The following is a 43,402-nucleotide window of genomic DNA, read 5'->3' on the forward strand; positions in this document are numbered from 1 at the left end:
GTGAGCCGGGTCCAAGAGCCGCCCGCTGACGCCCGGCCGCGGAGCCCGCCCGCCCGGCCTCCCGGACATCAGGCCACGGCCTCCAGCCCCGACCGGGCCGTCGCGCCGGCCGCGCAGCAGCAGGCCCGCGGTCAGCACGGCGAAGACGACCAGTCCGCCCGCGACCAGGGCGCCGCGCACCCCGGCCAGCTCCATCAGCAGGCCGAGCGTCGGCGGGGCCGCGAGGCCCCAGAGGGTCTTCACCGTGCTCCACACGCCGAGCACGCGCCCGCGCATGTGGGCGGGCGGATCGGTCTGCAGGACGGTGGTGCCGGCCGTCTCCGACACCGACTCGGCCACCGCCATCGGCAGGACCAGGACCAGCAGCACGGCGAGCGAGGGCGACAGCCCGGCCAGTACCTGGAGCAGCGCCCCGGCCGCCGCGAGCACGCCGACGAAGCGCACCGTGGGCTTGCGCAGCCGCGCGCCGAGCACCGCGCCCAGGATGCCGCCGACCGCCAGCACGGTGGAGACCGTGCCGAAGGCCGCGGCGTCGCCCGCCAGGGGGCCGGTGACGAGCACGACGAGGGTCAGGCCGTAGTTGCGTCCCAGCAGGGCGCTGAGGCCGCTGATGCCCGCGAGCGCGACCAGCCGGGGGCGGCGCAGGAAGAACACCAGGCCCTCGCGGGCGCTCATGCCCGCGCCGGCGTCCGTACGCTCCGCGGCGTCCGCGCGCCGGGACTCGTCGCGCGGCGCGGCGGGTCCGCTCTGCCGGGCCGCCTTGAGGAAGGGGATGACGGCGGCGACGAAGAGGAAGGAGACGCCGTTGGCGGCGTAGGCGGCGCCGGTGCCGAGGAAGGCGACCGTGACACCGGCGAGGGCGGCACCGGCCAGCCGTCCGGCGTTGTGCACGAGGGAGCCGACGCCGATGGCGGAGGGGACGTCCTCCGTACGGACGAGGTCGTTGCCGAGCAGGGCGCAGGCCGGGCCGTCGACGGTGGCGATGAGCCCGGTGGTGGCGGCGAGCACCATGAGGACGGCCAGGTCGAGCTGGTCGAACGCGACGAGGAACGCGGTCAGGAACGCGACGGCGCCCAGCAGCGCCTGGCTGACGGCCGCGGTCAGCTTCCGGGGCCAGCGGTCCACGGCCGCGCCGCCGGCCAGCCCCATCAGGAGGCCGGGCGCCGCCTGGACGGACATGGACAGTCCGGTGGCGGCCGCGGAGCCGGTGATCTGGAGCACCAGCAGGTTCTGCACCGTCAGCTGCATCCACGTTCCGGTGTTGGAGACGAAGTTGGCGACGGACCACCAGCGCATGCTGCGGTAGCGCAGGGAGCGCCACGGCGAGCGGGAGGCGGCACGGGCGGGGGCGGCGGCGGGCGTGGGGCGGGGGCCGGGCACGAGGGGCTTCGAGGAAGGCACAGTCGATTTCTTCGGGGAGCAGCCCGGGGCTCGGCAGGCTGGGTGGATGGCCGGGGCGCAGTGGCCGGTGGCGGTGGCCGGGAGCGGCGGTTCGGGCGGGGGTGCGCGCGAGCCGCGCGGCCGGTGCACCGGTGGCGCGGTGCTGCGGCGCCGGCGGTGCTGTCCCGGCGAAATATCGTGGCAGACGAAATCCCCCGGCGGGGTGCGGGCCGGCTCCCCCGGCCGCCCGGCGCGCCCGAATCCCTTGCCCGGCCCGGCCCGTGGACTTCTGGTGGGTTTCATCACAGGAACCGCCCGGCCTGCCGGGGCGTACCCGCGCTGTGGCGCGGGTCACCGGCGCGGCGGCCGCAGGCGGCGTAGTCCGGCGTGCCCACCGGGAGGGCCGCACTCACAGTGGGAGACGAGAGGCGACCGGCCGTTCACCCAGCGCGACCGGTAGCGGGCGGTAACGAGGAAGGATGCCAGATGGAGAGTCGGGTGCAGGTCGACCTACACGGCCAACGGGCCCTGGTGACCGGCGGGGCGCGCGGCCTGGGTGCCTCGATCGCGCGGCGGCTGGCGGCCGCGGGGGCTTCCGTGGTGGTGGCGGACGTACGCAAGGACCTGGCGCAGGAGCTGTGCGCCGATCTGATGGTGGCCGGCGGCGAGGCCCGGTTCGTCGAGCTGGACGTCTGCGACCCGGCGGCGGTGTCGAGGGTGTTCCGCGACCTCGACGAGGACGGCCAGGCGCTGGACATCCTGGTCAACAACGCCGCCGTGGACGTCTCCAAGCCGATCGAGCACCTGACGGCGCAGGAGGTGACCCGGGTGGTCACCACCAACCTGCTCGGGCCGATGTACCTGTGCCTGGAGGTCTACCGGCGCATGGTCGCCCGGGGCGGCGGCCACATCGTCAACATCCTCTCCACGGCGTCCAACCGCACCTGGACCGAGGCGGGACCGTACTCGGCGAGCAAGTCGGGGCTGCGGGCGTTCACGCACACCCTCTTCAAGGAGGCGCAGCGGGACTGCACGGGCATCGGCGTCACCGGCGTCATCGCGGGCGGGATGGAGACCCCCTTCATCATGGAGCGCTTCCCGGACGCGGACGTATCGATGTTGCAGAGCCCGGACGTCGTCGCCGACACCGTGCTGTACGCCTTGTCGGCGCCGCCCGGCAGCGTGGTCTCCGAGCTGGTGGTGGTGCCGCGCAAGGAGCCGTCGTGGCCGTGACCGCCCGGTGAGCGCCGGCTCAGCCCGCCACGCCGGTGGCGCCGTGCGAGGCGCCGACGGGCTTGGACTCGGGGGACCCGCGCTGGCGCAGGTAGATGGAGAGGATGGCCGTCGAGGCCACGGCCAGGAACTCCGACTGCCAGTTCTGCACGGTCCGCGACCGGAAGTCGGCAGAGGTCAGGTACTGGTGCCAGGCAATGGGGTCCTGGAGGCCGCGCAGCTGCTCCTCGTCGTAGGCGGCGGTGCCGGCGATCGACTGGGCGAGCCAGCAGAGCAGGAAGGCGTACTGGTACGGCTGTCCCGGCCGGGGTTCACAGCCCGCGGCCACGACCTTCCCCCGCGGTCGAACTGGGACAGCAACAAGGTGTCGCCCGGACCGGCGACCTGTGCCTGGCGGCCGTACACCGTCACGTGTACCGGCGCGCCCACCGCTGGCGGGGCGACACCGGCGACCGCCGCCGCGCAGCCCGCGCCCGCGTCCCCGGAGTCCGCCACCTCTGCGCGGGTCCGGGGCGCCAGGCGGGCGCAGACGCCGCCGAAGTCCTCCGCTCCCAGGGCCTGTTCGAAGGCCGCGGCGGCCGCCCGCCCCCCGTGCGTCGTACGCGAAGCTGCCACGCTGCGTGGCTGCCCGCGTCCCACCCGCCTGAGCAATCCCCCCATACCGGCGGATACGGACCGGCGCATGCCTTTCACGGCAGGGGGTAGCCGCCGATCGTCGGCGCCCCTCGGGGCGCCGGAACGTACGCGGGAAGGGCAGCACCATGGGATGGGCAACGTGGACGACGCGCTCGGTGGCCGCAGGGCCGGGCGGTGTCGCGACGCGGGAAGCGGGCGTCCTGACGGGAACCGTGGACGTCCGGACGAGCTGGACCGACGGGCACGCCCGGGTCAGCGTCCGGCGCAGCGGCGCGACGCGCTGGTTCACCGTGACCGGCAGCCCCGCTCCGTGCCCGTCGGGATACCGGAGCCGGCTGCTGCACGACCGCGTGGTCGGAGCCGTCCGCGCCGGTGACGGCGCGAGCGTCCCCCGGCAGCCGCGGGAGCGCCGGGCCTGGTACGAGGCTCCCGGCCCACAGCCCAGCACCGTGTGAGCGGGCGGCCCGGCCGCCCGCACGCAGGACCCGTCCCATCGAAGACGACCCGTCCCATCGAAGACCCACCGGACCGGAAGGCAATCCGCAATGGTTCAGAAGAAGGCGAAGAAGGCTGTCCCGGCGAAGAAGAGCGCCCCGAGGACTCCTCCGGTCGAACCGGCCGCCACCCCCGCGGTGGCCAACGGCGTTCCCGGCCGGCCGGCGCCCGAGCCCCCGGGGTTCAACGAGCCGGTCAAGCCCCGTGACCCGCTGCCGCCCAAGGCGGACCAGAGCGGTCCGGACACCTTCACCCCGACCGGGCGGCCGACCGGCGTCCCCCAGGAGGCGGTGGCCCAGAGCGGCCCGTACCTGACGACCGCACAGGGCGCCCGGCTCTACGACACGGACCACTCGCTCAAGGCCGGACCGCGCGGACCGGTCCTGCTCCAGGACCACCACCTGCGCGAGAAGATCACCCATTTCGACCACGAGCGCATCCCCGAGCGCGTGGTCCACGCCCGCGGCGCGGCCGCGCACGGCGTGTTCCAGGCCTACGGCACGGCGGCGCGGATCACCAAGGCGGCCTTCCTGGCGAAGGGGGCCGAGACCGAGGTCTTCGTACGCTTCTCCACCGTGCTGGGCTCGCGCGGATCCGCCGACACCGTCCGCGACACCCGGGGCTTCGCGACGAAGTTCTACACCGGCGAGGGCACCTTCGACCTGGTCGGCAACAACATCCCGGTCTTCTTCATCCAGGACGCGGTCAAGTTCCCGGACATCATCCACGCCGGGAAGCCGCACCCCGACCGGGAGATCCCGCAGGCCCAGAGCGCGCACGACACCTTCTGGGACTTCGTGTCCCTGCACACCGAGGCGACCCACCACACGCTGTGGAACATGTCGGATCGCGGTATCCCCCGCTCCTACCGGATGATGGAGGGATTCGGGATCCACACCTTCCGGCTGGTCAACGCCAAGGGCGCCACGACCCTGGTGAAGTTCCACTGGAAGCCGAAGCTGGGCGTGCACTCCCTGGTCTGGGAGGAAGCGCAGATCACCAACGGCATCGACCCCGACTTCCACCGGCGCGACCTCGCCGACGCCATCGAGTCCGGCGCCTACCCGCAGTGGGAACTGGGCGTGCAGACCTTCCCCGACACCCCTGACCAGATGTTCGAAGGGATCGACCTGCTCGACCCGACGAAGATCGTGCCGGAGGAGCTGGCGCCGGTCCAGCCGATCGGCATCATGACGCTCAACCGCAACCCGTCGAACTTCTTCGCCGAGACCGAGCAGGTCGCCTTCCACCCCGGTCACCTGGTACCCGGGATCGACGTCACCAACGACCCGCTGCTGGCCGGACGGCTCTTCTCCTACCTCGACACGCAGATCAGCCGGCTCGGCGGCCCCAACTTCGCCCAGATCCCGGTCAACCGCCCGCACGCCCCGGTCAACGACATGCTGCGCGACGGCATGCACCAGACGGCCGTGCACTCCGGGACGGCGCCGTACCGGCCCAACTCCCTCGACGGGGGCTGCCCGTTCCTCGCCGGAGCCGATACCGGCGCCTACATCGAGGTGCCGGTCGAAACACCGGCGGCGCGCAAGGTCCGCGAGGCGCCCGAGTCGTTCGCGGACCATTTCCGCCAGCCCCGGCTGTTCTGGCTCAGCATGACGCCGGTGGAGCGGGAACACATCATCTCGGCCTACACGTTCGAGCTGAGCAAGTGCTACGAGCCCACCATCAGGCAGCGCGCGCTGGCGGTGCTCGCCAACATCGACACCGAGCTGTGCGAGCAGGTCGCGGCCGGCCTCGGGCTGCCCGCCCCGGCCCCCACGGAGCCGCTCGCCAAGCCGAAGCCGAGCCCCGCGCTCTCCCAGATCGGGCAGACCTGGCCGCTGGACGGGCGGGTGATCGGCATCATCGCCGGACCGGACGGCGATGTGAAGGCGCTCAGCGGTCTGCGGCAGGCCGTTCTCGACGCCGGCATGGTCCCCCTGATCATCGCCCCGACCGCCGGCGCCCTCGGCACCGGCAAGAACGCCCTGCCCGTACAGCGCACCTTCGCCAACGCCCGCTCCGTCGAGTTCGACGCCCTGTTGGTGGCGGGCGTCCCGGCGCCGGGCGCGGACGCGAAGGGCCCGCGCGACGCGAAGGCCGGGGCCAAGAAGAGCGGGCGCAAGTCCGCCGCCGCGGCCGCCGCGGGCACCGACCCCCGGGTGCTGCTGCTCGTCTCGGAGGCCTTCCGGCACGCCAAGGCGATCGCCGGCTGGGACGGCGCGGAGTCGGTCTGGCAGGAGGCCGGCCTGCCGGCCGGCGCACCCGGCCTGGTCGACGCGAAGAACGGTCCGGCGGCGCTCTCGGAGGTCATCGGGCTGCTGGCCACCCACCGCGTCTGGGACCGCTTCCCCGCCTCGGCGTGAACAGGGCCGCCTCGGCGTGAGCAGGGCCGCCTCGGCGTGATCGGGGCCGCCGCCCGCTGACCCGACCGCCCGTCAGCCGCTCTCCGCCGGGGGGCGGCTGACGGGCAGGTGGATGTCCAGGACGCACACGTCGTCGCGCCGGCCCGGTTGCAGCGCCGCCAGCAGCCGGGCCAGCGGTTCGGGCCGCTCCCCGGCCACCGTGTCGACCGCGGCCCGCGCGAGCCGGTCGAGCCCCCGGTCGATGCTCTCCCCCGGCACCTCGATGAGCCCGTCGGTGTAGAGCAGCAGGTGGTCACCGGGCTCCAGGCGGAGCGTGACCTCCTCGTAGGCGCACGCGAACCCGGCGCCGAGCAGGCCGCCTTCGGGCAGCGGCAGGTACTCGGCGCGGCCGTCGCGCACCAGCAGCGGCGGCAGGTGTCCGGCCCGTACCCAGGCCAGCCGGTGCTCCTGCGGCCAGTAGCGGGCCATGATCATGGTGGCGGTGGCCGAGGTGCCGAACCCGTCCGGGGGCGTGTGGATCAGGAGGGTGTTGAGCCGGGTCAGGGCGTCGGCGAGCGCCGAGCCGGTCACGATCATGCCCTTGGCCGTGAACCTGAGCTGGGCCATGGTGCCGACCGCGTCCAGGCCGTGTCCGGCGACGTCACCGACGACGAACAGCGCGCTGTGGTCGGGGAGCTCTATCGCGCTGTACCAGTCGCCGCCGACGTTCACCCCGCTGTCGGAGGGCAGGTAGGCCACGTCGACGCGCAGGCCGGCGAGTTCCATCGACCGCTCGGGCGTCGGCAGCAGCGCGTGCTGGAGCCGGGCGGCGAGGGTGCGCTCGGCCTGGAGCATGCCCCGTTGGACCAGGACGGCCCGTTCGCTCTCGCGCAGGGCCACTTCGGCGTCGCGCTGCGCGGTGAGGTCCTGGAAGAAGCCGTGCACCTCCACCGGAGTGCCCTCCGCGTCCGTTTCGGCCTCGGCGACGATGCGCAGGTGCCGTACGCCGTCCGCGACGACCACGCGGAACCGCCGGTCGATGGCGCCCCCGCCGCGCAGCAGCCGCTCGACGTCGGCGGCCAGCGCGGGCAGGTCGTCGGGCAGCAGGTGTTCGGGCAGTTCCTCCAGCGTCATGGGACCCAGCTCCGGGTCGCGGCGGAAGATGGCGTAGACGTGCTCGGACCAGTTGATGGTGTTCGTGATCAGGTTCCAGTCGGCCCAGCCGAGGTTGCCCAGGCGCTGCATGGCGGCCAGCCGGCGCGCCTCGCGCTTCGTGACGTCGTGGCGGATCCAGGTGACGACGAGCCGACCGCCCAGCCGGGTCGCCCGTACGGAGTACGTGGACTGCTCGGGGACGCCCGCCACGACTTCCTGGTAGGCGAACGGCTCGCCCACGTACGTGGTCCCGGTGGTGAGGGCGTCGAGGTAGCCCTGCCACAAGGCGGTGCCGGCCACGGTGGGGTAGGTCTCCAGGACGCGCCGGCCGATGAGCTCCTTGCCCCGGCGGCCGGCGACGTCCACCGAGTCGGGCGCAGCCGCCTCGATCCGGTAGTCCTCGACCTCGCCCGTCGGCGCACGCAGGGGCGAGAGCAGGATGGCGGTGCCGGGCAGCGCCTCGAAAACGGCCTGGATGGCGCTCACCTCGGGGTCCAGCGGGACGGTGAGCGGGCTCCGGACGGCGCGCAGGGGGCCGGAGCACAGCGCCGCGGCTTCGCACAGTACGGTCCGCGTGCTCTCGTCGAAGGGGCCGGGCACGCCCCGGAAGAAGCCGACGGCGAGGTCGGCCGGGCTGCCGGCGCCCGCTACCGGGACCCAGGCGCGCGTGGGCCATCGCTGCGCGTTGCCGCCGATGAGCTGGTAGCGCTGGGCCGCGGCTGCCGCGTCCTCCAGCCAGACGGGCCGCTCGCCGGTCATCGCGTCCAGCGCGGCGATGTTGGCGAGCGGCGGGATGTCGCGCCATTGGCCGACGACGGCCGAGTCGATGCCGGCGTGGCCGGTCAGCTCCAGTCGGCCGGCCTCGGCCATCGAGTAGATCATCACGCCGTCGACCCCGAAGCCGTCGGCCAGGGCGTCGCGCAGGAACTCGGCGACGTCGTCGGCGGTCCGCGCGTCCGTCAGCCGGCCGGCCAGCCCGGCGAGCAGCCGGCGGGGGTCGGCCGGCTGCTCGGCGGCGGGGCCGCCGCGGGCCCGGCTGCCACGGGCGAGGTAACGGCCGGAGCTGAACACGGACCCGACCGGTTCCGCTTCCTTGGAGGGCAGGACGACACGCCGGGCGACGGGTTCGGAGGCGGCCTGGGAGCTGCTCTGGCCGAGGACGGTCCAGCACTGCTCCATGAGCGTGCGGCCCTGCGCCTCGGCCGCGGCCACCAGCGCTTCGTAGGCCTGCTCGGCCGAGACGCCCGAGCGGGCCATCAAGACGCCTTTGGCCCGCTCCAGCACGGCCGCGGTGGACGCCAGCGCTTCCAGGCTCGCGATCTCCGTGCGGAGCCTGGCGACGACCTTGGCCAGCGCCAGCACCTCGGGCGCCGCGCCGTCGTCGGACACCGCCGACGCGAACCCCTCGGGTACCGCGGCGTCATCTGGAAGAGCGGATTCGGCCTGCACCCTTTGAGCATGGCACGGCGTGGGCCCCGGAGCGGCACCACCCCCGTGATCAGCGGGTGCGCCCTCTGAGGAAGCTCCGGAGGGGCCGGTGGCGGGACGGGGGCGGATCTCTCACCGGGTGGCGAGGATGATCGCGTAGGCGAGGAAGAAGGCCGCGCAGAGGATGGCGACGACGCAGACGGCCACCAGCGGGCCGTTGCCCCAGCCGGGCTTCAGCGGGCGGTGGGGCCCCGCGCCGGAGCTGGTTCCGGCTTCTGCGGGCGGGGTCTCGCCGGGCGGTACTCCGCGCCAGGTTCCAGTCCGGGGGTGTTCTTCGGATCGGGGTCGGGGTTGTGTGCGTGCATGCCCGTCGCCTGCCCGCCGGGGGCGGTGGAACCTCGCGGTCTACACCCCCCGCCGCCGGCCGCGAACGGTGCGGGCGAGGCCCCCGGGCCAGCCGCTCAGGGGGTCCGCCAGCGGTCGTCGGCCAGGTGGGAGCCCGCCATCGGGCCCATGCGGAGCATGCCGCCGTCCACGGCCCACGAGGCGCCGGTGACGTACGAGGCGTCCGTCATGGGTCTGCCCTTTCTCGTCCGACGGTTGAGGGGTCCCGGTACGGCCTGCCCGCGGACGGCGCGCGAATGCGCCGAACGATCTCGAATCGGGGCGTTACCGCGTGAGCGACACGTCCATGACCACCGCACGCGAGACCATGACCGAAGGCGCCGACTGCATCGGAGAGGACGAGACCGTCCACTAGGCCGCACGCAAGATGACCGGCCTCGGGGTGGCCGGGCCAGGGCAAGGACCCCGCCGACACCGAGGCAGGCGGCCTCGCCCAGGGCGAGGCCGTGACCATCGGCGCCGACGACGACGCGCAGGAGATCCTGCGCACGATGCGGGAGACAAGGTCCGCCGGCTGCCGCGTGATCGACGGGCACCGGCTGGTCGGGGCGGTCGCGCAGGCCGATGTGGCCCGGGCGCTGCCGGACCCGGCCGTCGGTGACCTGCTCCGGGCCCTGTCCTCCGGCTGACGCACCGCGCGGCCGCGGCTCCCCGGCCGTGGCGGCCCCGGCCCGCCACGGCCGGCGCGCGTCCGGCGTACGCCCTGCCGTCATCCGTCCCGGCCCTCGATGGCGGCCAGGACCCGGTCCGGGGTCAGGGGCAGCTCCCGCAGGCGCCGGCCGGTGGCCTGGCTCACCGCGTTCCCGATGGCCGCGGCGGCGCCCACGATGCCGATCTCACCGATGCCCTTGCTGCCCATCGGGTTGAGGTGTTTGTCGTGCTCGTCGATCCAGTGGGCCTCGATGGCGGGGACGTCCGCGTTCGCCGGTACGTGGTAGGAAGCCAGGTCGCGCTCCGCGAAGTCACCGAACGCGGGGTCGAGGCCGCTGTGTTCGGTCAGCGCCATGCCCAGACCCATCACCATCCCCCCGATGAACTGGGAGCGGGCGGTTTGCGGGTTGAGGATGCGGCCGGCGGCGAAGACGCCGAGCAGCCGGCGCACGCGTACCTCGCCCGTGACGGTGTCCGCCTGTACCTCGGCGAAGTGCGCACCGAAGGCGTGGCGCGCGTAAGGCGACTTCTGCTTCGCCGACTGCGTGGTGTCGGCGGAGGCGGAGAGCCCCGAGGCGGGCAGCGGCCCCTGGTGGCGGGCCAGCCGGTCGGTCAGCGCCGTACAGGCGTCGTGCACCGCCCAGCCCCAGGACGCCGTGCCGGTGGAACCGCCGGCGACGGGGCCGGCCGGCAGCTCGCTGTTGCCGAGGGCCAGCGCGACGGCGTCGAGCGGGACGTGCAGGGCGTCGGCGGCGATCTGGGAGAGGACGGTACGGGCGCCGGTGCCGATGTCGGTGGCGTTGACCTCGACCAGGTAGCTCCCGTCGGGGCGGGCGTGCGCCCGGGCCCCCGCGGGCGCGATGTACACGGGGTAGGTGGCGGCCGCCACCCCGGTTCCGATCAGCAGCGGCCCCTCCCGGCGGGGCGGGCGGCGGCCGGGCCAGCCGAACCTGCGCGCACCGTCGCGCAGGCACTCCACGAGGTGGCGGCTGCTGAACGGGCGGCCGCTGTCGGGCTCGGTGGCCGGGTCGTTGCGCACGCGCAGCTCGACCGGGTCCAGGCCCAGGGCGTCGGCCAGTTCGTCCATGGCCGACTCCAGGGCGTACATGCCGGGGGTCTCGCCGGGGGCCCGCATCCAGGAGGGCGTGGGCACGTCGAGCGCGGTGACCCGGTGGGTGGTGCGGCTGTCCTGGACGGCGTACATCACCCGGGCGGGTACGCCGGCCTGCTCGACGAACTCGCGCACCTGGGAGGTGTACGTGGTGACCTCGTGGCTCAGGGCCGTGAGGGTGCCGTCGGGGCGGGCGCCGAGCCGGAGGCGGTGCAGGGTCGGCGCCCGGTGGCCGACGGTGGCGGCCATCTGCTGGCGGGGCAGGGCGAGGGTGACGGGGCGTCCGCAGTGCCGGGTGGCCATGACGGCGAGGACGACGTGCGGGCGCGGTGTGCCCTTGGAGCCGAACCCGCCGCCCACGTGCTCGGACAGGACGGTGATCCGGTCCTGCGGCAGGTGGAACAGCCCGGCCAGCACGGTGCGCACCACCGTGGTGCCCTGACAGGAGTCGTAGACGGTGAGGTGGCCGCGTTCGGCGTCCCAGTCGGCGGTGGCGGCGTGCGGCTCCATGGCGTGGTTGTGCAGCGGCGGCACGGAGTAGACGGCGTCGACGCGTACGGGCGCGGCGGCGAACGCCGCGTCGGGGTCGCCCTGTTCCCGGTGCGCGGGATAGCCGCCGTTGACCTCCTCGGGGGTGTACAGGCCGGGGTGGTCCGCGCGCAGGGTGACGTCGTGCGGCTCGGCGTCGTAGCTGACGCGCACCGCGTCGGCGGCGGTCCGGGCCTGCTCCAGGGTCTCGGCGATGGCCAGCGCCACGTACCAGCCGCGGTGCGGTACCCGCAGGTCCTGGAGCAGCTGGAGGGTGGGATCGTCGGAGGGGCCCAGGCGCGGGGCGTCGTACGGGGTCAGCACGCCCAGCACGCCGGGCAGGGCCAGGGCGGCGGCGGTGTCGACGGCGGTGATCCGGCCGCGGGCGACGGTCGCGGGCACCGGCCAGGCGTAGGCCCGCCGGGGCAGGTGGTGTTCGGCGGCGTAGCGGGCTGCGCCGGTCACCTTCTCCCGGCCTTCGCGCCGCGGGGTGGGGGCGCCGAGGGCCGTGCCCGCGGGGGCGGTGGTGTCGAGGGTGACGGAGGTCGGGCTCATCGTGGTCCTGTTCCTGATCGGTGGCGCCGGCTAGGGCGTGGCGGGGGAACCGGGGTGCGGGCCGGCCAGCGCGGCGATGGCGTCGCAGGCGAGGTTGCGGGCGAGCGGGATCTTGTACGCGTTGTCGCGCAGGGGACTGGCCTGCGCGAGTTCCGCGTCGACGGCCGCGCGGACGGTGTCGGGGTGCGGCGCGGCGCCGGTCAGCCGGGCCTCGGCCGTCGTCGCCCGCCAGGGGCGGTGGGCGAGGCCGCCGAAGGCGAGGGCGATCCGGCGTACGCGGCCGTCGTCGAGGTCGAGGACGACGGCGACCGAGGCGAGGGCGAAGGCGTACGAGGCGCGTTCGCGGGCCTTGCGGTACAGCGAGACGCTGCCCGGCGCCGGGGCGGGCAGCAGCACCGCCGTGATGATCTCGCCCGGGCGGATGACGGTGTCCTGCTCGGGGTGGTCCCCGGGCAGCCGGTGGAACTCGGTGGCCGCGACGGTCCGGGTGGTGCCCGCCGCGTCGTACAGCTCGACTTCCGCGTCCAGTGCGGCCAGCGCCACGGCCATGTCGGAGGGGTGGGTGGCGATGCACTGCTCGGAGTGCCCGAGTACCGCGTGGTCGCGGTGGATCCCGTCGCGGGCCCCGCAGCCGCTGCCGGGTTCGCGCTTGTTGCAGGGCTTGGAGAGGTCCTGGAAGTAGCCGCAGCGGGTGCGCTGGAGCAGGTTGCCGCCGGTGGTGGCGACGTTGCGCAGCTGGCCCGAGGCCCCGGCCAGCAGCGCCTGGCTGAGCAGCGGGTAGCGGGTGCGCACCCGCGGGTCGGCGGCCAGGGCGCTGTTGCGGACCAGGGCGCCGACGCGCAGGCCGCCGTCCGGCAGTTCGCCGGTCTCCGCCAGCGGGAGGCGGGTGATGTCGATGAGGGTGGCGGGGGTCTCGACGCCCAGTTTCATCAGGTCCACGAGGTTGGTGCCGCCGCCGAGGTAGCGGGAGCCGGGGTGGGCGGCGTAGGCGTCGGCCGCCTCCCGGAGGCTGGTGGGGCGGAGGTAGCCGAAGGGCTTCATGCGATCACGTCCGCGCCGGTCCTGGTGGCGGCGGCGTCGGCGCCCGCGGCGGCGACGGCCCGGACGATCGCGGGGTAGGCGCCGCAGCGGCACAGGTTTCCGCTGAGCCGTTCCCTGAGCTCCTCGGCGCTCGGTACGGCGGGCACCGGCGCGCCCGCGGGCCCGGTGGGGGTGACGTGCGAGGGGTCCCCGGCGGCGGCTTCGCGGAGCGCGCCGACGGCGGAGCAGAGCTGGCCGGGGGTGCAGTAGCCGCACTGGAAGGCGTCGTGTTCGATGAAGGCGCGCTGGAGCGGGTGGAGGGCGCCGTCGGGGCCGGCGAGGCCCTCCACGGTGGTGATCTCGCAGCCGTCGAGGGCGACGGCGAGGAGCAGGCAGCTGTTGGCCCGGCGGCCGTCCACGAGGACGGTGCAGGCGCCGCACTGCCCGTGGTCGCATCCCTTCTTGGCGCCGGTCAGGTCGAGGTGCTCGCGCAGGGCGTCCAGGAGCGTGACGCGGTGGTCCAGGTCGAGGTCGTGGTGGGCCCCGTTGACGCGCAGGGCCACGTGGGAGCGGCCGGCCGCTCCCGCGTGCGGCGCCGGTCCGTGGTCACCGCCGTGCGCCGGCTGGGGGGCGGGCGGGTCGGTTGCGTGGGCCACGACGAACTCCCTTGTCGTCCGTTTGGTGAGGGAATATCCCTTCGACTGCCCAGCCTGGCCCCTCGTACGCCGGAGCGCGCCCCACGCCCCCGGCGGGCTCCCCCATCCGGCCGACGGTCAGGTTTCGCGCCGGGGCAGACCGGTAAGACGCGGCCCATGGTGCGAATCGGATACACGATGATGACCGAGCAGGCCGGCCCCCGTGAGCTGGTCGAGCACGTGGTCGGTGCGGAGCGGGCCGGTTTCGACTTCTCGGTGACCTCCGACCACTACTTCCCCTGGCTGGAGGAGCAGGGGCACTCCCCGTACGCGTGGAGCGTCCTGGGCGCGGCGGCCCAGGCGACTTCGCGGATCCCGCTGATGACGTACGTGACCTGTCCGACCATGCGGTACCACCCCGCGGTCGTCGCCCAGAAGGCGGCGACCATGCAGCTGCTGTCCGGCGGTCGGTTCCGGCTGGGCCTCGGTTCGGGCGAGAACCTGAACGAGCACGTGGTCGGACCGGGCTGGCCCGCGGCGCACGTCCGGCTGGAGATGCTGGAGGAGGCCGTGGAAATCATCCGGGGCCTGTTCGAAGGCCGCTCGGTGAACCACCACGGACAGTACTTCGACGTGGAGAACGCGCGGCTGTGGGACCTGCCGGCCGAGCCGCCGCCCATCGGCATCGCCGTCTCCGGAGCCAAGTCCTGCGACCTCGCGGGGCGGCTCGCCGACCTGGTGATCGCCATCGAGCCCGAACGGGACCTCCTGGAGGCCTTCGACCGGGCCGGCGGCGCCGGAAAGCCGCGCGTCGGCCAGCTGCCCGTCTGCTACGACCCGGACCGGGACGCGGCCGTCAAGCGGGCGCACGAGCAGTTCCGCTGGTCGGCGGGCGGCTGGAAGGTCAACGCGGAGCTGCCCGGGCCGGCCGCCTTCGACCAGGCCGCCCAGCACGTCCGCCCCGAGGACATCGCGGAGTCGGTGCCGTGCGGGGACGACGTGGACGTCTTCGTGGACGCCGTCCGCCCCTTCGTGGAGGCGGGCTTCACGGAAGTGGCGCTGGTCCAGGTCGGCGGGCAGCACCAGGAGCCGTTCCTGGACTGGGCGCGGTCGACCCTGCTTCCCGCACTGCGGGAACTGCGGGCCGACAGCCCCGCCGGCTGAGCGGACACCGGACCAACGTCCCGGGCCAGAGGGCCGGACGGCCCCGGTGTGCCGGGAGGAGGGGTGGACGGCGGACCGGGCGGGCAGTCGCTCGCTCGCGGCCCTGACCCCGATCGAAGGAGGCGCGTCGTGCGCAACTTCCCGAAGCGCCGGCCTGGCACGGCCGGCCGGCCCGGCGGTGGATCCGGATGAGCCCGGTCGTCCCGCAGGATCCCGCCTCCCTCAAACTGCTCATCGCGCGGGAGGTGGCGGCGCTGCGCGCCGCCGCCCGCCGGGACGCGGGGGTGCGCGAGGACGACCGGGCCCCGGCGGCCGAGGAGGCCTCGCCCGGCTGCGCGTGCGGCGGGGGCGAGGGGGCCTCGCACTCCTGCTCCGACGATTCCGCCGGGCCGGGCGGCCACGATCCCTGGGGGTGCGTCTGCGCGGCGCTGCCGGCCATCCCGGTGTCGGCGGCGCTGCTCGCCCCCGTACGGGACGCGCAGGGCCGGGTCGTCGACTTCACGGTCCGCGCGGGCAACCACGTCCGCTCCGCGCAGTGGCTCGACACCCCCGACACCCAGGTGGGCCGGCGGCTGCTGGAGGTGCAGCCCGGCGCGGCGGCGGGCGGCCTGGTGGACGCCCTGAGCGAGGTGCTGGACACCGGGCGCGCCGTCCACTCGTACGCCGTGGACTACACCGAGCAGCACCGGGACGGGCTGCACCGCACGAAGCTGCTCTACGACGCCGCCTCGTGCGGGGACCGGGTGCTGGCGACGTGGCGTCCGGCCCTGAACCGGACGGAGATGATGTCGCTCGACGCCCAGTACATCGCCTCCTTGGGGTGGGGCACCTGGGACCTCCTGTCGGGAGCCGTCATCTGGTCCGAGGGGCTGGCTTCGATCTTCCGTACGGATCCGGGCCGGCCGCTGTCGCTGACGGAGCTGTGCGACGCGGTGCTGCTGGAGGACATCCCGCGCTTCGCGAAGCTGATGACGGCCCTGCTGGACGGGGAGGAGCCGCCCGGCGCCGAGGTCCGGTTCACCGTACTCGGCGAGATCCGCACCCTGACCCTCGTGGGCCACCCGGTCATCGCCACGGACGGGCTGCCGTGGCTGCTCCGGCTGATCGCCCGCGACCTGACGGCCGAGGTGCGCAGCCGGCAGCGGCTGGCGGCGACCCGCCGCCAGACGGAACGGCTGCGCGAGGAGGCGGCGGCCGAGCACCGGGTGGCCTCGGCGCTCAGGGAAGCGCTGCTGCCCACCCACTCCGCCGAACTGGAGGCCCTCGGCGTCTCGGTGGCAGCCGCGTACCTGCCGGCGGAGGAGGACGCCTCGGTCGGCGGGGACTGGTACAAGTGCCGGCTGCTGCCGGACGGCCGGATCCTGCTGGCCATCGGGGACGCCTGCGGCCACGGGCTGGACGCGGTGGCCCGGATGGCGCAGCAGCGGCACGCCCTCGCGGGCCTGGCACACTCCCCCGGCACCCACGCCGGTCAGCTGACCACTTGGCTCAACGAGCTGCTGTGCTCCGATCCGGCCGCCGAGACCGCCACGGGGATCATCGGCCACATCGACGCCGGGCGGAACCTGCGGTGGGCGTGCGCCGGGCACCCCGCTCCGCTGCTGCTGCGCGGGGACACGGCCACGGCGCTCGACACGGAGCACCGGGGGCCGCTGTTCGGCCTGCTGCCGGGGCACGAGTACGCCACCGCGACCGTTCAGCTGTACCCCGGGGACCTGCTGCTGCTGTACACCGACGGCATGGTGGAGCGGCGCGGCCAGGACATCACGTACGGCATCGACACCCTGCGCAAGGTGCTGGAGTCCTGCGCCGGGCTGGGCGTGCGGGAGACGCTCGACCGGGTGATGTCCGCCGATCCCGCCGACGACCACGAGGACGACGCCTGCGTGCTCGCGGTCCGGCTCGACTGAACCCCCGCCCGGGGCCGGGCACACCCCGCGGCCCGTCACCCCGGCGGGCGGTCGGCGCCGTACGTCGTTTCCCGCCGTGGCAGCCGGGCAGGCGCGGCGCATGGACCAGTCACAAGCGCCCGTTCTCGACGCTCTCGCTGCCTATCACGCCGACGGCCAGACCCCGTTCACACCGCCCGGCCACAAACAGGCGCGCGGCGCGGACCCACGGGTCCGCGCGGTGCTGGGGGACGCGGTGTTCCACTCCGACGTCCTCGCGACCAGCGGGCTGGACGACCGTACGTCCTCGCACGGGGTGCTGGAGCGGGCGCAGCAGCTCATGGCGGACGCCGTCGGGGCGGACCACGCCTTCTTCTCCACCTGCGGCAGCTCGCTGTCGGTCAAGTCGGCCATGCTGTCCGTGGCCGGACCGCACGAGAAGCTGCTGGTGGGCCGGGACGCCCACAAGGCCGTCGTGTCCGGGCTCATCCTGTCCGGCATCCGGCCGGTGTGGGTGGAGCCCAGCTGGGACGCGGAACGCCATCTGGCCCATCCGCCGTCGGCAGAGGCGTTCGCCGAGGCCTTCGCCGCCCATCCGGACGCCAAGGGCGCCCTGGTGACCGGTCCCACGCCGTACGGCACCTCCTCCGACCTCGCGGCGACCGCGAGCATCTGCCACGAGCACCGCAAGCCGCTGATCGTGGACGAGGCCTGGGGCGCGCACCTGCCGTTCCATCCCGACCTGCCGACCTGGGCGATGGACGCAGGCGCCGACGTGTGCGTCACCTCCGTGCACAAGATGGGCTCGGGGCTGGAGCAGGGATCGGTGTTCCACCTCCAGGGTGATCTCGTACGGCCGGAGGTGCTCAAGAGCCGTGAGGACCTGCTGGGGACCACGAGTCCCTCGGTGCTGATCTACGCCGCCCTGGACGGCTGGCGCCGCCAGATGGTCGAGCACGGCCGGGCCCTCTACGACGACGCGCTGGCCCTGGCCGAGTCGGTCCGCAAGCGGGTCCAGGAGATCGAGGGCATGCACGTGCACGGCCGCGAGGACTTCTGCGGTCCGGGCCGGGCGTTCGACCTCGACCCGCTCCAGATCATCATCGACATCACCGGACTCGGGACGACGGGATACCGGGCCGCGGACTGGCTGCGCGAGCAACACCGGATCAACCTGCACCTGTCCGACCACCGCCGGATCAGCGCCCAGCTGACGCACGCCGACGGGCCGGACACCGCCGACCGTCTCCTGGAGGCGCTGCGGGACCTGGCCGCGCACGCCGACGAGCTGCGCCCGGCCCGCCGGGTGGAGGTCCCGGACCCGGCCGGGCTGCGGCTGGAGTCCGCCGCACTGCCCCGCGACGCCTTCTTCGGCCCGGCCGAGCAGGTGCCGGCGGACCGGGCCGTGGGCCGGATCGCGGCGGAGATGCTGACCCCGTACCCGCCGGGCATTCCCGTGGTGGTGCCCGGGGACCGGCTGACCAGCGAAGTGCTGCGGTACCTGCGCACGGGTGTGGAGGCGGGCATGGTCGTGCCGGACGCCGCCGACAGCGAGGTCAAGAGCATCCGGGTGACCGCCCGGGACTGACCGGGCGGGGCAGGGCGTACCGGCACGGGCACCGGGTAGCCGCAGCCGCATGGACACCCATCGCCCTCTGGCCGTCATCACCGGCGCCTCCAGCGGCATCGGCCTCGAACTCGCCCGCGTATGCGCCGGACACGGATACGACCTGCTCGTGACCGCCGAGGACGGCGGCCTCGCCCTCGCGGCGGAGGAACTGCGCGAGCAGGGCACCGAGGTCACCGCCGTGCGCGCCGACCTCGCCCGCTACGACGGGGTGGAGACCCTGTGCCGGGCGGTCTCCGGCCTCGGCCGCCCCGTCGCGGCGCTCGCCCTGAACGCGGGGGTCGGACACGGCGGTGCCTTCCTGGACACCGACCTGGCGGACGACGCCCGCATCATCGACCTGAACGTCACCGCCGCCGTCCACCTGGCCAAACGGCTGCTGCCGGACATGGTCGCCCGCGGGGCCGGCCGGGTACTCATCACGTCCTCGATCGCCTCGACGATGCCCGGGCCGTACCAGGCGGTGTACAACGCGTCGAAATCCTTCCTCCAGTCGTTCAGCCAGGCCCTGAGCGACGAGCTGAGGGGCACCGGCGTCACCGTCACGTCCCTGATGCCCGGCGCCACCGCCACGGACTTCTTCCGCAGGGCCCACATGCTCGACACCCGCGTGGGACGCGCGAAGAAGGACAACCCCGCGCTGGTCGCCGAGCAGGGGTACCAGGCGATGACGGCGGGCCGGCAGAAGATCGTCGCGGGTTCGGTGAAGACGAAGCTCCAGGGCGCCGTGGCCAACCGCATCCTGCCCGACCGCGTCAAAGCCCTGATGCACCACCGCATGGCGGAGCCCGGAGGCGGGCGCTGACCGCGGCCCCCGCACCAGCGGACGTATGAGGCGCCGCCGAGGGGGTAACCGCTCACCATTCACGAAAGCGCTCTAGGGACGACAGGAGGTGTCGGCCGTCGACGAGCCCGCGCGCCGCGGCCCCGGCTGGAATATCGTGCGCGGTGAGGACTGACTGCCGCCCTCCGCGGCTGCGGACCCCCCGCGGCCGCTCAGGAACGAGCCAGTGGACGAGTGATTGCAGTGAGCCATTCTGCGAAGAACCGCGCTGCCCGAGCCGGGAGTGACGTCGCCCGGCTGGCGGACCTGCGTGCCCCCGCGCAGATCGACGGGCCCCTGCCGCACGACCATACGCAGGCGATCCTGGAGACCACCAAACGGGTCGCGGCGCTGCTGAAGGCGTCGGGGCAGCCGTTCGCGCTGGCGGGCAGCGTGGCCGCGTTCGCGCACGGCCTGCCGCCGCGCTTCCAGCACGACACGGATTTCTGCGTCATGCGCGAGGACGCCGAGGCCGTGACCAAGGCGCTGGAGGCGGGCGGCATCTCCATGCGCCGGGCGCCCGAGGACTGGCTGGTCAAGGGCCGGGCGGGCGGCGAGGAGATCGACTTGATCTTCGAGCTGGCGCGCCGTCCGGTGAGCCGGGAACTGCTGGACCGTGCGGTGGTGCTGCCCGTGGACTCGGTGTGGATGCCGGTCCTTTCCCCCACCGACCTCATGGACAGCCGGCTCTCCGCGCTGTGCGAGCACTACTGCGACTACGGCGACCTGCTGCCGATGGCCCGGATGCTGCGCGAGCAGATCGACTGGGACCGGATGTACCGGGACCACCGGGACACGCCCCTGGCGGACGCCTTCTTCTACCTGCTCGAACGGCTGCGGGTGATCGCACCGAGGCGGGACCGGGAGGCGGCCGGGGAGCCGGCCCAGCAGCAGCGCGGGGCCGCGGCGGACGACCTGAACGGCACGGCCGGCATGAAGGTCATGAGCGGAGCGAGGGCGCAGTGAGGGGACGACCCGGATGAACGGCATGAACACCGCCGAGCTGATCGAGTACCGGATCCAGCACCTGCGGGACCGGCTGGCCCGCGAGGACATCGCCGAGCTGGGCGTACGGATCGAGATGCACGGGGCCACCGCCCACCTGTCGGGCAGCGTCACCAGCGCCGACTGCCGGGCGGAAGTGCTGCGCATCGCCGGGGAGGAGCTGGCGGGCGTGCCCTGGCACCAGGACCTGACGGTGAACTGCGCCGCACCGCCCGACCACTCGGAAGAGCTGTCATGATCCGCGTCGCGGCCGTCGGCGACATCCACCTCGGACCGGGCAGCGAGGGAACGCTGAGGCCGGCCTTCGAGACCGTCGGCGACCACGCCGACCTGCTGCTGCTCGCCGGGGACCTGACCCGGCACGGCACCGCCGAGGAAGCCCGCGTCGTCGCCCGGGAACTGGCCGGGCTGCCCGTCCCGGTCGCGGCGGTGCTGGGAAACCACGACTACCAGAGCGACCAGGAGGCCGCCGTCACGGAGGAGCTCGCCCGGGTCGGGGTCCACGTCCTGGAAGGCGACGGCGTGGTCCTCGACATCGCCGGCACGAGGGTCGGCGTCGCCGGCACCAAGGGGTTCGGCGGCGGTTTCGCCGGGCGCTGCGCCAGCGACTTCGGCGAGCCCGAGATGAAGGCGTTCGTCCAGTACACCCGCCGCAGCGCCGACAGCCTGCGGCAGTCGCTGGACGAACTCCGGGGCGCCCAGTGCACCATCCGGATCGCGCTGACGCACTTCTCCCCCGTCGAGGACACCCTGGCGGGGGAACCGAGGGAGATCTACCCCTTCCTGGGCAGCTACCTGCTGGCCGAGGCCGTCGACGGGGCGGGCGCCGACCTCGCCGTCCACGGCCACGCCCACGCCGGCAAGGAGCACGGGATGACGGCCGGCGGGATCCGGGTGCGCAACGTCGCCATGCCGGTCATCGACCGGGCCTTCGCCGTCTACCACCTCTCCCCCGACGGGCACGCCCCGCGCTGAGGGCGCCCGTTCGCGCCGTTTCGCCCCGCGCGGGGCGGGCAGCCGCGCGGTGGGAGAAGAGGACGTCCGCCCCGGAGCCGCCCGCGGCCCCGGGGCGGCGCCCGACGAAAGGAAACGGCTCCATGATGAATTCGGCCACCGCGCTCGCGATGAGCGCTTCGGGAACCGCCTTCGCCTCGGTGATCGGCGTGATCGTCGTCGTCCTGCTGATCGGGGCGGTGTGGTGGGGCATGAAACGGCGCGCGGCCGAGCCGAAGCCGCCCACCGCGGCCCAGCAGCCCCGCAGGCCCGCGGGCGCCGGCCGCCCCGAGGAACGCCGCGAGGCCGAGGCCCGGACGTTCCCCTCGGACGGCAGCCGCCGCACGGCGCACGAGCTGAAGGGCTACGGCAACTTCGGCTCCCCCGAGGACGGGCGGTCCTGACCCGGGCCCACCGCGAAGGCAGCAGGGCCCCGTGATGGACCCGGCCGGCCGCGAAGGCCGCTTCCGGTGCCGCGGGGCCGAACTGGTCTACGAGGACCGCGGCGAGGGCCCGCTGGCCGTGTACGCGCACGGCGGCTTCGTCAGCAGGGCCGTCGAGGACCGGACGGGCCTGTTCGACTGGGCGCCGCTGCTGCGGGCGGGGCGGCGCCTCGTGCGGTACGACGCCCGCGGGCACGGACGGTCCACCGGCGCGGCCGTGGCCGCCGACTACACCTACGACAGCCTCGCGGCGGACCTGCTGGCCCTCCTCGACCACCTGGGCGTCCCCGGCCCGGCCGACGCCATGGGCTCCTCGATGGGCTGTGCCACCGTGCTGCACGCCGCCGTCCGGGCGCCGGCCCGGTTCTCCGCACTGGTGCTGCTGATCCCGCCCACGGCGTGGACGACGCGGCAGGAGTACGCCCGGGCCAACCGGTCGGCGGCCGAGACCGTCGAACGGCACGGAGCGGACAGCTGGCTCGCCGGCCGGGCCGCGCGGCCGGGCCCGGCGGTGGTGGCCGGCGTACCGCGGTTCCCGCCCACGCCGCCGGCCCGGATCCTTCCCGCGGTCCTGCGCGGGCTCGCCCTCTCGGACCTGCCCGCACCGGCCGCGCTCGGCGCGCTGCGGCTGCCGGCCCTGGTTCTGGCCTGGGACGGCGATCCCGGACATCCGCTGTCGACGGCGCGGACCCTGGCCCGGTCGCTGCCCGGCGCGGAACTGCACGTCGCCCGGACCCGTGCCGAGGTCGGTGCGTGGGGGGAGCGCGCGGCCGCCTTCCTCACCGCGCGGGGGCGTCCTCCAGTAGGTGGGGACCGTTGTTGCGGACGCTGTTGACCTCGGTGGACACCGCCCGTACGGCGAGCCGGCCGTCGGCCGGGGTGTGCAGCAGGGCGCGCAGGGCGTTCACGTCCTGGTGGGCCGGGTCGAGCCAGGCCCCGTAGTCCGCCGGGTCCAGGGCGAGGGGCATCCTGGGGTGGATGCGACCGGCCGCGTCGGCGGCTTCGGTGGTGATGACCGTGGCCGTCGTGAGCCAGGCCGCCGGGTCCTCCTCGTCGGCGACGCCTCGGTCGCGCCAGAACTCGTAGAGCCCGGCCATGGCCATCACCGAAGCGTCCTCGGGGCGGATGAAGTAGGGCTGCTTGTAGGTCTTGCCGTCATGGCCGGCCGGCTCGGTCCGCCACTCGTAGAAGCCGTCCGCGGGCAGCAGGCACCGCCGCTTGGCGAGCGCCCGGCGGAAGGCCGGCTTCTCGTGGACGCTCTCCACCCGGGCGTTGATCATCCGGGCGCCGACGCCCGGATCCTTGGCCCAGGAGGGGACCAGGCCCCAGCGCACGGAGCGCAGCCTGCGCTCGACGGCGTGCGTGTGCCGGTCCTTGCGTTCGACGACGGCCCAGACCGGGTCGGTGGGGGCGACGTTCCAGCTCGGGGCGAGCGTCTCGCGCGGATCCCAGCGGGCCTCGAAGAGGCCGGCCAGGTCGGCGGGGGCGCGGGTGGATGCGTAACGGCCACACATGCCCCCACTGTGCCACCCGCACCGCGGTGACGGGCACCCGCCGCGGCGGCCGGGGGCGGGTTCGGTCAGTCGTCGCCCGGTGTCCAGAAGGCGGCCAGCCGCGCCGCGCCCGGCGCGACGCCCGCCCAGCCGCCGTGCACGGTCAGTACGGCGACGGCCGAGGTGGGGAAGGCGTGCTGGAGGCGGTGCACCAGCTGCTTCGGGCCGCCGCCGCACAGGCTCTTGGCGACCTCGTGGACGGCGGGGTTGTGACCCACCAGGACCAGGCCGGTCACCTCGGCCGAGGCCTCCGCCACGGCCGAGAGCAGGTCGTGCGCCTCGGCTTCGTAGAGCCGGGCCTGGTAGAGGGTGGGGGGCGGCTCGCTCAGCCGGGGCAGCATCAGCTGCCAGGTCTGGCGGGCCCGCCGGGCCGAGGAACACAGGGCCAGGTCCACCGCGAAGCCGGACCGCTGCAGCCAGCTGCCCGCCCGGGGGGCGTCGTGGCAGCCCCGGTCGGCGAGCGCGCGCTCGAAGTCCTCCGTGACGTGCTTCGGTACCGCCTTGGCATGCCGGACCAGCACGATCCGGCGCTCACCCTGTTCCGGCACGGTCCGTCCTCCCGTCGTCCACGTCGGCCGCGGGGGCCGGCCGCGTCGTCATCGGGGCGCTGAGCCGGCACGCGGGCGCGGTGGTTCGGAGAGGGGTGCGCGCCCGTGGCCGGGCCCGGCGGCCGGGAGGCCGCTCGCGCTACCAGCCGCCGTCTCCAGGATAGGCCGCACCGCCCGACCGCGCGGGGGCACGCACCCGGTCCCGGCCCGCTTGCGCACGGCGGCGCAGGTGTTCTGCGACAGGTACAGGCACCGCTACGAGGACCTCCCGGCGGGAGAACCGTCATGGACTCCTTCTTCGGGATCAGCGTCGAGCGCACGGGCCCGGGCGCCGTGCGGATCACTCCCGTGGGCGAGAGCGACCACACCGTGCAGCCGGACCTTGAGGCCGTCTCGTGGCCCTGCCCGCCGGAGCGCCTTCGCCGAACTGCGCGACAGCACCCGGGACCGGGCCGAACTGGAGCGCTTCCTCGGTTCGGCGCGGGCCCAGGCGTCGGCCGGCGCCGGAGGCGGCCTCCGGCGTCGGCGCCGATCAGGGGGGCGGGACGCGCTGGCCGCCCGGGCCGGGCGCGGGGTGACCCGTCGCGGCCGGCGCCGATCCGCCCGCCCCCTCGGGGTGGTCCAGCAGGTTCCGCATGGTCTGGGCGGCGCGCACGGCGGCGTCACCGCAGCAGTTGTTGAACAGCACGTGCAGCTGGTCCACGCGGTCCGCGAGGGAGCGCAGGCGGGGCAGCCATTCGGCCAGCTCGCCGCGGCTGTAGGTGTGGCGGAAGCGGTCTTCCTTGCTGCCGGTCCCCCAGGCGGTGCTGCGGCCGTGGAACCGGACCACCCCGAGCTCGGAGGACGTGACCGGGGTGACGGGCGGCATGGAGGTGGGCAGCGAGCGGACCGTGTCCACGGCCACGGCGGTGGCGTCCAGGTCCCGCAACAGGGCGGCGGTCCGGTCGCGCCACTCGTCGCGCCACCAGTCGGGGTGGCGGAACTCCACGGCCATCGGCAGCCCGGGGGCCCGCGTCCTGGTGTGGTGCAGGACGGTCTCCGCCCGTACGCCCGGCCGGAACCGGGGAGGGAACTGGAAGAGTACGGCGCCCAGTCGGCCGGCCTCTCCGAGTGGTCGCAGCGCCGCGCGGAACCGGCGCCAGACCTCGTCGAGGAGTTCCGGATCGCGGGCGTCGTGGCCGCGCAGGTCGGCGGGCAGCGCGTCCGTGCGGGTCGGGTGCCCGGTGAGCAGGGAGAACGCCTTGACGTCGAACCGGAAGCCCGGCGGCGTGCGTTCGACCCAGAGCCTGCTGTTCCGCTCGCTGGGCAGCGCGTAGTAAGCGGAGTCCACCTCCACCACCGGGAACTGTTCGGCGTAGTGCCGCAATCGCCCCTCCGGATCGCGCCGTCCGGGCGGGTACCACCCGCTGCCGATGAGTGCCTTGTCCGTCCACGAACACGTGCCGATCAACATCTCGCCCATGCAGGCCGTCCTTCCGTCCGTCACGGCCCGTCTACCCGGGAACGCCGCCGGCCCGCCAGCTTTCGCGGACCTGTTCGCGGAGCCAGCGGTGGGCGGGGTCGGCGTCGTTGCGCGGATGCCAGGCCATGCCGAGCGTGACGGGCGGCAGTTCCAGCGGCACTTCGAACGTGCCGAGCCCCAGCAGTTCCTGATGGCCGGTCGGGCCGCCGGCCGGGGCGAGGCAGACCAGGTCGGTCTCCCGGCACAGGAACAGCGCGGTGCTCCAGCCCGGTACGACGGCCACCACCCGGCGGCTCAGCCCGAGTTCGGCCAGCCGCTCGTCGATCGGCCCGCGCACCCGGCCCTGGCGGGACACCCCGATGTGGTCGGCGGCGGCGAAGGCCCGGGCGCTGACCGTCTTGCGGCGGGCCAGGGGGTGTCCGGCGCGTACGGCGGCCAGCAGGCGGGTCCGGCCCAGGGACTCGATCCGGGTCTCCGGGTCGGGGTGGCCGATGACGCCGATTTCGAGGTCGAGCCGGCCCTCGCGCAGGGCGGGTGTGCCTTCCAGCGCCTCCGGCATGAAACGCAGGGTGACCCCGGGTGCCCGGCGGCCGACGGCGCGCACGAGCCGGGGGGCGAGTCCGGCGAGGACCATCTCGCCCGCCTGGACGGTGAACTCGCGCGACAGCCGGGCGGGATCGGTGACCGGCTCGGGTTCCAGGAGGGCGCGCGCCTGGTGGACGAGGGCGCGGACGCGCGGGCGCAGCTCGACGGCGCGCGGCGTGGGGACGAGCTGCCGGCCGGCGCGTACGAGCACGGGGTCGCGCAGAACCGTGCGGATGCGTCCGAGGGTGCGGCTCATGGCGGGCGCGGACACGTGCAGCCGGGCGGCGGCCCCCGTGACGCTCTCCTCCTCCAGCAGCGCGTCCAGGGCGACCAGCAGGTTCAGGTCCAGCTGCCGGCCGAGTGCGTCGTGCACCGCATCGTCAGTCGTCACTGTGTCTCCCCTCACTCCCCGGTCCGCCCAACCCGCGTCCGGCCAGCATCATTTCGCCGTGCGCAATGACACCTTGCCATAAGTGCACTGGAGTTAATCCGTACCCGGGTCCAGGCTCTGGTCCATGACACCGACCACGAACGACGTACTCGCCGTGGCGAGCCAGAGCGGCCCCACGGTCACCTTCTTCGACGCGGCGGACTTCCGCCGGCTCGGCGTGCTGGAAGTCCCCAGCGAGCCGCACGAGTTGTGCTTCGACCCGGTACGGCGGCGGCTGTACGCCACGATCACCTACCGGTCCGGCTATTACCACGCCAACGGCGGCCTGGCCCACGAGCTCGTCGTGATCGATCCGGACCGGCGGCGGATCCTCGACGTCATCGACCTCGCGCCGGAACGCGCGCCGCACGGCATCGCCCTGGACCCGTCGGGCGAGCTGCTGTGGGTGAGCGTCGAGGCGCACGGAGCCGAGGAGGGCGCCCTGGTGGCCCTCGACGCGGACTCGCTGGAGCCGGTGCGCCGGCTGCCCGTGGGGGCGCCCGGCCCGCACTGGTTCACGCTCACACCGGACGGCAGCCGGGCCTACAGCGCCAACAAGGAGGCGCCGTTCCTCTCGGTCGTCGACATCGGTTCGGGAGCCCCGGCCGGCCGTATCGAGGTGCCGGGCAGCGAGGGCATCGCGGCGTCGCGCGACGGACGGTACGTGTACGCGGCCGCCCCCAAGGGTGACTTCTCGGTCACCGGCCCGGTGCCGGACGCCGGGGTCCGGGTGATCGACACGGCCGACGGCGCCGTGGTCCGGACACACCGCACGCAGGGCCTGGTCTTCCCCGTCCACGTCACCGCCACGGACCTGGTGCTGGCCGGGGAACTGCGCATGCGGGCGGGCGGGGCGGCGCTGGGCGAGCAGGCACCCGGGCTCCTGCACGTGTACGGGAAGGACGGCGAGGAGCTCGGCAGCGTACAGGTCGGCGCCTTCCCGCTGACGATCACCTCGTCACCCGACGGCCGGTACGGCTACGTCGCGGCGGTCTCCTCCAGCACGGTGACGGTGGTGGACCTGTCCCGCATGGAGGCGGTGACGACCCTGCACGTCGACCGCGCGGGCGAGCCGGGCGCCCACGGCCTCGCCTACGTCCCCGCCCGCACCGCCTGACGGCCGGCGGCCGGACGGCACCCCGGAGGCCGCGCGGCCTCCGGGGCCCCGGTCAGGCGCCCACGTACGCCGCGAGGTGTTCGCCGGTGAGCGTGGAGCGGGCGGCGACGAGGTCGGCGGGGGTGCCCTCGAAGACGATCCGGCCGCCGTCGTGGCCGGCTCCGGGGCCGAGGTCGATGATCCAGTCGGCGTGCGCCATCACCGCCTGGTGGTGTTCCACGACGATGACCGACTTGCCGGAGTCCACGAGCCGGTCGAGCAGGCCGAGCAACTGCTCGACGTCGGCGAGGTGCAGTCCCGCGGTCGGCTCGTCGAGGACGTAGACGCCGCCCCGGTCCGCCATGTGCGTGGCCAGCTTGAGCCGCTGCCGTTCGCCGCCGGAGAGCGTGGTGAGCGGCTGGCCGATGGTCAGGTAGCCGAGGCCGACGTCGGCGAGCCGTTCGAGGACGCGGTGGGCGGCCGGGGTGCGCGCCTCGCCCTCGCCGAAGAACGCCTCGGCCTCGGTCACCGGCATCGCGAGGACCTCACTGATGTCGCGGCCGCCGAGGCGGTATTCCAGTACCGACGCCTGGAACCGCTTGCCCTCGCACTCCTCGCAGGTGGTGGCGACCCCCGCCATCATCGCCAGGTCGGTGTAGACGACCCCGGCGCCGTTGCAGGTGGGGCAGGCGCCTTCGGAGTTGGAGCTGAACAGGGCCGGCTTGACGCCGTTGGCCTTGGCGAAGGCCTTGCGGATCGGGTCGAGCAGGCCGGTGTACGTGGCCGGGTTGCTGCGTCGCGAGCCGCGGATCGGTCCCTGGTCGACCGACACCACACCCGCGTCGGCGGCCCCCCGGCTCTTGACGAGCGAGCCGTGCACGAGCGAGCTCTTGCCGGAGCCGGCGACCCCGGTGACGACGGCCAGTACCCCGAGCGGGATGTCGACGTCGACACCCTGGAGGTTGTGCGTCGTCGCGCCGCGGATCTCCAGCGTGCCGGTGGGCGTCCGCGGCTTCTCCTTGAGGACGGCCCGGTCGTCGAAGTGGCGGCCGGTGATGGTGCCGCCGCTCCTGAGCCCCTCGACGGTTCCCTCGAAGCAGACGGTGCCGCCGGCCGTTCCGGCGCCGGGTCCGAGGTCGACCACGTGGTCGGCGATCGCGATCGTCTCCGGCTTGTGCTCCACCACGAGCACCGTGTTGCCCTTGTCCCGCAGCCGCAGCAGCAGGCCGTTCATCCGCTGGATGTCGTGCGGGTGCAGGCCGGTGGTGGGCTCGTCGAACACGTAGGTCACGTCGGTCAGCGAGGAGCCGAGGTGGCGGATCATCTTGACGCGCTGGGCCTCGCCGCCCGACAGCGTGCCGGAGGGGCGGTCGAGCGAGAGGTAGCCGAGGCCGATCTCCCCGAACGAGTCGAGGGTCTGGCGCAGCGCGGCGAGCAGCGGCGCCACCGAGGGCTCGTCGAGACCGCGGACCCAGTCGGCGAGGTCGCTGATCTGCATCGCGCAGGCATCGGCGATGCTGATCCCCTTGATCTTCGACGAGCGGGCGCCCTCGCTGAGGCGGGTGCCCTCGCACTCGGGGCAGGTGGTGAAGGTGACCGCGCGGTCCACGAACTCGCGGATGTGCGGCTGCATCGCCTCCCGGTCCTTGGAGAGCATCGACTTCTGGACCCGGGGGACGAGCCCCTCGTAGGTCATGTTGATGCCCGCGATCTTCATCCGGGTCGGTTCGTGGTGCAGGAAGTCGTGCAGTTCCCGCTTGGTGTACTTGCGGATCGGCTTGTCCGGGTCGAGGAAGCCCGACTCCTTGTACAGCCGCATGTTCCAGCCGTCCGTACCGTAGCCGGGGATGGTGACCGCGCCCTCGGAGAGCGACTTGGAGTCGTCGTAGAGCTGGGTGAGGTCGAGGTCGGAGACCGTGCCGCGGCCTTCGCAGCGCGGACACATGCCGCCGGTGCGGCTGAAGGCCGCCTTCACCGCCTTCTTGGCGCCGCGCTCGACGGTGATGGCGCCGCTCGCACGGACGGAGGGGACGTTGAAGGCGTACGCGCCGGGCGGGCCGATGTGGGGCGCTCCGAGGCGGCTGAAGAGGATGCGGAGCATCGCGTTGGCGTCGGTGGCGGTACCGACCGTGGAGCGCGGGTCACCGCCCATCCGCTGCTGGTCGACGGTGATCACGGTCGTCAGCCCGTCGAGTACGTCGGCCTCGGGCCGGGCCAGCGTAGGCATGAAACCCTGGACGAACGCGCTGTACGTCTCGTTGATCAGCCGCTGCGACTCGGCCGCGATGGTGCTGAACACCAGGGAGCTCTTGCCGGAGCCGGAGACGCCGGTGAACACCGTCAGCCGGCGCTTGGGGATCTCGATGCTGACGTCCTTGAGGTTGTTCTCGCGCGCGCCGTGCACGCGGATCACGTCGTGGCTGTCGGCAACGTGCGGCGTGGGTGACTGCGCGTCCGTCCTCATGGCCATGCTTCTCGTTTCTCCATCCTCGCGACCGGTGTCCGTGCCGGTCACGCTACGGGCGGGCGGCGGCGTTCGCTTCTCCATTCCTGACCGGTCGCGCGGGCGGGGGCGCCCGGTGGGCGCACGACAAAAGGCCCCGGTCTCCGTGAGGAGGCCGGGGCCTTGATCGAGCGCTGGGCAGGCCTTGCACCTGCATCCCCCCACGGGAAGTGGGGTGTCTTTCCTTGGACCACCAACGCATGTCCCGTAGGCCGTGTTTCGCGGCCCCGAGCTCAAGGTCAACTATAGCGTAAGAAACCGCGGGGGCCCGAACGACGCGCCGGACCGGCCCCGGGGGTGCGGAGGAACCGCTTCCGCCGCACCACGCGGGGGGTGGGCGGTCAGAACCAGTTGACGGTGAGGGGGAAGGCGGCGGTGACGGTAGACCTCCCGTTCGGCGGCGCCGAGGTAGCGGCGCATCACCAGTTCCCGTGAGGCGGGGTCGCTCCAGCCACGGCGGGCCAGGCACCAGCCCTCGGGCCGGGGTTCGCCGATACCGCACACCTCGGGGGTGAACTTCATCGGCCACACCCGCTCGTCGGCGCCGAAGCGGCGGTACGTCCACCCCTCGATCCGGGCCCACACGGCGCCGGTGGCCCGGCGCAGCTCTATGTCGCCGCGTACGGTGACCGGCTGCACCTCGCGGATGCGGGCGGTGGCGGCGACCAGCTCTCCGGTGGCCGGCTGGGGCCCGAAGAAGCGGACGCGGTCCACGGTGGCCGGGAAGACCAGCCGGTCCACGGGGAGCCGGAGCTGCATCCAGTGGCCGAACAGCTGCCCCGCGGCGTCCAGCAGCGCCCCCGGATCCGGTAGCGCCCGCAGCACGCCTTCGATGCCGTCCGCGCCCACGGACCGGACCTCGTGCACGGCGGCGAAGCGGGGGCCGTGGAACATCCACCGGTCGCGGTACAGGGCCCGCGCGCTGACGGGGGCGGGCCCCGGCTCGCGCCCGCCGGCCGCTGGGCCGGGCGGCCCGCGCGTTCATCGCACATGCCGGGCACAAGGCACCCGTGCGGGAACCGGTGCGCTGACCCGGGAAACGCGCTGGAGCCGAGAAATGCCCCCTCGGCACCGAACGATGCCCCGACGGGCGGCCGTCGGGTCTGGCGGCGAGTGCTGACACCCCGTCACATTGGGCGCATGCCACGACTCCTCACACCCCGCCTGGCCGTCGCCGCCCTCGCGACCGCGGCCCTGGCCACGGTCCTGCCGACCGCCGCCTGGATGAGCGGCGCCACCGCCACGGCGGCGGCCGCGCCCCTGGCGCCGGAGAAGAGGTGCACCCTCCCCGGCGGCCTCAGCGAACTCAGCGGTCTCGCCACGAGCCACAAACATCCGGGCGTCCTGTACGCCGTCAACGACAGCGGCAACACCAACCAGGTCTTCGCCATCGACTGCGGCACCACCACCGGCCGCCTCGCGGCCACCTTCACGGTCTCCGGCGTCGGCAACACCGACTGGGAGGCACTGGCGATCGGCAAGGACGCCTCGGGCGGCCCCGCGATCCTCGTCGGTGACATCGGGGACAACTTCGCCGGCCGGGCCGAGATCACCGTGCACTCCTTCACCGAGCCCGACCAGCTCACCGACGCCACCGTCTCGCCGGTGACCTACCGCTTCGCGTACGCAGACGGCAAGCACGACGCCGAGTCGCTGATCGCCGACCCCGGTACCGGCCGGCTCTACGTAGCGAGCAAGATCATCGGCGCGGCGGGCCGGCTGTACCAGGCCCCGCTGCCGCCGGTGACCGGGCAGCTCAACACCCTCACCGCGGTCCGGCCCGGCCCGGTGTTCGCCACCGACGGGGCGTTCTCCCCGACGGGCGCCTCGTACACGCTGCGCAGCGGCGGGCCGCTGGGCGCCAACACCGCCACCGTCTACGACACGGCGGGGGTCAAGCTCGCGGACGTCGCCCTGCCCACCCAGTCGCAGGGCGAGACGGTGACGTACGCCGACTGCGCCAACCTGCTCGTCGGGTCGGAGAACGACACCCAGCTCTGGCGGGTGCCGCTACCGCCGGAGGCCGCGCCGGGCTGCGGCACGACGCCGACGCCGACTCCGACACCCACGCCGACACCCACCCCCACCCCCACGCCCGGTGATTTGAAGTTCACCGACCCGGGCCCGCAGACGTGCAAGTTCAACCAGTCCTGCACCATCCGGCTCACCACCACCGGCGGGCAGGGCCCGGTCCGGTACGCCGCCACCGGCCTGCCCTGGGGCCTGACCCTCGACCCGGCGTCCGGACGCGTGACGGGCAAGCCGTGGAGCGGCGGCACCGTCACGGTCACCGCGACCGCCGCCGATTCCGCCGGGGCCACCGCCGGCGCGAGCTTCCCCCTGACCGTCAACTGGTTCTGAGCCGGGCCGATGCGGCGGGCCGGATCAGGTCTCCCGGACGGGGGCCCGTTTCGCCCAGGCGATCGTCATGCTCAGGGCGAGGAGGGCGGCGGCCCACGCAACGGACTTCCACGGCGCGGTCGCCCCCTCCAGCTCCGGGGAGACCCGGCGCGCGGGATCGTAGGCGACCCGGACCTCCTGGCCGACCGCCGCCACGGCCCGGTCCTCCTTGAGCTCGGCCGGGTAGCCGCCCGGGCAGCCGAGCGCGAAGCGGTACACCGTCCGCTCGGGCGGAGCGCCCTCACCGGCGGAACTCTGCACCTTGGTGTGGACCTCGCGCACCGCGCAGACGGCCACGGCCGGCCGCCGCGCCGCCTGGTCGGCGGCCGCCACCGCCAGCAGCATCCCGAGGGCCAGCAGCAGCGCCCCGAAGAACCCGCCGCTGCCCCCGACCAGCACGAGGTACGCCGCGCAGGCGCCGAGCACCAAGGCCGCCCCGCCCACCAGCGCGACGGCACCCACCGGCGCCGACGAGCCCGCGAAACACCAGCTCGCCCATCCGTACACGGCCGCCGCGGCCGGCACCGGCAGCACCGCCGTACCGACCCTGCGAACCCGTCGCGCACCGTCCGGCACGTCCACCACCCCCACACCCTGGGACGCCCACCGCCCGCTCCCGGTTTTCCCCCCCCGCGCTCCGGCCCGGCGGCCAGGGACTGCGATGGGGGCCGTACCGCCGTCCCGTGCGGCCCGGCGGCGCTGTCGTCCTCAGCGTCGCCGGGCCAGCGGTCGGGCGACTGCGAGGGAGAACACCCGCAGCAGGCGCCGTCGGCGTTGCGCGCTCCAGCAGGTCGTGGCCCCGGCGCTGCGCACGTTCCTGCCGTGGATCGCCTGCCGCGCCGACGGCCGCCTGGCCGTCATCGCCGGGCAGGTGCGGGCGAGTGCCGGGTCCGACGCGCCGATCGCCGGAACCGGGCCCGGCGGCCGTCGCCCACGTCACCCGCGTCCAGGCCGAGACCGGCCGCCCGGGCCGGGACCCCCGTCAGCTCATTCGGCTCCCGCGCCAGCCCGGGCCAGGGCCAGCACCCCGGCGCAGATCAGGGCCACGCCCAGGAGCTGGGGCAGCAGCCACCAATGGGTGCGCACGTGTTCCTCGTACAGCAGCACACCCAGCGCGACGCTCACCGTCGCGTCGCCGAGGGTCAGCGCGGGCTGCGATGCCACCAGCGGCCCGCCCTGCATGGCGTGTTCGAGGAACAACACGGCACACACGCCGCTCGCGGCGAAGGCGTAGGTCTCCCAGGCCATCAGGAACCCGGTGACCCCGCGCTCGTCGAGTACGTGCATGGCCGACTTCATGAGGGCGGCCGTGAGCGCGTAGCAGACGGCGGTGGCCGCGCCGAGGCATCCGGCCCGCATCCGGCCCGGCGGTCGCCGCAGTCCCGCCACGGCCAGCACGGCCACCGCCGACGAGCACGCCACCAGGGCCAGCCCCCAGCGATGGAGCGGTACGTGCGTACGGTTCCCGGCCGGCGACGCCGACACCAGTACGATCGCCAGCCCGGCCACCACGCCGCCCACGGCCAGCCACACCGCCCCCGGCATCCGGCGCCGCGCCACCAGCGAGGCGATCAGCAGCGCGAGCGGCAGCTCCAGTACGAACAGGGGCTGCACCAGCGCCAGCGCACCCGTGGCCAGCGCCGCCGCCTGCCCGACGCCGGCCGCGATCACCGCCAGGATCCCCGCGAGCCACAACGGCCGCCGCAGCAGGTCGCGGATCAGTCTGAACCGAAGGCCCCTGCCCTGCGGCACGGTGAGCGCCGCCCGCCGCTGGAGCACCGTCGCGAGGGCATTGCTGAGCGCCGCGAACAGCGCGCAGGAGACCGGCAGCAGGAAGCCCATGGCCTCGATCCTCACCGCTCGTCCCACCCCCTCCGCCTGCGACACGTCCGCGCCGGGGGCGGTGGGGACCGGTCAGGCCAACGCGGGCGACAACGACAGCGACAGCGACCGGAGGCGTTCGAGGCGTTCGCGGGTCTCCGCGTCCATCGGCACGTAGGTCACCAGACGAGGTCCCGAAGCGGGTCCCAGCCACAGGTTGGTGTGCTCCAGGTGCAGTACGCCGACATGGCGGTTGCGGATGTACTTCGACTTCCCGCCCTGGCCGACCACCTCGTGCCGCGCCCAGATCTCCCGGAATTCGGGCGACGCCGCTTCCAGCCGCGCCAGCAGCGACTTCCAGGCCGGCTCGGCCAGGTGCTCGGCCATCGAGGCACGGAACTTGGCGGCCATCAGCCGGTTGCTCTCGGGCAGCTCCACCACGGCCGCCCGCCACTCCGGGTCGGTGAACGCCAGCCACATGCAGTTCCGGTCCTCCGGCGCCACCCGGTCCAGGTCGCACAGCAGGCGCCCGTACGTCGTGTTGTACGCGAGGATGTCGTACCGGCTGTTCTGGACGGCGGCCGGGATCGGGTCCAGCTGGTCGAGCATCGCCCGCAGGGCCGGAGTCACGCTCGGGCAGGGCGTGAGCGGCGCCGGGTCGATGCTGCCGGCCAGCGAGAACAGGTGCGCGCGCTCGCTGCGGTCCAGCAGCAGGGCCCGGGCGAGCGCGTCCAGCACCTGCGGGGACACCTGGATCTCGCGGGCCTGCTCCAGCCAGGTGTACCAGGTGACCCCGACCGCGGCGAGCTGCGCGACCTCCTCGCGGCGCAGTCCCGGGGTGCGCCGTCGGCGGCCGCGGACGAGCCCGACCTGCTCGGGGGTGATGCGCTCGCGCCGACTGCGCAGGAAGTCCGCCAGTTCGTGCCGGCGCATGTCGCTTTCCGGGGCCACAGTGGTCATGGGTCCAGGGTGCCGCACCGCGCAGCCGGTTGCCAGGTACTCCTGATACCAGGATAAGGACACTCTGGTACCAGGCTGAGCCAGGGTGGATCGTCTTCCTCGTGAGCGAAGCAACCAGATCCATCGAAACGGCCGTACGCACGGACCTTCCGACCCCGCCGGCCCCCGCGGGCCCGGTCCCCGCCCCGGGAGCGGTGCTGGGCACCCTCGGGCTGTTCACCGTGCTGCTGGGGGCGGCCCTCCCCCTGATCGACTTCTTCATCGTCAATGTCGCCCTGCCGGCCATCGACAGCGACCTCGCCGCTGGTCCCGCCCTGCTGGAACTGATCGTCGGCGGCTACGGAGTCACGTACGCCGTGCTGCTGGTCCTCGGCGGGCGCCTCGGTGACACGGTCGGCCGCCGCAGGCTGTTCCTGACCGGCATGGCCGCCTTCGGCGTCACCTCGCTGGCCTGCGGCCTGGCGCCCACCGCCTGGACACTGGTCGCGGCGCGGGTCGCCCAGGGGGCCTCGGCGGCGCTCATGCTGCCGCAGGTGCTCGCCACCATCCAGGCCACCACGCAGGGGCCGCGCCGGGCCCGCGCCATGAGCTTCTACGGTGCGACCGCCGGCCTGTCCATGGTGGCGGGGCAGATCCTCGGCGGTGTCCTGGTGGCCGCCGACGTGGCCGGCTCCGGCTGGCGCTCGGTCTTCCTCGTGAACGTCCCGGTCGTACTGGTGGGGCTGGTACTCGCCGTCCGTGCCGTTCCGGAGACCCGTTCGCAGCGCCCCGCCTCGGTCGACGTACCGGGCACGCTGCTGCTGGCCCTGTCGCTCGTGTCCCTGCTGCTGCCGCTGACCGAGGGCCGGGCGGCCGGCTGGCCCCTGTGGACGTGGGTCTCGCTGTGCGTCTTCCCGCTGGCGGCCGCGGCGTTCTACGTGACCGAGCGCCGGGCCGACCGGCTGGGCCGGACCCCGCTGGTCCCGCCCAGCCTGCTGCGGCTGGAATCGCTGCGGCGCGGGCTGTTGATGATGGTGCCGTTCTCGATCGGCTTCAGCGGATTCATGTTCGTGATCGCCGTGACGCTCCAGCAGGGGCTGCGCATGGGGCCGGTCTCGGCGGGGCTCGCGCTGGTGCCGATGGCGGTCGCCTTCTTCGCGGCCTCGCTCGCCGGACCCCGGCTGGTCGGCCGGTACGGCAGCCGGGTCGTGACCGTGGGCGGCGTGCTCCAGGCCCTCGGCATCGGCCTGCTGGTGCTGGCGGTCCTGCGTGACTGGCCGGAGCTCGGGCTCCTCGGGCTCGCGCCGGGCGTCGCCGTGGCGGGGCTCGGCCAGGGGCTCCAACTGCCGGTGCTGATGCGGCTGATGCTCTCGGACGTACCGGCCGACCGGGCCGGGGTGGGTGGCGGCGTCATGGTCACCACGCAGCAGTCGGCGCTGGCCCTGGGCGTCGCGACCCTGGGCAGCCTCTTCCTCGCGCTCACCCCGTCGACCGGGATGCGCGACGCCCTCACGACGACCCTGCTGGTCCAGCTGGGCCTGATCGCGCTGACGGTACTGCTCAGCCTCCGTCTCCCGCGCGTGATGCGCTGACGCGCCGCGGCAGCGCCGGGACGGCAAGCGCCCGTTCTCGGGGGCTGCCGGCCGGTCCCGCTGCGGGAGCCGCACTCGGGAGCGGCCCGGGACCGCGCACCCGCCGAGCGGGCGGGGCACGTCCGGTTCAGCGCCGAACCGGCCCGCGGTTCCGGGCCGACGGCGCCGGCGAAGTGCGCGCAGCCCCGCCGGCTGCCCGGCTCCGCCGTCGTGGGCGAGGAAGCCGCGCACGCCGACCCGACGTGGTACGCGGCGCTGCGCGCCGACGCGCCCGTCTCGATCGTGGGTACCGTCGACGGTCCCCGGCATGAGCCCGGGCAACGTGGACGGTCAGGTGCGGAGACCCACCGGCCGCCGGGCCGCGCAGGCGCCCGGGGCCGCGCCACGTTCACGGCGGCCCGGCCCACGACGAAGTCGTCCATGGCGGCGACTCACCGGCGGCGGCGCCCTCCGCCGACCCCGCGCCGTCGGGCCGTATCGGCAGTGCCCACGCACGGTCGGCCGTGCCTCCCGCACCCCCGCCGCACGCGCTGGTCCTTGGCGCGCTCCCGTACCGCCGTCGTGGCGTACCAGCCGTACACCTCGCCCGCCCGTACCCCGGACCACCCGCCGGACTCGGTTGCCCGCTCCGCTCCGTCCTCCCCCCGGGCGGCCGTCGCGTCAACTGCCGTCCGGCTTTCGGGTAAAGAAGGGCTTGCGCCTGGGTAGCATCCGACAGCACCACCGTGAGGCAAGAGGAAAGTGAGCCGCACATGGCCAACGAGCCTGTCACCACGCCCATCCACAACCTGTACGCGCAGCGGTTCGCCGCCGATCTCGAAACCAACCGCAAGGAACAGGCGGACCTCACCGCGCAGATCGAGGAACTCGAAGTACGCCTGAAGCAACTGAAGTCGGACGAGAGCTGGCTCTGCGGTGTGCAGGGCGTACTGCCCCCCGCCGGGGAGCCCGCGCCCCCCGCTCCCGCCTCCGCGGACACGGCGACGACCGGAGCCGTTCCCCGTCCCCGGCAGGCGAAGAAGAGCACGGGCGGGGCGACGCGGACGCGGAAGACGACCCCGCCGAAGAAGTCCTCCTCGGCGGCCGTGCCGGCCGCCGAGGCCAAGGCCGAGCCCAAAGCCGCCGCCCGAAAGCCCGCCGCCGCCAAGGCGAAGCAGAGCGTCGAGGCCAAGAAGCCGGTCAGGACGGAGGAGCCCCCGCTGCGCGAACTCGTCCACGCGCTCCTGTCCAAGGCCGCGGAACCCCGCATGGTGAGCGAGGTCACCGCCGAACTGACGCAGGCGCACCCCGGCCGGACGGCCTCCGGCCAGGTCATCCGCAACACCCTGGAAGGCCTGGTCAAGAAGGGGCAGATCGAGAAGGAGCACCGGCAGGGATCGGTGATGTACACCGCCCTCCAGCCCGCACCGGCGGCAGCGGCGGAGCCGGTGGCCGAGACCGCCGTCGCCGGCCCCGGCGCGGAGGCCGTGGCCCCCGCGCCGTAGTCGGCGGTCGGCCTGCGTCAGACCGGTTCCGTGCGGCCGAACAGCAGCGCGTAACCGGCCGGCAGTTGGGCGAGCGTGCGCCGCAGTACCTCCGCGTCGACGACGTCGGCCACGGTGCTGAGGACCGCGCTGCTGTCCCAGTGGGCGGTATCAGGGGTCGCGCCCTCGATGAGGAGCGCGACCGCCTCCGCGAACTGCGGCGGCCCGAGCGGCGCGGTCGCCGGGACCGCGTCGAGAAGCGGCGGCGCGCAGGGGTCGGGAAGCTGGGCGGCGAGCTCCTTCCGCTGGGTGTCCGCGAGGTGGCCGCCCAAGGTGGCCAGCACCGCGCGGGTGGATCGCTCGGCTTCCCGTGCGGTCGGGTATTGGCCGCGTTCTTGGACCTGGGCCAGGAACTCGTCCCATGCGATGGCCACGGTGGGTCTCCCTTGTCGACGTCGCGTTTTCCGGCTCGCTTACAGGGCGAGCCTGCCCCGGACCGCCCTCCGCAGCCCCGGGGGCGGCACATTCGTCTCCGCCCGGGCCCGCGGATCCCACCCGTTCGGCGGAACATCACCGGCCAGCGGCTGCCGCCCTCAGCGGAGGTGGTCCCTGACCTGCGTGTAGACCCGGGCGTCGACGGGGAAGGCCGTGTGCTGCACGCATCCCGCCTCGGTGTTCACCGCGCCGCTGAGTGCGACGCTGCTGCTGTCGGGACTGATGAGGCTGTCGCACTGCGACCACCAGGTGGCGTAGCGGGCCGAGCCGGGGGTCTCGTCACCGGCGTTGAGCCCGCCCAGGAAGGGCGAGCCGGGGCGCATCTCGGCGCAGGCCGCGCCGCCGCACAGGTAGGCGGCGCTGGTGCCGTGGTTCGGGCCGGCGAGGGAGACCCACGCGTCGACCTTGCCGTCCCCGCCGAGGTTCTTGAGGTAGTAGCGGGACGAGAGCGCGCCCATGGAATGCGTGACCAGGTCCACCTTGGCGGCGCCGGTGGCAGCGAGGACGCGGTCGATCTCGGCGGCGAGCTGGTGGGCGGTCGTGACGTTGGACTGGGAGGCCGGGTAGCTCCACTGGTCCAGGCGGCCGGCCGGCCAGCCATCGGCACGGAAGCGGTCGGCCATGGTGTTCCAGGTGGAACCGTCGCTGTTCCAGCCGTGTACGAAGACGATCGGATCGGGCCGGGCCGCGACGGGCACCGACGGTGTGGCGGCGGCCTGGGGAACGAACGCGGCGAACGCGAGGGCTGCGGCGGGCGCGGCCCGCAGGAGGTGGGGGTTCACGCCGCCAGGTTGTAGCGGAGCCGGCCGCCCCGGTCCCGGGGTCGGGCGGTGCGCTCACCCGACTGGGCGCCGACTTTCACCGCAGGAACGTTCCGGCCCCCGGCACCGGCCCCGGCACCGGCCCGCTGCCCGACGGCCGTCAGGCCTGTGGCCGCGTCAGTGCCTCGTGGAGCGCGGTCAGGACGAGGCGGGCCGCGGGGGCGCGCTGGTCGGGGCGGATCGCCAGGCCGAGGCAGGCCCGGGTCGCGGCGTCGCGGACGGGCACGGTACGCAGCCCCTCCTCGGCAGCGGAGGACCGGGTCAGGACGGCGACGCCCGCCCCGCGCCGGGCCAGCCCCGTCAGCGCCAGCGGGGAACCGGCCTCGATCGCGACCTGCGGCCGCAGGCCGGCCCGCTCGCACGACCGGTCGTACGCGGCCCTGATGCCCGTCCCCGGCGGCAGACACAGCACGTTCTCCGCCTGGAGGTCCGCCAGGCACAAGGACGCGCGGTCCAGCCGGTGACCGACGGGCACCACCGCCGTCAGCGGCTCTTCGAGGAACGCGGCCACGTCCAGGCCGTCGGTGTCCTCGGCGCCGCCTCCCGCGCCGTCCGCGAAGGCGATCAGCGCCAGGTCGAGGGAGCGTGCCAGCACCCTTGCCCGCAGCGCCTCCGAGTCGTCCTCGTGCAGGCTGAGTTCGATACCCGGATGGGTGGCGGCGAGCCCGGCCACGACATCGAGCAGGCCCGGCATCGAGCATCCCCTGATCATGCCGAGCCGGACCCGCCCCCGTACGGCCTCGGCGAACTCGGCTGCCGTGTGCGCGATGGCGTCCAGCGTCTCCAGGGCCTGCCGGGCCAGCGGCAGCACCGCCTCCCCGGCCGGGGTGAGCCGCGTCCGGCGCCCCGAGCGGTCCAGGAGCCGCTGGCCCAGCTCCCGCTCCAGCTTTCCCACCTGCGTACTGATGCCGGACTGGCTCACGTGCAGCCGTACCGCCGCGGCGGTGAACGAGCCCTCTTCGACCACGGCCGCGAAGTAGCGCAACTGGTGCATCTCCATAAGCAGCAATGATACGAGCCATCACATCCATCTGTTGGACGGATGGATCACGGGAGGAGAGCATGGAGTCATGACGACGACCATGACCCCGGCCGAGATTTCCGAGACGTACTTCACCGCCTGGCAGGCGGGCGACTTCGACACCCTGAGCACCCTGCTCGCCCCCGACGTCGACTTCGTCGGCTCGCTCGGGACCGCCCGGGGCGTCGAGGAGTGCCTCCAGGGCCTGAAGAACCTGGGGCGGCTGCTGGAACGGATCGAGGTCCACACCCGCGTGGCCTCCGACACCGACGTGATCACCTGGTTCGACCTCCACGTGCCCGGCGCGGCGCCCACCCCCACCGCCAACTGGAGCCACGTCGAGAACGGCAAGATCACCCGGATCCGGGTCACCTTCGACCCCCGGTCCGTCCTCGCCACCTTCGGGTGAGCTCCGCCGCACCACTGGCATGCCCAGCGGTGCGGCGGCGTCCCCGGTGCGGCGGGCGGGCGCCCGCCGCCCGCTGCCGTTACGGCGTCATCTCGTACGCCCCGGACAGGGCTTCCACCCGCGCCCAGACGCGCGCCGCGCGGGCCTCGTCCACGACCGGGCGGCGGACGGCTCCCATCGCCCAGGCCTGCTGCGCCGCGGTGGCGGAGTCCTTGCCGTGCAGTTCGACGGCGTGGCCGGAGAAGTCGCGCACCAGCACCGAGAACAGCTCGTCGAGCACGGACTCGTCCAGCTCGGTCAGCCGGGCCTGTTCCAGGATCAGGTGACCGTGCACCACCAGCGCGAACAACTGGCCGACGGAGAGCAGGAAGTCGAGGTCGCGGCTCTGCTCGTCGTCGGGTGCCGTGGTGGCCACGAACTCGCACAGTGCGTCGGCCTGCTCCCGGAAGCGGGCGACGTTCGGTACCTCGGCGTAGGCGTCGTAGGCGGCGCGCCAGTCGTGGAAACGGACGGAACCCAGACCACGGGCCGGGCCCTGCCGGAAGAGGAAATCGTCGTCCGCCGCGTCGAGGCGGGTCGGCACCGCGGGGTAATCGACCGGCTCCAGCAGGTGGTTGCGCATGAACTTGAGGATCAGCGCGAGGTTGACGTGGACCGTGCCTTCGAGCTTGGGCAGGCTGCGGATCTCGACGGCCGCCTCGGCGAAGTAGGTGTCCTTCTCGAAGCCCTTGGCGGCGATGACGTCCCACATCAGGTCGATGACCTTCTCGCCCTCCGTGGTCACCTTCATCTTCGTCATCGGGTTGAAGAGCAGGTAGCGGCGGTCCTCGGGACCGGCCGAACGGAAGTAGTCGACGGCGCGGTCGCTGAACAGCTTCATGCCGACGAGGCGGACGTAGGCGTCGGCCAGTTCACGGCGCACGTGTGGGAAGGCGGTGACGGGGCGACCGTAGAGGACGCGGTTCTGCGCGTGGGTGACGGCCTCGTACATCGCGTGTTCGCAGATGCCGATCGAGGCGGTGCAGAGGTTGAACTTGCCGACGTTGACGGTGTTGAGGGCCGCGTCGAACGCGGCGCGGCCGGTGTGCAGGACGTCGTCCGGGGACACCGGGTAGTCGGCCAGGCGGAACTCGCTGACGTACTTCGAGGAGTCGACCACGTTCTGCACCAGGTGGTACGCCGGGTGCCGGCTGTCGGCCGCGAAGAAGACGTAGCCGTCCGGGCCCTCGATGTCGGTGCGCCGGCCGAAGACCGAGACGAGCCCGGCGGCGTTGCCGTTGCCGATGTAGTACTTGGAGCCGCTCGCCAGGAAGCCGCCGTCGCCGTCGGGCTCCAGCAGCATGTCGGTGGAGTAGATGTCCGCGCCGTGGGTCCGCTCGGACAGTCCGAAGGCGAAGACCTCGCCCTGCGAGAGGAGTTCGGCCGCGCGGCTGCGGGCGGCGGCGTTGTCGCTCTGCCACACCGGGCCGAGACCGAGGATGGTCACCTGCCACGCGTACCAGTAGTCGAGGCCGTAGAAGCCGAGGATCTCGTTGAGGGCGGCGATCCGGGCGGTGTCCCAGCGCTGGTCCTCCTGTCCGGCGGCGGCCGGGGTGAGGAAGGTGGCGAACAGGCCCTCCTTGGCGGCGAAGTCGAGGAACTCCCCCAGCCAGGCGCGGGAGCGGTAGTCCTCGATCAGCTTGCGCTTGCCGCGCGCCTCGAACCAGTCGACGGTGGCGCGCAGCAGCCTGCGGGTCTCGGGGTCGAAGTGCGCCGGGTCGTAGGTGCGCGGGTTGAACAGCAGGGAGTCGGCCATGGAGGCCCGCCTTTCGGAGGAGGAGAAGGGACGAGGGGGAAGGCGCCGGCAGTGCGTGAGCCGACCGGTTCAGGCGGACGGCGGTGCCACGCCGACGCGGTGGAGCGTGGCGAGGACGTCGTCCAGCCAGGCGATCGTCATCCGCTCGTACGCGATGCCGCCGCGCAGCACGACGTGCTGGAGTTCCTGCCCGGCGTCGAGCGGCGCGGGGGCCCCTGGGCCGGTGAAGTCACGCAGTTCCCCGGCGAGATAGTGCGCGAGCCGGTCGCTGTGCACCTGGTGGTGCCGCTCGACCTCGCGGATCAGTGCGGCCGGGTCGTCGAAAGCCGCGCCCCGGATCTTCACGGCGAGGTCGTGGCGCAGGCTCTCCGGTTCGATCGGCTCGTGCAGCCACCGGGCGAGGGCCGCGCGGCCGGGGGCGGTGACGGCGTACTCCTTCTTGTCCGGCCGGCCCTGCTGCGGCACCGCGCGGACGGTGAGCAGGCCGTCGCGCTCCATACGCCCCAGGACGCGGTAGATCTGCTGGTGCGTGGCGGTCCAGAAGTAGCCGATGGACCGGTCGAACCGCCGGGCGAGTTCGTAGCCTGAGCCGGGCATCTCCAGTAGGGACACGAGGATCGCGTGGTCGAGCGCCATGCCCCGATCCTTCTATGCAACTCGTTGCATAGACAAGTCCCGGCGCCCTGGTGAGACGCGGCTCACCCGGAGCGGACGGCCGCTTCCGGCGGGGCCACCGCCGATGGCCCGGGCACCCGCCTCCCCGCTCATCCTCTAGAGTCGACCGGCCGGGCAGGCCGTACCCCCGGTATCGGCCCGTGCGGCCGGCTTCTTCACGTCCAGTACATCGAACCAACCTCAGGGACGGACCCATTGAGCACCATCGGCATCGGCCAGGCAGCCGTTCTCGGCATCGTCGAAGGGGTCACCGAATTCCTGCCGGTCTCCTCC

At 73.9% G+C, this 43,402-nt stretch carries 36 protein-coding genes and 5 pseudogenes; 19 read left to right on the forward strand and 22 right to left on the reverse strand.

What is annotated here, in order from left to right; genetic code table 11:
• On the reverse strand, positions 1-1,296 hold a 1,296-nt coding region (locus ACZ4M3_RS22905), incomplete at its 3' end, for an MFS transporter (RefSeq protein ID WP_467735490.1).
• Positions 1,297-1,866: 570 nt separating this feature from the next.
• On the opposite strand from ACZ4M3_RS22905, the gene ACZ4M3_RS22910 reads away from it, so the two are divergent.
• Positions 1,867-2,613: an SDR family oxidoreductase gene (locus ACZ4M3_RS22910; protein WP_467735395.1), complete on the forward strand. Its 747-nt coding sequence runs from the start codon at positions 1,867-1,869 to the stop codon at positions 2,611-2,613.
• A gap of 19 nt (positions 2,614-2,632) precedes the next feature.
• On the opposite strand, the pseudogene ACZ4M3_RS22915 reads toward ACZ4M3_RS22910, so the two are convergent.
• A pseudogene (locus ACZ4M3_RS22915) lies at positions 2,633-2,893 on the reverse strand (DUF6766 family protein); the annotation flags it as partial.
• A gap of 481 nt (positions 2,894-3,374) precedes the next feature.
• Here ACZ4M3_RS22915 and ACZ4M3_RS22920 point away from each other — a divergent pair.
• Positions 3,375-3,704, forward strand: a complete 330-nt coding sequence (locus ACZ4M3_RS22920) for a hypothetical protein (protein WP_467735397.1) — start codon at positions 3,375-3,377, stop codon at positions 3,702-3,704.
• A 90-nt stretch (positions 3,705-3,794) separates the two neighbouring features.
• Positions 3,795-6,110: a catalase gene (locus tag ACZ4M3_RS22925; RefSeq protein WP_467735398.1), complete on the forward strand. Its 2,316-nt coding sequence runs from the start codon at positions 3,795-3,797 to the stop codon at positions 6,108-6,110.
• A gap of 72 nt (positions 6,111-6,182) precedes the next feature.
• On the opposite strand, the gene ACZ4M3_RS22930 is transcribed toward ACZ4M3_RS22925, so the two are convergent.
• The 3 genes and pseudogenes from ACZ4M3_RS22930 to ACZ4M3_RS22940 all read right to left on the reverse strand — a co-directional run.
• Entirely contained in the window at positions 6,183-8,693 is a 2,511-nt protein-coding gene (locus tag ACZ4M3_RS22930; RefSeq protein ID WP_467735400.1) for a SpoIIE family protein phosphatase, read from the reverse strand.
• A 111-nt stretch (positions 8,694-8,804) separates the two neighbouring features.
• Positions 8,805-8,963 (reverse strand): annotated as a pseudogene (locus tag ACZ4M3_RS22935) (DUF6480 family protein); the annotation flags it as partial.
• Between the two features lie 170 nt (positions 8,964-9,133).
• Positions 9,134-9,241: pseudogene (locus tag ACZ4M3_RS22940) on the reverse strand (SDR family oxidoreductase); the annotation flags it as partial.
• 282 nt (positions 9,242-9,523) lie between these two features.
• Between ACZ4M3_RS22940 and ACZ4M3_RS22945 the strand changes: the two are divergent.
• Complete coding sequence (locus ACZ4M3_RS22945; RefSeq protein WP_467735402.1) at positions 9,524-9,706, forward strand: CBS domain-containing protein; 183 nt, start codon at positions 9,524-9,526, stop codon at positions 9,704-9,706.
• Between the two features lie 80 nt (positions 9,707-9,786).
• On the opposite strand, the gene ACZ4M3_RS22950 is transcribed toward ACZ4M3_RS22945, so the two are convergent.
• From ACZ4M3_RS22950 to ACZ4M3_RS22960, 3 genes are read right to left on the reverse strand one after another with little or no spacing between them, the layout of a single operon-like run.
• A complete protein-coding gene (locus ACZ4M3_RS22950) occupies positions 9,787-11,922 on the reverse strand; it encodes a xanthine dehydrogenase family protein molybdopterin-binding subunit (protein ID WP_467735404.1) in 2,136 nt (711 codons plus the stop codon).
• 30 nt (positions 11,923-11,952) lie between these two features.
• Positions 11,953-12,963 (reverse strand): FAD binding domain-containing protein, encoded by a 1,011-nt coding sequence (locus ACZ4M3_RS22955; RefSeq protein ID WP_467735406.1) that lies wholly within the window; start codon positions 12,961-12,963, stop codon positions 11,953-11,955.
• Positions 12,960-13,598 (reverse strand): 2Fe-2S iron-sulfur cluster-binding protein, encoded by a 639-nt coding sequence (locus ACZ4M3_RS22960; RefSeq protein ID WP_467735408.1) that lies wholly within the window; start codon positions 13,596-13,598, stop codon positions 12,960-12,962. The genes ACZ4M3_RS22955 and ACZ4M3_RS22960 overlap by 4 nt, the downstream gene beginning before the upstream one ends.
• 156 nt (positions 13,599-13,754) lie before the next feature.
• On the opposite strand from ACZ4M3_RS22960, the gene ACZ4M3_RS22965 reads away from it, so the two are divergent.
• The 9 genes from ACZ4M3_RS22965 to ACZ4M3_RS23005 all read left to right on the forward strand — a co-directional run bounded on the left by ACZ4M3_RS22965 (position 13,755) and on the right by ACZ4M3_RS23005 (position 22,356).
• Entirely contained in the window at positions 13,755-14,741 is a 987-nt protein-coding gene (locus ACZ4M3_RS22965) for an LLM class F420-dependent oxidoreductase (RefSeq protein ID WP_467735410.1), read from the forward strand.
• A gap of 188 nt (positions 14,742-14,929) precedes the next feature.
• The gene (locus ACZ4M3_RS22970; protein ID WP_467735412.1) at positions 14,930-16,651 is read left to right on the forward strand and encodes a PP2C family protein-serine/threonine phosphatase; all 1,722 of its coding nucleotides are present in this window, start codon (positions 14,930-14,932) and stop codon (positions 16,649-16,651) included.
• Between the two features lie 100 nt (positions 16,652-16,751).
• The gene (locus ACZ4M3_RS22975; protein WP_467735414.1) at positions 16,752-18,218 is read left to right on the forward strand and encodes an aminotransferase class I/II-fold pyridoxal phosphate-dependent enzyme; all 1,467 of its coding nucleotides are present in this window, start codon (positions 16,752-16,754) and stop codon (positions 18,216-18,218) included.
• A gap of 49 nt (positions 18,219-18,267) precedes the next feature.
• Positions 18,268-19,062 carry an SDR family NAD(P)-dependent oxidoreductase gene (locus ACZ4M3_RS22980; RefSeq protein ID WP_467735416.1) on the forward strand — a complete coding sequence of 265 codons (795 nt, stop codon included), beginning with the start codon at positions 18,268-18,270 and terminating at the stop codon, positions 19,060-19,062.
• Between the two features lie 222 nt (positions 19,063-19,284).
• Positions 19,285-20,046, forward strand: coding sequence for a nucleotidyltransferase family protein (locus ACZ4M3_RS22985; RefSeq protein ID WP_467735418.1), 762 nt, complete (start codon positions 19,285-19,287; stop codon positions 20,044-20,046).
• 13 nt (positions 20,047-20,059) lie between these two features.
• Positions 20,060-20,323 (forward strand): hypothetical protein, encoded by a 264-nt coding sequence (locus ACZ4M3_RS22990; protein WP_467735419.1) that lies wholly within the window; start codon positions 20,060-20,062, stop codon positions 20,321-20,323.
• The gene (locus ACZ4M3_RS22995; RefSeq protein WP_467735421.1) at positions 20,320-21,060 is read left to right on the forward strand and encodes a metallophosphoesterase family protein; all 741 of its coding nucleotides are present in this window, start codon (positions 20,320-20,322) and stop codon (positions 21,058-21,060) included. The genes ACZ4M3_RS22990 and ACZ4M3_RS22995 overlap by 4 nt, the downstream gene beginning before the upstream one ends.
• 122 nt (positions 21,061-21,182) lie before the next feature.
• Complete coding sequence (locus ACZ4M3_RS23000) at positions 21,183-21,482, forward strand: DUF6479 family protein (RefSeq protein ID WP_467735423.1); 300 nt, start codon at positions 21,183-21,185, stop codon at positions 21,480-21,482.
• Between the two features lie 34 nt (positions 21,483-21,516).
• Positions 21,517-22,356 (forward strand): alpha/beta fold hydrolase, encoded by an 840-nt coding sequence (locus ACZ4M3_RS23005; protein ID WP_467735492.1) that lies wholly within the window; start codon positions 21,517-21,519, stop codon positions 22,354-22,356.
• On the opposite strand, the gene ACZ4M3_RS23010 is transcribed toward ACZ4M3_RS23005, so the two are convergent.
• The 4 genes from ACZ4M3_RS23010 to ACZ4M3_RS23025 all read right to left on the reverse strand — a co-directional run bounded on the left by ACZ4M3_RS23010 (position 22,301) and on the right by ACZ4M3_RS23025 (position 26,060).
• Complete coding sequence (locus ACZ4M3_RS23010; protein ID WP_467735425.1) at positions 22,301-23,035, reverse strand: SOS response-associated peptidase; 735 nt, start codon at positions 23,033-23,035, stop codon at positions 22,301-22,303. The two genes, ACZ4M3_RS23005 and ACZ4M3_RS23010, sit on opposite strands and share 56 nt — an antisense overlap.
• A 65-nt stretch (positions 23,036-23,100) precedes the next feature.
• The gene (locus ACZ4M3_RS23015; RefSeq protein WP_467735427.1) at positions 23,101-23,622 is read right to left on the reverse strand and encodes a SixA phosphatase family protein; all 522 of its coding nucleotides are present in this window, start codon (positions 23,620-23,622) and stop codon (positions 23,101-23,103) included.
• Positions 23,623-24,154: 532 nt separating this feature from the next.
• The gene (locus ACZ4M3_RS23020) at positions 24,155-25,084 is read right to left on the reverse strand and encodes a DUF72 domain-containing protein (protein WP_467735429.1); all 930 of its coding nucleotides are present in this window, start codon (positions 25,082-25,084) and stop codon (positions 24,155-24,157) included.
• 31 nt (positions 25,085-25,115) lie between these two features.
• Positions 25,116-26,060: a LysR family transcriptional regulator gene (locus tag ACZ4M3_RS23025; protein ID WP_467735431.1), complete on the reverse strand. Its 945-nt coding sequence runs from the start codon at positions 26,058-26,060 to the stop codon at positions 25,116-25,118.
• A gap of 124 nt (positions 26,061-26,184) precedes the next feature.
• Between ACZ4M3_RS23025 and ACZ4M3_RS23030 the strand changes: the two genes are divergently transcribed.
• The gene (locus ACZ4M3_RS23030) at positions 26,185-27,216 is read left to right on the forward strand and encodes a YncE family protein (protein ID WP_467735433.1); all 1,032 of its coding nucleotides are present in this window, start codon (positions 26,185-26,187) and stop codon (positions 27,214-27,216) included.
• Between the two features lie 52 nt (positions 27,217-27,268).
• Here ACZ4M3_RS23030 and ACZ4M3_RS23035 read toward each other — a convergent pair whose 3' ends face one another.
• Both ACZ4M3_RS23035 and ACZ4M3_RS23040 read right to left on the reverse strand, forming a co-directional pair.
• Entirely contained in the window at positions 27,269-29,665 is a 2,397-nt protein-coding gene (locus ACZ4M3_RS23035; RefSeq protein WP_467735435.1) for an ATP-binding cassette domain-containing protein, read from the reverse strand.
• Between the two features lie 276 nt (positions 29,666-29,941).
• Positions 29,942-30,634 (reverse strand): annotated as a pseudogene (locus ACZ4M3_RS23040) (polyketide synthase dehydratase domain-containing protein); the annotation flags it as partial.
• Between the two features lie 204 nt (positions 30,635-30,838).
• On the opposite strand from ACZ4M3_RS23040, the gene ACZ4M3_RS23045 reads away from it, so the two are divergent.
• On the forward strand, positions 30,839-32,059 hold the full coding sequence (locus ACZ4M3_RS23045) for a putative Ig domain-containing protein (RefSeq protein WP_467735437.1): 1,221 nt from the start codon (positions 30,839-30,841) through the stop codon (positions 32,057-32,059).
• A gap of 24 nt (positions 32,060-32,083) precedes the next feature.
• Here the strand turns inward: ACZ4M3_RS23045 and ACZ4M3_RS23050 are convergent, their stop codons facing one another.
• The 3 genes from ACZ4M3_RS23050 to ACZ4M3_RS23060 form a co-directional block, all read right to left on the reverse strand.
• Positions 32,084-32,680 carry a hypothetical protein gene (locus ACZ4M3_RS23050; protein WP_467735438.1) on the reverse strand — a complete coding sequence of 199 codons (597 nt, stop codon included), beginning with the start codon at positions 32,678-32,680 and terminating at the stop codon, positions 32,084-32,086.
• A gap of 405 nt (positions 32,681-33,085) precedes the next feature.
• A complete protein-coding gene (locus tag ACZ4M3_RS23055; RefSeq protein ID WP_467735494.1) occupies positions 33,086-33,940 on the reverse strand; it encodes a DMT family transporter in 855 nt (284 codons plus the stop codon).
• A gap of 72 nt (positions 33,941-34,012) precedes the next feature.
• A complete protein-coding gene (locus ACZ4M3_RS23060; protein WP_467735440.1) occupies positions 34,013-34,879 on the reverse strand; it encodes an MmyB family transcriptional regulator in 867 nt (288 codons plus the stop codon).
• Positions 34,880-35,073: 194 nt separating this feature from the next.
• Here ACZ4M3_RS23060 and ACZ4M3_RS23065 point away from each other — a divergent pair, with 194 nt between their 5' ends.
• From ACZ4M3_RS23065 to ACZ4M3_RS23075, 3 genes and pseudogenes are all read left to right on the forward strand, one after another.
• Complete coding sequence (locus tag ACZ4M3_RS23065; protein ID WP_467735496.1) at positions 35,074-36,450, forward strand: MFS transporter; 1,377 nt, start codon at positions 35,074-35,076, stop codon at positions 36,448-36,450.
• A gap of 186 nt (positions 36,451-36,636) precedes the next feature.
• A pseudogene (locus ACZ4M3_RS23070) lies at positions 36,637-36,768 on the forward strand (inositol monophosphatase family protein); the annotation flags it as partial.
• A gap of 434 nt (positions 36,769-37,202) precedes the next feature.
• The gene (locus ACZ4M3_RS23075) at positions 37,203-37,934 is read left to right on the forward strand and encodes a hypothetical protein (RefSeq protein ID WP_467735442.1); all 732 of its coding nucleotides are present in this window, start codon (positions 37,203-37,205) and stop codon (positions 37,932-37,934) included.
• A gap of 17 nt (positions 37,935-37,951) precedes the next feature.
• On the opposite strand, the gene ACZ4M3_RS23080 is transcribed toward ACZ4M3_RS23075, so the two are convergent.
• From ACZ4M3_RS23080 to ACZ4M3_RS23090, 3 genes are all read right to left on the reverse strand, one after another.
• Entirely contained in the window at positions 37,952-38,347 is a 396-nt protein-coding gene (locus tag ACZ4M3_RS23080; RefSeq protein WP_467735444.1) for a DUF2267 domain-containing protein, read from the reverse strand.
• Positions 38,348-38,506: 159 nt separating this feature from the next.
• Positions 38,507-39,190 (reverse strand): esterase/lipase family protein, encoded by a 684-nt coding sequence (locus tag ACZ4M3_RS23085; protein ID WP_467735446.1) that lies wholly within the window; start codon positions 39,188-39,190, stop codon positions 38,507-38,509.
• A gap of 139 nt (positions 39,191-39,329) precedes the next feature.
• A complete protein-coding gene (locus tag ACZ4M3_RS23090) occupies positions 39,330-40,229 on the reverse strand; it encodes a LysR family transcriptional regulator (protein WP_467735448.1) in 900 nt (299 codons plus the stop codon).
• A 70-nt stretch (positions 40,230-40,299) separates the two neighbouring features.
• Here ACZ4M3_RS23090 and ACZ4M3_RS23095 point away from each other — a divergent pair, with 70 nt between their 5' ends.
• Positions 40,300-40,659: a nuclear transport factor 2 family protein gene (locus ACZ4M3_RS23095; protein ID WP_467735450.1), complete on the forward strand. Its 360-nt coding sequence runs from the start codon at positions 40,300-40,302 to the stop codon at positions 40,657-40,659.
• Positions 40,660-40,738: 79 nt separating this feature from the next.
• On the opposite strand, the gene ACZ4M3_RS23100 is transcribed toward ACZ4M3_RS23095, so the two are convergent.
• Both ACZ4M3_RS23100 and ACZ4M3_RS23105 read right to left on the reverse strand, forming a co-directional pair.
• The gene (locus ACZ4M3_RS23100) at positions 40,739-42,454 is read right to left on the reverse strand and encodes an acyl-CoA dehydrogenase family protein (RefSeq protein WP_467735451.1); all 1,716 of its coding nucleotides are present in this window, start codon (positions 42,452-42,454) and stop codon (positions 40,739-40,741) included.
• 69 nt (positions 42,455-42,523) lie between these two features.
• Positions 42,524-43,090 (reverse strand): PadR family transcriptional regulator, encoded by a 567-nt coding sequence (locus ACZ4M3_RS23105; RefSeq protein ID WP_467735453.1) that lies wholly within the window; start codon positions 43,088-43,090, stop codon positions 42,524-42,526.
• Between the last annotated feature and the right edge of the window lie 312 nt (positions 43,091-43,402).

This window comes from Streptomyces sp. NPDC026522, assembly GCF_055567555.1.

Coding starts and splice junctions, on each gene's coding strand:
- ACZ4M3_RS22910 (WP_467735395.1), top strand. CDS start 1,867: ATGGAGAGTCGGGTGCAGGTCGACCTACACGGCCAACGGGCCCTGGTG.
- ACZ4M3_RS22920 (WP_467735397.1), top strand. CDS start 3,375: ATGGGATGGGCAACGTGGACGACGCGCTCGGTGGCCGCAGGGCCGGGC.
- ACZ4M3_RS22925 (WP_467735398.1), top strand. CDS start 3,795: ATGGTTCAGAAGAAGGCGAAGAAGGCTGTCCCGGCGAAGAAGAGCGCC.
- ACZ4M3_RS22950 (WP_467735404.1), bottom strand. CDS start 11,922: ATGAGCCCGACCTCCGTCACCCTCGACACCACCGCCCCCGCGGGCACG.
- ACZ4M3_RS22955 (WP_467735406.1), bottom strand. CDS start 12,963: ATGAAGCCCTTCGGCTACCTCCGCCCCACCAGCCTCCGGGAGGCGGCC.
- ACZ4M3_RS22965 (WP_467735410.1), top strand. CDS start 13,755: ATGGTGCGAATCGGATACACGATGATGACCGAGCAGGCCGGCCCCCGT.
- ACZ4M3_RS22970 (WP_467735412.1), top strand. CDS start 14,930: ATGAGCCCGGTCGTCCCGCAGGATCCCGCCTCCCTCAAACTGCTCATC.
- ACZ4M3_RS22975 (WP_467735414.1), top strand. CDS start 16,752: ATGGACCAGTCACAAGCGCCCGTTCTCGACGCTCTCGCTGCCTATCAC.
- ACZ4M3_RS22980 (WP_467735416.1), top strand. CDS start 18,268: ATGGACACCCATCGCCCTCTGGCCGTCATCACCGGCGCCTCCAGCGGC.
- ACZ4M3_RS22990 (WP_467735419.1), top strand. CDS start 20,060: ATGAACGGCATGAACACCGCCGAGCTGATCGAGTACCGGATCCAGCAC.
- ACZ4M3_RS22995 (WP_467735421.1), top strand. CDS start 20,320: ATGATCCGCGTCGCGGCCGTCGGCGACATCCACCTCGGACCGGGCAGC.
- ACZ4M3_RS23000 (WP_467735423.1), top strand. CDS start 21,183: ATGATGAATTCGGCCACCGCGCTCGCGATGAGCGCTTCGGGAACCGCC.
- ACZ4M3_RS23005 (WP_467735492.1), top strand. CDS start 21,517: ATGGACCCGGCCGGCCGCGAAGGCCGCTTCCGGTGCCGCGGGGCCGAA.
- ACZ4M3_RS23010 (WP_467735425.1), bottom strand. CDS start 23,035: ATGTGTGGCCGTTACGCATCCACCCGCGCCCCCGCCGACCTGGCCGGC.
- ACZ4M3_RS23020 (WP_467735429.1), bottom strand. CDS start 25,084: ATGGGCGAGATGTTGATCGGCACGTGTTCGTGGACGGACAAGGCACTC.
- ACZ4M3_RS23030 (WP_467735433.1), top strand. CDS start 26,185: ATGACACCGACCACGAACGACGTACTCGCCGTGGCGAGCCAGAGCGGC.
- ACZ4M3_RS23035 (WP_467735435.1), bottom strand. CDS start 29,665: ATGGCCATGAGGACGGACGCGCAGTCACCCACGCCGCACGTTGCCGAC.
- ACZ4M3_RS23045 (WP_467735437.1), top strand. CDS start 30,839: ATGCCACGACTCCTCACACCCCGCCTGGCCGTCGCCGCCCTCGCGACC.
- ACZ4M3_RS23055 (WP_467735494.1), bottom strand. CDS start 33,940: ATGGGCTTCCTGCTGCCGGTCTCCTGCGCGCTGTTCGCGGCGCTCAGC.
- ACZ4M3_RS23060 (WP_467735440.1), bottom strand. CDS start 34,879: ATGACCACTGTGGCCCCGGAAAGCGACATGCGCCGGCACGAACTGGCG.
- ACZ4M3_RS23075 (WP_467735442.1), top strand. CDS start 37,203: ATGGCCAACGAGCCTGTCACCACGCCCATCCACAACCTGTACGCGCAG.
- ACZ4M3_RS23090 (WP_467735448.1), bottom strand. CDS start 40,229: ATGGAGATGCACCAGTTGCGCTACTTCGCGGCCGTGGTCGAAGAGGGC.
- ACZ4M3_RS23095 (WP_467735450.1), top strand. CDS start 40,300: ATGACGACGACCATGACCCCGGCCGAGATTTCCGAGACGTACTTCACC.
- ACZ4M3_RS23100 (WP_467735451.1), bottom strand. CDS start 42,454: ATGGCCGACTCCCTGCTGTTCAACCCGCGCACCTACGACCCGGCGCAC.
- ACZ4M3_RS23105 (WP_467735453.1), bottom strand. CDS start 43,090: ATGGCGCTCGACCACGCGATCCTCGTGTCCCTACTGGAGATGCCCGGC.